The 46,772-nt window shown below is 63.7% G+C and carries 42 protein-coding genes and 3 pseudogenes (1 of these 45 only partly in view); 22 read left to right on the top strand and 23 right to left on the bottom strand.

Going from position 1 to position 46,772, the window contains the following annotated elements; genetic code table 11:
* Window positions 1-814, bottom strand: a pseudogene (gene tagH, locus GV002_RS12480) (type VI secretion system-associated FHA domain protein TagH); the annotation flags it as partial.
* 381 nt (window positions 815-1,195) lie between these two features.
* Between tagH and tssA the strand changes: the two are divergent.
* The 17 genes and pseudogenes from tssA (at window position 1,196) to GV002_RS12395 (ending at window position 22,113) form a co-directional block, all read left to right on the top strand.
* Complete coding sequence (gene tssA, locus GV002_RS12475; RefSeq protein ID WP_160018673.1) at window positions 1,196-2,221, top strand: type VI secretion system protein TssA; 1,026 nt, start codon at window positions 1,196-1,198, stop codon at window positions 2,219-2,221.
* Window positions 2,222-2,305: 84 nt separating this feature from the next.
* Entirely contained in the window at window positions 2,306-2,821 is a 516-nt protein-coding gene (gene tssB / locus GV002_RS12470; protein WP_226945585.1) for a type VI secretion system contractile sheath small subunit, read from the top strand.
* Window positions 2,822-2,835: 14 nt separating this feature from the next.
* Window positions 2,836-4,329 (top strand): type VI secretion system contractile sheath large subunit, encoded by a 1,494-nt coding sequence (gene tssC / locus GV002_RS12465; RefSeq protein WP_160018672.1) that lies wholly within the window; start codon window positions 2,836-2,838, stop codon window positions 4,327-4,329.
* Between the two features lie 128 nt (window positions 4,330-4,457).
* On the top strand, window positions 4,458-4,946 hold the full coding sequence (locus GV002_RS12460; RefSeq protein WP_160018671.1) for an Hcp family type VI secretion system effector: 489 nt from the start codon (window positions 4,458-4,460) through the stop codon (window positions 4,944-4,946).
* 80 nt (window positions 4,947-5,026) lie between these two features.
* Window positions 5,027-5,485 (top strand): T6SS effector amidase Tae4 family protein, encoded by a 459-nt coding sequence (locus tag GV002_RS12455; protein ID WP_160018670.1) that lies wholly within the window; start codon window positions 5,027-5,029, stop codon window positions 5,483-5,485.
* A complete protein-coding gene (locus GV002_RS12450) occupies window positions 5,482-5,934 on the top strand; it encodes a hypothetical protein (protein ID WP_160018669.1) in 453 nt (150 codons plus the stop codon). Before GV002_RS12455 ends, GV002_RS12450 begins: the two co-directional genes overlap by 4 nt.
* 8 nt (window positions 5,935-5,942) lie before the next feature.
* Window positions 5,943-6,458, top strand: a complete 516-nt coding sequence (gene tssE, locus GV002_RS12445; RefSeq protein WP_160018668.1) for a type VI secretion system baseplate subunit TssE — start codon at window positions 5,943-5,945, stop codon at window positions 6,456-6,458.
* Complete coding sequence (gene tssF, locus GV002_RS12440; protein WP_160018667.1) at window positions 6,455-8,314, top strand: type VI secretion system baseplate subunit TssF; 1,860 nt, start codon at window positions 6,455-6,457, stop codon at window positions 8,312-8,314. The genes tssE and tssF overlap by 4 nt, the downstream gene beginning before the upstream one ends.
* On the top strand, window positions 8,278-9,330 hold the full coding sequence (gene tssG, locus GV002_RS12435; RefSeq protein WP_160018666.1) for a type VI secretion system baseplate subunit TssG: 1,053 nt from the start codon (window positions 8,278-8,280) through the stop codon (window positions 9,328-9,330). Before tssF ends, tssG begins: the two co-directional genes overlap by 37 nt.
* Window positions 9,323-11,995 carry a type VI secretion system ATPase TssH gene (gene tssH, locus GV002_RS12430; protein ID WP_160018665.1) on the top strand — a complete coding sequence of 891 codons (2,673 nt, stop codon included), beginning with the start codon at window positions 9,323-9,325 and terminating at the stop codon, window positions 11,993-11,995. The genes tssG and tssH overlap by 8 nt, the downstream gene beginning before the upstream one ends.
* 58 nt (window positions 11,996-12,053) lie before the next feature.
* Window positions 12,054-13,994: a type VI secretion system Vgr family protein gene (locus tag GV002_RS12425; protein WP_160018664.1), complete on the top strand. Its 1,941-nt coding sequence runs from the start codon at window positions 12,054-12,056 to the stop codon at window positions 13,992-13,994.
* A complete protein-coding gene (locus tag GV002_RS12420) occupies window positions 13,994-14,422 on the top strand; it encodes a DcrB-related protein (RefSeq protein WP_160018663.1) in 429 nt (142 codons plus the stop codon). Before GV002_RS12425 ends, GV002_RS12420 begins: the two co-directional genes overlap by 1 nt.
* 6 nt (window positions 14,423-14,428) lie before the next feature.
* Window positions 14,429-18,838 carry an RHS repeat-associated core domain-containing protein gene (locus tag GV002_RS12415; RefSeq protein WP_160018662.1) on the top strand — a complete coding sequence of 1,470 codons (4,410 nt, stop codon included), beginning with the start codon at window positions 14,429-14,431 and terminating at the stop codon, window positions 18,836-18,838.
* A complete protein-coding gene (locus tag GV002_RS12410) occupies window positions 18,835-19,425 on the top strand; it encodes a hypothetical protein (protein WP_160018661.1) in 591 nt (196 codons plus the stop codon). Before GV002_RS12415 ends, GV002_RS12410 begins: the two co-directional genes overlap by 4 nt.
* Before the next feature lie 83 nt (window positions 19,426-19,508).
* Window positions 19,509-19,859 carry a hypothetical protein gene (locus GV002_RS12405; protein WP_160018660.1) on the top strand — a complete coding sequence of 117 codons (351 nt, stop codon included), beginning with the start codon at window positions 19,509-19,511 and terminating at the stop codon, window positions 19,857-19,859.
* A 1-nt stretch (window position 19,860) separates the two neighbouring features.
* A pseudogene (locus tag GV002_RS12400) lies at window positions 19,861-20,229 on the top strand (RHS repeat-associated core domain-containing protein); the annotation flags it as partial.
* A gap of 450 nt (window positions 20,230-20,679) precedes the next feature.
* Complete coding sequence (locus GV002_RS12395) at window positions 20,680-22,113, top strand: hypothetical protein (RefSeq protein WP_160018659.1); 1,434 nt, start codon at window positions 20,680-20,682, stop codon at window positions 22,111-22,113.
* 37 nt (window positions 22,114-22,150) lie between these two features.
* Here the strand turns inward: GV002_RS12395 and GV002_RS12390 are convergent, their stop codons facing one another.
* The 11 genes from GV002_RS12390 to glyQ form a co-directional block, all read right to left on the bottom strand.
* The gene (locus tag GV002_RS12390; RefSeq protein ID WP_160018658.1) at window positions 22,151-23,302 is read right to left on the bottom strand and encodes a GGDEF domain-containing protein; all 1,152 of its coding nucleotides are present in this window, start codon (window positions 23,300-23,302) and stop codon (window positions 22,151-22,153) included.
* A gap of 68 nt (window positions 23,303-23,370) precedes the next feature.
* Window positions 23,371-24,303: a phosphatidate cytidylyltransferase gene (locus tag GV002_RS12385; protein WP_160018657.1), complete on the bottom strand. Its 933-nt coding sequence runs from the start codon at window positions 24,301-24,303 to the stop codon at window positions 23,371-23,373.
* 1 nt (window position 24,304) lies between these two features.
* A complete protein-coding gene (locus GV002_RS12380) occupies window positions 24,305-24,925 on the bottom strand; it encodes a lysophospholipid acyltransferase family protein (protein ID WP_074677272.1) in 621 nt (206 codons plus the stop codon).
* Window positions 24,926-24,934: 9 nt separating this feature from the next.
* The gene (locus tag GV002_RS12375; protein ID WP_160018656.1) at window positions 24,935-25,369 is read right to left on the bottom strand and encodes a hypothetical protein; all 435 of its coding nucleotides are present in this window, start codon (window positions 25,367-25,369) and stop codon (window positions 24,935-24,937) included.
* On the bottom strand, window positions 25,359-26,696 hold the full coding sequence (locus GV002_RS12370) for a phosphatase PAP2/dual specificity phosphatase family protein (protein WP_178094649.1): 1,338 nt from the start codon (window positions 26,694-26,696) through the stop codon (window positions 25,359-25,361). Before GV002_RS12370 ends, GV002_RS12375 begins: the two co-directional genes overlap by 11 nt.
* Window positions 26,696-28,450: a bifunctional alpha/beta hydrolase/class I SAM-dependent methyltransferase gene (locus tag GV002_RS12365; RefSeq protein ID WP_160018655.1), complete on the bottom strand. Its 1,755-nt coding sequence runs from the start codon at window positions 28,448-28,450 to the stop codon at window positions 26,696-26,698. Before GV002_RS12365 ends, GV002_RS12370 begins: the two co-directional genes overlap by 1 nt.
* Before the next feature lie 26 nt (window positions 28,451-28,476).
* Entirely contained in the window at window positions 28,477-29,082 is a 606-nt protein-coding gene (locus GV002_RS12360; RefSeq protein ID WP_160018654.1) for a CDP-alcohol phosphatidyltransferase family protein, read from the bottom strand.
* A gap of 243 nt (window positions 29,083-29,325) precedes the next feature.
* Window positions 29,326-30,093, bottom strand: a complete 768-nt coding sequence (locus GV002_RS12355) for a lysophospholipid acyltransferase family protein (RefSeq protein ID WP_160018653.1) — start codon at window positions 30,091-30,093, stop codon at window positions 29,326-29,328.
* Window positions 30,094-30,106: 13 nt separating this feature from the next.
* Entirely contained in the window at window positions 30,107-30,637 is a 531-nt protein-coding gene (gene gmhB, locus GV002_RS12350; protein WP_160018652.1) for a D-glycero-beta-D-manno-heptose 1,7-bisphosphate 7-phosphatase, read from the bottom strand.
* An 81-nt stretch (window positions 30,638-30,718) separates the two neighbouring features.
* On the bottom strand, window positions 30,719-32,773 hold the full coding sequence (glyS, locus tag GV002_RS12345; protein WP_160018651.1) for a glycine--tRNA ligase subunit beta: 2,055 nt from the start codon (window positions 32,771-32,773) through the stop codon (window positions 30,719-30,721).
* Window positions 32,770-33,717, bottom strand: a complete 948-nt coding sequence (glyQ, locus tag GV002_RS12340; RefSeq protein ID WP_037001019.1) for a glycine--tRNA ligase subunit alpha — start codon at window positions 33,715-33,717, stop codon at window positions 32,770-32,772. The genes glyS and glyQ overlap by 4 nt, the downstream gene beginning before the upstream one ends.
* A 172-nt stretch (window positions 33,718-33,889) precedes the next feature.
* On the opposite strand from glyQ, the gene GV002_RS12335 reads away from it, so the two are divergent.
* The 3 genes from GV002_RS12335 to GV002_RS12325 are packed head-to-tail and all read left to right on the top strand — an operon-like array spanning window position 33,890 to window position 35,994.
* Window positions 33,890-34,444: a DNA-3-methyladenine glycosylase I gene (locus GV002_RS12335; protein ID WP_160018650.1), complete on the top strand. Its 555-nt coding sequence runs from the start codon at window positions 33,890-33,892 to the stop codon at window positions 34,442-34,444.
* On the top strand, window positions 34,441-35,049 hold the full coding sequence (locus GV002_RS12330; protein ID WP_160018649.1) for a pyridoxamine 5'-phosphate oxidase family protein: 609 nt from the start codon (window positions 34,441-34,443) through the stop codon (window positions 35,047-35,049). The genes GV002_RS12335 and GV002_RS12330 overlap by 4 nt, the downstream gene beginning before the upstream one ends.
* Window positions 35,050-35,106: 57 nt before the next feature.
* The gene (locus GV002_RS12325) at window positions 35,107-35,994 is read left to right on the top strand and encodes a lysophospholipid acyltransferase (protein WP_160018648.1); all 888 of its coding nucleotides are present in this window, start codon (window positions 35,107-35,109) and stop codon (window positions 35,992-35,994) included.
* A gap of 43 nt (window positions 35,995-36,037) precedes the next feature.
* On the opposite strand, the gene GV002_RS12320 is transcribed toward GV002_RS12325, so the two are convergent.
* Genes GV002_RS12320 through GV002_RS12290 form a run of 7 tightly spaced genes read right to left on the bottom strand, consistent with a single transcriptional unit; the run spans window position 36,038 to window position 43,533 of the window.
* Window positions 36,038-37,063: a Rieske 2Fe-2S domain-containing protein gene (locus tag GV002_RS12320; RefSeq protein ID WP_160018647.1), complete on the bottom strand. Its 1,026-nt coding sequence runs from the start codon at window positions 37,061-37,063 to the stop codon at window positions 36,038-36,040.
* Window positions 37,060-38,187 (bottom strand): GNAT family N-acetyltransferase, encoded by a 1,128-nt coding sequence (locus GV002_RS12315; RefSeq protein WP_160018646.1) that lies wholly within the window; start codon window positions 38,185-38,187, stop codon window positions 37,060-37,062. Before GV002_RS12315 ends, GV002_RS12320 begins: the two co-directional genes overlap by 4 nt.
* Window positions 38,184-39,338: an ATP-grasp domain-containing protein gene (locus GV002_RS12310; RefSeq protein WP_160018645.1), complete on the bottom strand. Its 1,155-nt coding sequence runs from the start codon at window positions 39,336-39,338 to the stop codon at window positions 38,184-38,186. Before GV002_RS12310 ends, GV002_RS12315 begins: the two co-directional genes overlap by 4 nt.
* Entirely contained in the window at window positions 39,326-40,681 is a 1,356-nt protein-coding gene (locus tag GV002_RS12305; protein ID WP_160018644.1) for a F390 synthetase-related protein, read from the bottom strand. The genes GV002_RS12310 and GV002_RS12305 overlap by 13 nt, the downstream gene beginning before the upstream one ends.
* A complete protein-coding gene (locus GV002_RS12300; RefSeq protein ID WP_160018643.1) occupies window positions 40,668-41,522 on the bottom strand; it encodes an MBL fold metallo-hydrolase in 855 nt (284 codons plus the stop codon). Before GV002_RS12300 ends, GV002_RS12305 begins: the two co-directional genes overlap by 14 nt.
* Window positions 41,519-42,517, bottom strand: coding sequence for an NAD-dependent epimerase/dehydratase family protein (locus tag GV002_RS12295; protein WP_160018642.1), 999 nt, complete (start codon window positions 42,515-42,517; stop codon window positions 41,519-41,521). Before GV002_RS12295 ends, GV002_RS12300 begins: the two co-directional genes overlap by 4 nt.
* Window positions 42,514-43,533 carry a 3-oxoacyl-[acyl-carrier-protein] synthase III C-terminal domain-containing protein gene (locus GV002_RS12290; RefSeq protein WP_160018641.1) on the bottom strand — a complete coding sequence of 340 codons (1,020 nt, stop codon included), beginning with the start codon at window positions 43,531-43,533 and terminating at the stop codon, window positions 42,514-42,516. The genes GV002_RS12295 and GV002_RS12290 overlap by 4 nt, the downstream gene beginning before the upstream one ends.
* Before the next feature lie 329 nt (window positions 43,534-43,862).
* On the opposite strand from GV002_RS12290, the gene GV002_RS12285 reads away from it, so the two are divergent.
* Together GV002_RS12285 and GV002_RS12280 are read left to right on the top strand one after the other, a co-directional pair.
* Window positions 43,863-44,129, top strand: a complete 267-nt coding sequence (locus GV002_RS12285) for a PilZ domain-containing protein (protein ID WP_160018640.1) — start codon at window positions 43,863-43,865, stop codon at window positions 44,127-44,129.
* A 23-nt stretch (window positions 44,130-44,152) separates the two neighbouring features.
* A pseudogene (locus GV002_RS12280) lies at window positions 44,153-44,269 on the top strand (AcvB/VirJ family lysyl-phosphatidylglycerol hydrolase); the annotation flags it as partial.
* Window positions 44,270-44,445: 176 nt separating this feature from the next.
* Here GV002_RS12280 and ehuA read toward each other — a convergent pair.
* The 4 genes from ehuA to ehuB form a co-directional block, all read right to left on the bottom strand.
* Window positions 44,446-45,225 carry an ectoine/hydroxyectoine ABC transporter ATP-binding protein EhuA gene (gene ehuA / locus GV002_RS12275; RefSeq protein WP_160018639.1) on the bottom strand — a complete coding sequence of 260 codons (780 nt, stop codon included), beginning with the start codon at window positions 45,223-45,225 and terminating at the stop codon, window positions 44,446-44,448.
* Between the two features lie 41 nt (window positions 45,226-45,266).
* Window positions 45,267-45,929, bottom strand: a complete 663-nt coding sequence (ehuD, locus tag GV002_RS12270; protein ID WP_160018638.1) for an ectoine/hydroxyectoine ABC transporter permease subunit EhuD — start codon at window positions 45,927-45,929, stop codon at window positions 45,267-45,269.
* Window positions 45,926-46,585: an ectoine/hydroxyectoine ABC transporter permease subunit EhuC gene (gene ehuC, locus GV002_RS12265; RefSeq protein ID WP_160018637.1), complete on the bottom strand. Its 660-nt coding sequence runs from the start codon at window positions 46,583-46,585 to the stop codon at window positions 45,926-45,928. The genes ehuD and ehuC overlap by 4 nt, the downstream gene beginning before the upstream one ends.
* A 64-nt stretch (window positions 46,586-46,649) precedes the next feature.
* On the bottom strand, window positions 46,650-46,772 hold the 3' portion of the coding sequence (gene ehuB / locus GV002_RS12260) for an ectoine/hydroxyectoine ABC transporter substrate-binding protein EhuB (RefSeq protein ID WP_160018636.1). 723 nt of this gene lie beyond the right edge of the window; only the last 123 of its 846 coding nucleotides appear in the window; its start codon lies beyond the right edge, outside the window; its stop codon occupies window positions 46,650-46,652.

The following is a 46,772-nucleotide window of genomic DNA, read 5'->3' as shown; positions in this document are numbered from 1 at the left end:
GGGCAGGGGCAGGAGCAGGGGCAGGAGCAGGAGCAGGAGCAGGCGCGGGGGCAGGTACTGCAGGCAGAGGTGGCAAAGGTGCCGGCTCTGCCTGCAGGGCAAGGTCCACGGCTGGCGCTGCTGCCGGGGTTGTCGCGGCAGGTGTGATGTTGTCGAGCAGGTCCCAGTCATCGGGGATCAGGCCTGGCTCGAGGCTTGGTTTCTGCTCGACCGGGGGGGTTCTGACCTCTGGTGGACGGAAGTCATGCTGCTGCGCCGGGACATGATCGGAGACAGGTACTGGCGCCGATGTGCTTGGGCCGAGAAAGTCGAAAAGATCCGGCAATGTCTCGTGTGGGGCGACGCTCTGCAGGTGGGCGCTGGCCGGGGAGTCGAAGGGAGTTGCCGGGGAGCTGAAAGGTGCGGGCGGAGCGTCCTGATGGCTCGCCATCAGGGCTTCGAAACTGCTCCCGGAAGGGACGGCGGAAAACGGTGCGGCGCCTTCTGCAATGGAACTTTCCAGTGCTACCTGAATTTCGTATTCACCGATGCGAATAACTTCGCCGTGATTCAGAAGTTCACTGTTGCCGCGTTGCATGCGTACACCAGCCTTGACCAGCTCCACACCATTGGTGCTGCTGTCAGTGATGTAGTAGCGGCCATCCTTGTTTTGCACAAGGCAATGCTTCGTCGAAACAAGGCGCGACGGGTCCGGTAATACCCAGTCATTATCAGGCCCGCGGCCAATTGCCAGCGAACCATATTCCAGGGTTTTCTCGGGGCATTGACCAGGGGTGATCTTGTGATAGCTGGTGATGATCAAACGCAGCGCCATTTGGCCTCCTTGCCCGGCTTTCGTGAATCCCGAAAAACTCATGAAAGCCTTTATTCATGCGGCTTTCAGGCCGCATACATCCCTCTTCAAAAGTCCATCAAGCGGGCTCTGGAACGCGAAAACACGCGATCTTACCTTTTGCTTCGTGATTCCCGTATGCGTCGAAGCGCGCAACTTCCCGAAACTTTGTCCTCAGTCACAAAGGTCTTGGGTGGGCGCCAGTCTACCTTGACTTTAAACATTTTTAAGTTGAAAAATGCGCGACGCCATCGAAATCGTGTAGTGGCCAATCAATATTAAAGGTTGATTGGCTTAGTGCAAGCCAGGATGAAGCTACTGCACTTTTGTGACACGGTTCAAATCGATAAGGAGATCGAGTACGTGGAGAATTCGTTGTTGCTCACCGCTGTTTCAGATGCATCGCCATGCGGTGAAGACCTGGAATACGACAGCGATTTTCTCCAGCTTGAGCGCGACGCGCTGGGGCGCCCGGAGCGCAGCATGGGTGATGCCATCCAGGCCGCCGAGCCGCCCGAATGGCGTCAGTTGGAACAGAGCTGTCACCTCCTGCTGCAACGCAGCAAGGACCTGCGCATCACGCGCTATCTGCTGCAAAGCCGCCTGGCGTTGCGCGGTGTCGAAGGCCTTGCCGACAGCCTCGAATTGATCTTCGAACTGCTCTCGCGCTATTGGCCCGAGATTCATCCGCAGCTCGATGTCGATGATGACAACGACCCCACCGTACGCATCAATACTCTCTCCGCGCTGACCTGCGAGACCAATATCGGCCTGTTGCGCAGTGCTGTGCTGGTGCGTTCGCGGGTGTTCGGCAACATCACCGTACGCGCGGCACTGAATGCCGCCGGCCTGCATCTGGCCAATAGCGAAAGCCTCAGCATCGAGGAACTCGGCGGCGCCCTGCAGGATGCCGACAGCGAAGCCTTGCAGCTCACACACGAAGCCCTGAAGCGTGCGCTGCACAGTTTGAACGCCATCGAGCAACTGGTCAGCGAACAGGTCGGCTCGGCACAGGGCGTGGATTTCTCTGCGCTGCAGCAACCGCTCAAGCTTGCCCTGCAGGTGCTCGGCGACAGCCCGGTTGGGGCCGCTTCGGAGGATTACCCGGCAGGTGGCGAAGCTGCGCAAGAGCAGCTGGCGCAGCACGCGTCGGCGCCTGCCGTAGCACGCGCCAGCGGCGAAATCAGCAATCGCGATGATGTGCTCAGAAGCCTGGAGCGGATCCTCACCTACTACGCCCGCCACGAGCCATCCAGCCCATTGCCGGTGCTGCTCAACCGGGCTCGCAGCCTGGTCAATGCCGACTTCGCGACCATCGTGCGCAACCTGATTCCCGATGGCATGAACCAGTTCGAAAACCTGCGCGGCCCCGACGCAGACCAGGCCTGATCGGCCTGGCATGCGGGATCACGCTTCACCGTAGATGGCCGAAGGCCGACACGCCGCGTCGCGTCAGGCGACCAGGAGAAAATCATGGCGAACAGCAGTTCTCAGAAGTTCATCGCGCGCAACCGCGCGCCACGGGTGCAGATCGAGTACGACGTCGAGTTGTACGGCGCCGAGAAGAAGGTGCAGTTGCCGTTCGTCATGGGCGTCATATCCGACCTTACTGGCAAGCCGGCCGAGCCTTTGGCGCCAGTGGCCGAGCGCAAGTTCCTGGAAATCGACGTCGACAACTTCGACTCGCGCCTCAAGGCGATGAAGCCGCGCGTGGCCTTCAACGTGCCTAACGAGCTGACTGGCGAAGGCAACCTGAGCGTCGACATGACCTTCCAGAGCATGGACGACTTCAGCCCGGCCGCCGTGGCGCGCCAGGTCGATGCCCTCAAGCAACTGCTCGAGGCCCGTACCCAGTTGGCCAACTTGCTGACCTACATGGACGGCAAGACCGGCGCCGAGGACATCATCATGAAGGCGATCAAGGACCCTGCACTGCTGCAGGCCCTGGCTAGCGCGCCGAAACCCCAGGACAACGAGCCCCAGGCCTGATTCGGAAGACCACCATGAGCGAACAGTTGCAACAAGACCGGGCCGCACTGGCCAGTACCGAGCAGACCAGCGAATTCGCTTCGCTGCTGATGCAGGAATTCAAACCCAAGACCGAACGTGCCAAGGAAGCGGTGGAGACTGCCGTGCGTACCCTGGCCGAGCAGGCGCTGGCGCAGACTGATCTGATCTCCAACGATGCGATCAAGTCGATCGAGTCGATCATCGCCGCCATCGATGCCAAGCTCACCGCACAGGTCAACCAGATCATCCACCACAGCGACTTCCAGCAGGTGGAAAGTGCCTGGCGTGGCCTGCACTATCTGGTCAACAACACCGAGAGTGACGAGCAGCTGAAGATCCGCGTGCTCAACATCTCCAAGCCGGAGCTGCACAAGACCCTGAAGAAATTCAAGGGCACCGCCTGGGACCAGAGCCCGGTGTTCAAGAAGCTCTACGAAGAGGAGTACGGCCAGTTCGGTGGCGAGCCCTACGGCTGCCTGGTCGGCGACTACTACTTCGACCAGTCGCCGCCCGATGTCGAGTTGCTTGGCGAGCTGTCCAAGGTCTGCGCGGCGATGCACGCACCGTTCATTTCGGCCGCCTCGCCGACCGTGATGGGCATGGGCTCCTGGCAGGAGCTGTCCAACCCGCGTGACCTGACCAAGATCTTCACCACTCCGGAATACGCCGGCTGGCGCTCGCTGCGCGAGTCCGAGGATTCGCGCTACATCGGCCTGACCATGCCGCGCTTTCTCGCGCGCCTGCCCTATGGCGCCAAGACCGATCCGGTGGAGGCCTTCGCCTTCGAGGAAAACACCGACGGCGCCGACAGCAGCAAGTACACCTGGGCCAACGCCGCCTACGCCATGGCGGTGAACATCAACCGTTCGTTCAAGCACTACGGCTGGTGTTCGCGCATTCGTGGCGTGGAGTCCGGCGGCGAAGTGCCGAACCTGCCGGCGCACACCTTCCCCACCGACGACGGTGGCGTGGACATGAAGTGCCCAACCGAGATTGCCATCTCCGACCGTCGTGAGGCCGAGCTGGCGAAGAACGGCTTCATGCCGTTGCTGCACAAGAAGAACACCGACTTCGCCGCCTTCATCGGTGCGCAGTCGCTGCAGAAACCGGCCGAGTACGACGACCCGGACGCCACTGCCAACGCCAACCTGGCCGCGCGCCTGCCTTACCTGTTCGCCACCTGCCGGTTCGCGCACTACCTCAAGTGCATCGTTCGCGACAAGATCGGCTCGTTCAAGGAGCGGGACGAAATGCAGCTCTGGCTGCAGGACTGGATCCTCAAGTACGTCGACGGTGATCCGGCCCACTCCACCGAGACCACCAAGGCGCAGCATCCGCTGGCCGCCGCCGAAGTGGTGGTGGAAGAGGTCGAGGGCAACCCCGGCTACTACAACTCGAAGTTCTTCCTGCGCCCGCACTATCAGCTCGAAGGGCTGACGGTGTCGCTGCGGCTGGTTTCCAAACTGCCGTCGGCCAAGGGCGCCTGAGCCCCGGCAGGCATGCGGGTCCTACCCGGCGACGTCGCCGCGTGAGGCCCGCCTGCCTGATACATGGAAAGCCCCGGGCTTTTCGCATTTCCACACCCTCGTGGCGATGACCACACCCAGGAGAAAACATGGCTGTCGATATCTTCATCAAAATCGGTGACATCAAGGGCGAGTCTCAGGACAAGACCCACAAGGACGAAATCGAAGTACTCAACTGGAGCTGGGGCATGTCCCAGTCCGGAAACATGCACACCGGTACCGGCGGTGGCGCTGGCAAGGTGAGCATCCAGGACCTGTCGCTGACCAAGTTCGTCGACAAGGCCAGCCCCAACCTGATGATGCATTGCTCCAGCGGCAAGCACGTGCCCAAGGTCACCCTGACCGTGCGCAAGGCGGGCGGCGACGCTCAGGTGGAGTACCTGATCATCAACCTCGAGGAAGTGCTGATCTCCTCGCTGAGCACCGGCGGTTCGGGCAGCGATGACCGTCTGATCGAGAACATCACCCTGAACTTCGCCAAGGTCACCGTCGATTACCAGCCGCAGAAAGCCGACGGCACCAAGGACGGCGGCCCGATCAAGTACGGCTGGAACATCCGCTCCAACGTCAAGATCTGATGTCCTGCCGCCCCCGGGGCCTGCGCCGGGGGCGGTCGGCCTTGGGAAGAATCCGATTCACCCAGTAATGAGACCGTTTCATGGCCAAGCCTTCGTTTATCAATCTGTGGAACGAATATCTCAAGATCTGGAACGAGTACCCCGACGGCAAGGTATGTGATGGTCCATGGGCGAACCAATGCGCCATTCGCATGAGCTACACGCTCAATGCCGAGCAGACCATCAAGGTCAACCAGTCCACCTACAGCGAACCCAAATGTGCGCACGCACACGCCAGGGGCGCTGAATCATTGGCCAACTGGTTGTGGAAACACCACTTGGGCCGCCCGTTGATCATCGGTGGCAGTGCACAGGAACGTCTCAAGCTGGCCGACAAGACCGGACTGATCTTCTTCAAGGACTGTTTCCAGCAAGCCGGACAGACCGTCGATGAGCGCACGGGCGATCACATCGATCTGTGGAAGCGCGGCTTTACTGCAGGCCGTTACGCTGACCCGAGGCACATGGCCCGGCAGATCTGGTTCTGGGAGCTGGCATGAGCAAGCGCCTTCGTACACCTTTACTGCTGCTCGGCATGCTGACCAGCCTCTGTGCATGCGCCGAATCGACTCCACCGCCTGCCACAGGCAATTCTGGCTACCCTGAGCACGTGGACCTGGCAGGGCAGATTTATAGACTGGAGAATGCCGGACAGGCCTGCGTATTGCGCAAGCCAGATCAGAGCGTACTGCCGCTGGACATTCCCTCGCCGTGTCATTTCAGCGTCGGCAAGGATGGCCAGGCACATGTCGAAACCTTTCAGGATGTGCCGATCGTCATGGTGCTGCATGTAGCCCCCGTGGCGGACAACAAACTGGAATGTCATTCGCAATACAAGGCCATTCGACTGATCAAGGGCCAGCTGGAACCATCGGTGCTGGCGCAGAGTGCCAGTTGCCTGCGCGGCGTCGGTGATCAGAAGAACTACACCGCGATGTTCGACTGGTAAACCTGCGCATGATCAGCCCCATGACCCCACGCGAGCGCTTGCAGCCCTCGCTGCTCGATCGCCTGACCGACGATGAGCCCGGCAACCCGCAGGAAAGCGCGGATCGCCGCGTGCTGTCGATGAACCAGCTCAAGGCTTCGGTGCTGCGCGATCTGACCTGGTTGTTCAATACCATCGCCCTGCTCGATGCCGACACCACGCGGCACACGCCGGCAGGCACCTCGGTGATCAACTATGGCCTGCCGCCGCTGGCCGGCAGCAGTGTTTCCGGGGTCGATATCGCCGCCCTGGAGAATCTGATCCAGCGCGCCATCATCACCTTCGAACCGCGCATCCTGGCTCATAGCGTGCGGGTGCGGGCGCATGTCGGTCACGAACAGATGAACCATAACGCCCTGAGTTTCGAGATTCAGGGTGACCTGTGGGCACAGCCGGTGGCCCTGCCCTTACTGCTGCGCACCGAGCTGGACCTGGAGTCCGGCCATGTGCAGGTGCTGCCCGCCGAGCAGCGGAGACGCTCATGAACCCCCGTTTGCTGGAGCTGTATAACCAGGAACTGCTGCACATCCGCGAAAGCGCCCAGGAGTTTGCCCGCGAATACCCGAAGATCGCCGGGCGCCTGACGCTGTCGGGAATGGAGTGCGCCGACCCCTACGTCGAACGCCTGCTCGAAGGTTTCGCCTACCTGACTGCCCGCGTGCAATTGAAGCTCGACGCCGAGTATCCGACCTTCACCCATAACCTGTTGGAGGTCGCCTACCCGCATTACCTGGCGCCGACGCCGTCGATGACCGTGGTGCAGTTGCACACCGATGCCAACGACGGCGCGCTCAACGGCAGCTTCAATCTGCCGCGCGACAGCGTGCTGCGTGCCACCCTCGGCAAGGACAGCCAGACTCCCTGCGAGTACCGCACGGCTCACTCGGTCACCCTGTGGCCGCTGCAGGTGGCGGAGGCCGAGTACATCAGCAACCCCGCCGCCGCGCTGGGTCGCCTCGCCGCCAGCGAGCCACGGGCCAAGGCCGCGCTGCGTATCACCCTGCGCAGCGGCGCCGAAATACCCTTCGCCAGCCTGGAGCTGGACAACCTGCCGCTGTATCTCAATGGCCTCGACGAGCTGCCGTTTCGTCTTTATGAGCAACTGCTGGGCAACCGCATCGCCGTGTTTGCCCGCCAGCCCGGGCGCGACTGGGTCGAACGGCTGCCTGCCGACGCCTTGCGCCCTTGCGGCTTCGATGACGCCGAGGCGGCGTTGCCAGTGGTGCCGCAGGCCTTCCAGGGCTATCGCCTGCTGCAGGAATACTTCGCCCTGCCGCAGCGTTTCCTGTTCGTCGATTTCTGTGGTTTGCGCCGTGCCGTGCGCCAGTGCAGCGGTCAAGAGCTGGAATTGATCGTGTTGTTCGACCGTGTGGACAGCCACCTGCAGAACCAGGTCGGCGCCAGTCAGTTCCTGCCGTTCTGTACTCCGGCGATCAACCTGTTCCCGCGGCGCCTGGATCGCATCCACCTGAGTGACAAGGTGCACGAGCACCACGCCATCGCCGACCGCACGCGGCCGATGGATTTCGAGATCCATTCGCTGCGCGGCGTCAGTGGCCATGGCAGTGGTCCGGAGCAACCCTTCCTGCCCTTCTATGCCGTGCGCGACCCTGCTCGCTATGGCCGCGATCAGGCCTATTACATCGTGCGCCGTGAACCGCGCGTGCTGTCGGCAGAGCAGCGCCGAAGCGGCACTCGCTCCAGCTATGTCGGCAGCGAAACCTTCATCAGCCTGGTCGACAGCCACCAGGCGCCCTATCGCCATGACTTGCGCCAGCTCGGTCTCAGTGCCCTGTGCACCAACCGCGACCTGCCGCTGTTCATGACCGTCGGCATCGGCAAGAGCGACTTCACCCTGGCCGACAGCGCGCCGGTGCAGAGCGTGCGCTGCGTCGCGGGGCCGAGTCGTCCGCGTGCCAGCCCGGCCCATGGCAACCAGGCCTGGCGGCTGATCAGCCAGCTGTCGCTGAACTACCTGTCACTGGCCGAGCAGGGCCAGGGCGCCGCTGCCTTGCGTGAAATGCTGCGCCTGTATGGCGACATGCAGAATCCGGCGCTGCAACTGCAGATCGAAGGCCTGCGCGAAGTCAGCGCCAAACCCTGTACACGGCGTCTGCCGATGCCCGGCCCGATCGTCTTCGGCCGTGGCCTGGAAATCACCCTGGAGTTCGACGAGAACGCTTTTCGCGGTACCGGGGTATTTCTCCTCGGTGCGGTGTTCGAGCGTTTCCTGGCGCGCTACGTATCCCTCAACAGCTTTACCGAGACGGTGCTACGCAGCACCGAGCGCGGCGAGATCATGCGATGGAAAGCCCGGCCCGGCCGTCGTCCGAACCTGTAGACACGCTTGAGCAGATGCAGGCACAGCCCTGGGAGTACGATTTCTTCCAGGCCCTGCGACGTATCGAGAACGAGCACCCGCATTTGCCACGCCTGGGGCATTCCCGGCGCCTGGCTGACGATCCGCTGCGCCTCGGGCAGCGTCAGGAAGGCACGTTCGCCCCGGCCACCCTGGCCGCCGTGACGCCCGCCAGCGATGAGCGTCCGGCGCGTCTGGAGCAGTACTTCTTCGGCCTTGGCGGGCCCAACGGGCCGCTGCCGCTGCACCTGACCGAGTACGTGCGCGAGCGCCAGCGCAACCACGCCGACAGCACCAGCAAGCACTTTCTCGACCTGTTCCATCATCGTCTGCTGACCCTGTTCTACCGCGCCTGGGCCGAAGCCCGGCCGACCGTCAGCCATGACCGCCCCGACGACGACTACTGGTCGGCGCGCCTGGCCGCCTTCAGTGGTCGCGGCATGCCCAGCCTGCGTCAGCAGGGCTTGCTGGACGATGCAGCGAAGCTGCACTTCAGTGGTCACCTGGCCGCACAGACGCGTTATCCCGATGGCCTCAAGGCGATCCTCGCCGACTACTTCGGCGTGCCGGTGCAGATCGAAGAGTACGCCGGCAGCTGGCTGAGCCTGCCCGAACGGACGCGCCTGGGCGTGGAGTCCAGCCAACTGGGCGTGGACTTCTGCCTCGGCAGCCAGGTCTGGGACCGCCAGCACAGCTTCCGCATCTGCTTCGGGCCGCTGACGCTCGAGCAGTACAACGCCATGCTGCCCGATGGCGAGTCCTTCGCGGCGCTGGTGGCCTGGGTCGCCGAGTACCAGGGCGACGAACTCGACTGGCAACTGAATCTCGTATTGCAGCGCGAGGAAGTCCCCGCGCTATGCCTCAACGGCCAGGCTCGCCTGGGCTACACCACCTGGCTTGGCCAGCCGCAGCACGACGCCAGGGATCTGGTGCTGGCCCGCCATCACGCCGCAGCGACCCCGCCGGCGGATCAATCAAGGAGAACTCCACATGGGTGAAATCAGTCGTACCGCGCTGTTCGGCAAGCTCAACAGCGTCGGTTACAAGGCCATCGAGGCCGCCACCGTGTTCTGCAAGCTGCGCGGCAACCCTTATGTCGAACTGGCGCACTGGTTTCACCAGCTCCTGCAACTGCAGGATTCCGATCTGCACCGCATCATCCGCCAGTTCAGCCTGGAGCCGGCGCGCCTGGCGCGGGATCTGACCGATGCACTCGACCGCCTGCCGCGCGGCTCGACCTCGATCACCGACCTGTCCTCGCACGTCGAGGAAGCGGTCGAGCGCGGCTGGGTCTACGGCAGCCTGATGTTCGGCGAGCATCAGGTGCGCACCGGCTACTTGGTCATCGGCATCCTCAAGACGCCGAGCCTGCGCCAGGTGCTGCTGGGCCTGTCGAGCGAGTTCGACAAGATCAAGGTGCAGACCCTGAGCGAGCGTTTCGACGAGTACATCGGCGATTCGCCGGAGAATCACCTGGCCGCCAGCGACGGTTTCGCCGCTGCTGCACCGGGCGAGGCCAGTGGCGCCATGGCGCCGGCGGCGATGGGCAAGCAGGAGGCGCTCAAGCGCTTCACCATCGACCTCACCGAGCAGGCGCGCAAGGGTGAGCTCGACCCCATCGTCGGCCGCGACGAGGAGATCCGCCAATTGGTCGATATCCTCATGCGCCGGCGGCAGAACAACCCGATCCTTACCGGTGAAGCCGGCGTCGGCAAGACCGCCGTGGTCGAGGGTTTCGCCCTGCGCATCGCCGCCGGTGACGTGCCGCCCTCGCTCAAGGATGTCGAGCTGCGCAGCCTCGACGTCGGTCTGCTGCAGGCCGGCGCCAGCATGAAGGGCGAGTTCGAGCAGCGCCTGCGCCAGGTCATCGAAGACGTGCAGGCCTCGCCCAAGCCGATCATCCTGTTCATCGACGAAGCCCACACTCTGGTCGGCGCCGGTGGCGCGGCCGGTACCGGCGACGCCGCCAACCTGCTCAAGCCGGCGCTGGCGCGCGGCAGCCTGCGCACCGTGGCGGCCACCACCTGGGCCGAGTACAAGAAGCACATCGAGAAGGACCCGGCGCTGACCCGCCGCTTTCAGGTGGTGCAGGTGCCCGAACCTTCCGAGGACAAGGCGCTGCTGATGATGCGCGGCGTGGCCTCGACCATGGAGAAGCACCATCAGGTGCAGATTCTCGACGAAGCCCTGGACGCTGCGGTCAAGCTCTCGCATCGCTACATCCCGGCGCGCCAGCTGCCGGACAAGTCGGTCAGCCTGCTCGATACCGCCTGCGCCCGCGTGGCCATCAGCCTGCACGCCGTGCCGGCCGAGGTCGATGACAGCCGCCGGCGCATCGAGGCGCTGGAAACCGAACTGCAGATCATCGCCCGCGAGCATGCCATCGGCATCGACGTCAGCCTGCGCCAGGCCAACAGCGAGAGCCTGCTGGCTGCCGAGCGCGAGCGCCTGGTCGAGCTGGAAAGCCGCTGGGCTGAAGAGAAGCAACTGGTCGACGAACTACTGGCCACCCGCGCCAGCCTGCGCGAAAGCGTGGGTGTGGTCGATCAGGACAGTGACAGCGACCACCAGAGCCTGCGCGCCCACCTGGTCGAACTGCAGCAGCGCCTGAGCCAGCTGCAGGGCGAAGCCCCGCTGATTCTGCCGACCGTCGACTACCAGGCCGTGGCCTCGGTGGTGGCGGACTGGACCGGCATTCCGGTCGGGCGCATGGCGCGCAACGAGGTCGAGACCGTACTCAAGCTCGACTGCCTGCTGGCCAAGCGCATCATCGGCCAGGACCACGCGCTGAAGATGATCGCCAAGCGTATCCAGACCTCCCGCGCCGGCCTCGACAACCCCAGCAAGCCAATCGGCGTGTTCATGCTCGCCGGCACCTCCGGCGTCGGCAAGACCGAGACCGCGCTGGCGCTGGCCGAGGCGCTGTATGGCGGTGAGCAGAACCTGATCACCATCAACATGAGCGAATTCCAGGAGGCGCACACCGTTTCCACTCTCAAGGGTGCGCCGCCCGGCTATGTCGGCTATGGCGAAGGCGGCGTGCTGACCGAGGCCGTGCGTCGCCGGCCGTACAGCGTGGTGCTGCTCGACGAGGTGGAAAAGGCCCACCCGGACGTGCACGAGATCTTCTTCCAGGTGTTCGACAAGGGCGTGATGGAAGACGGCGAAGGCCGCCTGATCGACTTCAAGAACACCCTGATCCTGCTCACCACCAACGCCGGCACCGAGCACGTGGCGCGCCTGTGTCAGGACCCGGACAACCTGCCTGACCCGGAGAGCATCGCCCGCGACCTGCGTCAGCCCTTGCTGGAGATCTTCCCGCCAGCGCTGCTCGGCCGTCTGGTGACCATCCCCTACTACCCGCTCAGCGACACCATGCTCAAGGCCATCACCCGCCTGCAACTGGGGCGCATCAAGAAGCGCATCGAAAGCACCCACAAGGTGCCGTTCGACTACGACGAGGCGGTGGTCGACCTGGTGGTTTCGCGCTGTACCGAGAGCGAGAGTGGCGGTCGGCAGATCGACGCCATCCTCACCAACGGCATGCTGCCGGACATGAGCCGTGAGTTCCTCACCCGCATGATGGAAGGCAAGCCGCTGGCCGGCGTGCGCATCAGCGTGGCCGACAACGACCTGACCTACAGTTTCGCCGACAACGCCTGAGCCCGAGCGCGGGTCGGCTTCTGCCGGCCCGCGCCATGGCAGGCCGGAACCCCGACCTATGTTCTTCGCCCAATCTACCCGCTTTGCCCGCATCACCAGCCCGCTCGGGCCGGACGTTCTGCTGCTGCGCTCGATGCACGGCAGCGACGAGCTGGGCCGTCTGTTCGAGTACGAGCTGCAACTGGTGTCCCACGACGCCAACCTCGATCTCAACCAGTTGCTCGGCAAACCGCTGTCGCTCTCCGTGCAGCAGCATGGCGGCGGTGAACGGCATTTCCATGGCATCGTCGCCGCCTGTGGGCAGGCCGTAGACCGTGGCCAGTTCGCGGCCTATCGGGTCACCCTGCGACCCTGGCTGTGGCTGCTCAGCCGCACCTCCGACTGCCGCATCTTCCAGCACATGAGCGTGCCGCAGATCATCAAGCAGGTGTTCCGCGACCTGGGTTTCTCCGATTTCGAAGACGCACTCAGTCGTCCCTATCGCGAGTGGGAGTACTGCGTGCAGTACCGCGAAACCAGCTTCGACTTCGTCAGCCGGTTGATGGAAAAGGAAGGCATCTACTACTACTTCCGCCACGAGGCCGATCGCCATGTGCTGGTGCTCGCCGATGCCTACGGCGCCCATGTGCCGGCACCCGGTTACGCCAGCGTGCCCTACTACCCGCCGGACGGGCAGCACCGCGAGCGTGACCACATCAACGACTGGCAGCTGGCCCAGCACGTGCAACCGGGCTCGATGGAGCTCAACGACTACGACTTCCAGCGGCCCAGCGCGCGTATCGACGTGCGCTCGGTCATGCCCCGTCCGCACAGCGCCGGCGACTATCCGCTGTACGACTATCCCGGTACCTACGTGCAGAGCAGCGATGGCGAGCAGTACGCGCGCAATCGCATCGAGGCCCTGCAGAGCCTGCACGAGCGCGTCGAGGTTGGCGGCAGCGTGCGTGGCATCGCTTCGGGCAACCTGTTCAGCCTCACCGGCTTCGGTCGCGCCGACCAGAACCGTGAGTACCTGGTGGTGTGCGCGCGCTACCACGTCGCTCAGGAATCGCTGGAGAGCGGCAGTGGCGGTGGTGGCCAGTTCGAGTGCCAGCTCACCTGCACCGACGCCCAGCAGACCTTTCGCCCGCTGTGCGGCACGCCCAAGCCCATGGTGCAGGGGCCGCAGACCGCCGTGGTGGTCGGCCCTGCCGGCGAGGAGATCTGGACCGACCAGTACGGCCGGGTCAAGGTGCACTTCCACTGGGATCGCCACGACCAGTCCAACGAAAACAGCTCCTGCTGGATTCGCGTCTCGCAGTCCTGGGCCGGCAAGAACTGGGGCCATATCCAGATTCCGCGCATCGGTCAGGAAGTCATCGTCAGCTTCCTCGAAGGCGACCCCGACCAGCCGATCATCACCGGGCGCGTCTACAACGCCGAGCAGACCGTGCCCTACGACCTGCCCGCCAACGCCACCCAGAGCGGCATCAAGAGCCGCTCCAGCAAGGGCGGCACGCCGGCCAACTTCAACGAAATCCGCATGGAGGACAAGAAGGGCGCCGAGCAGTTGTACATCCACGCCGAGCGCAACCAGGACATCGTCGTCGAGGTGGATGAAACCCACTCGGTGGGCCACAACCGGGTCAAGAGCATCGGCATGAACGAGACCGTCACCATCGGCAACAACCGCCTGCGCGCGGTGAAGCTCGACGACGTGCTGGTGGTGGGCTCGACCAAGACCGACAGCATCAGCCAGAGCTACCTCATCGAGGTCGGGCAGAACCTGCGCCTGGTCTGCGGCAAGAGCATTCTCGAACTCAACGCCAGCGGCCAGATCAACCTCAGCGGCGTGGCGATCAACCTCTACGCCAGTGGCGACGCCGAATTCAACACAGGCGGCGTCCTCAACCTGAACATTGGTGGCGGCCCTGGCGCCACGCCCGATGGTCAGGGTGACCAGGGCAGCATCGATGCCGCCGTCAAATCCCTGTTCGGGCAAGAGAAAGGAAACTCATGATGAGCTACACCACCCAGGAACTGAGCCTGCAACTGCCCGGCCAGGACCTGCAAGACAGCACCATCAACATCCTGCGCCTCAATGACCTCGGCACTTCGCTGGTGATCACCCGTGGCGCCCTTGGTGATGGCGAAACCCTGCGCAGCCACTTCGAGGCCCAGGTCGCCAAGCTGGCGAAACAGGTCAAGGATCTGCGCAGCAGCGCGCTGCAGGATGTTCAGCTCGGCCCGGCCCAGGCCGTCGTCGGCGTCGAGCTGCGCAGCCAGTTCAGCAAGGGGCCGGAGCAGGTCTACCAGTTTCAGCTCGGCGTACTGCTGGCCGATGGTCGGCGCCTGCTCGCCCTCAGCTACGTCAAGCCGACGCCGCTCGATGATGCCGACGCCGCGCACTGGGCGCAGATCAAGCACAGCCTCAGCCTCAACGGATGACCTGCGATGTCTGATGCGCTCTGGGCCGCCCGGCTCGGCGACGATCTGCTGCACACCACATTGCTGGCCGACATCGTCGGCGGCGTGCTGGAAGTGGCTGCCTATGCCGCCATCACCGCCGTGGCCTGCGCTGCGATAGTCGCCGCCACCGGCCTAACCGTGCTCACCGGCGGTCTCGGTGGCTTTGCCCTCGCTGCAGTGGTCGGTATCGCCGTGGGGGTCGGCATGAACAAAACCGGCTGGGACAAAGGGCTCACGACCCTTTGCGAAGGCCTGGGCAACGCCATCTCCCCGCCCAATGTCCAGGCCAAGATCGTCACCGGCGCCAACAAGACCAAAACCAATGGCCTGCCTGCCGCGCGCGCCGCTGGCAAGTTGGGCAGCGCCGCCGCGCCGTCCGGCACCGAGCTGGAGCAGGCACCGCCCGCCGAGGAACCGGAGCCCGGCTTCCTCGACATGGCCAAGAGCTTCTTCAGCGAGATGTGGCGCCCGACCGTCGCCGAGCCTGCGCCCGGCGTCATCCCCTGCCCGCTGGATGCCATCGAGTGCAAGAAGCACCCACCGATGCCCGTGCAACTGCTGGCCGAAGGCTCCAGCAAGGTCAGCATCGAAGGCCAGCCCGCGGTGCGCAGTGGTGATCGCAGCACCTGCGACGCCACGGTGGTGGAAAGCGGCAACATCTCGCCGAACGTGCGCATCGGCGGCGACGCCGTGGTGGTGCAGCCGATTCGCAGCGGCAAGACGCCCGGCATCGGCCTGGCCCTGGCCGTGCTCATGGCGCTGCGCGGCAACCCGCGCAAGCTGTGCAGCAAGCTGCCCTGCCTGGCCGCTGGTTTCGCCGGCAACATGGCCATGGGCGGTGCGACCGCCTATGCCACCAACGCCATCTCCAACGCCCTCGGCGCGGCCAGCAGCGGTGCGCCCAACCCGGTGCACGCCAGCACCGGGGCCAAGGTGCTCGGCGAGGATGACGACCTCGACTTCGTCCTGCCGGGGCTGATGCCCATCGAGTGGCAGCGCTTCTACAGCAGCCGCGACGAGCGCCGCGATGGCCTGCTGGGTGCTGGCTGGAGCCTGCCGTTCGAGATCGCCGTGCAGGTGCGCGCGCACCCGGAGGGCGGCGAAGCGCTGACCTATATCGACGAGCAGGGCCGTCCCATCGAGATCGGCAGCCTGCCACCGGGCGATGCCTGCTACAGCCCCGGCGAAGGCCTGAACTTCCGCCGCGATGAAAGCGGCGCGCTGCTGGTGGAAAGCGTCGATGGCCTTTACCGCCTGTTCGAGCCGTTGCCCGAGTCACCTGATCGTCTGCGCCTGAGCAAGCTCGGCGACCGCAACGACAACCGCCTGCTGCTCGAATACGACGCCGCTGGCCGGCTGCGCGCCGTGCGCGATGGCCACAACCAGCTGTGCATCGAACTGATTGCCGACACCCGGCACCCGCAGCGTCTCGGCCGGGTCGAGCGCCTGTTCGCCGATGCCCGGCGCGAAGTGCTGGTCGCCTACGGCTATGACGCTCAGGGCGATCTCAGCGAGGTTCGCGATGACAAGGGCCAGTTGCTGCGTCGCTTCGTCTACGACAGCGGCCGCCGTCTGATCGAACACCAACGCCCCACCGGCCTGCGCTGCTTTTATGAATGGAGCGAGCTGCACGGTGCCGATGGTCGCGAATGGCGGGTGACACGGCACTGGACCGACGACGGCGACGAGTACCACCTGCACTACGACCTCGGTGCTGGGATCACCCGGGTCACCGATGGCCTTGGCCGCGTCAGCGAACGCCACTGGAACAGCCAGTACCAGATCACCCACTACCGTGACGCCCTCGGCCAGCTCTGGCTGTTCGACTGGAACGACGAACGCCAGCTGCTGGCCGCCGTCACCCCGGACGGCGCGCGTTGGCAGTTCGCCTATGACGAATCCGGTAACCTCTGCGAAACCCTCGACCCGTTGGGGCGCCGTGACTTCACCCAGTGGCTCGGCCACTGGTCGCTGCCCGAAGCCGAGACCGACGCCGCCGGCAACGCCTGGCAGTACCGCTACGACAAGCGCGGCAACTGCATCGCCGAGACCGATCCGCTGGGCCATGTCACCCGCTACCGCTACGACAGCAGCGGCCTGCCGGTGGAGATCATCGACGCCAGCGGCAAGCGCAAGACCCTGCGCTGGAACGCCCTCGGCCAGCTCACCGAGCAGGTCGACTGCTCCGGCTACCCGACGCGCTTCGCCTACGACGAGCGCGGCAACCTGGTGCAGATCACCGATGCCCTTGGCGAGATCACCCGCTACCACTACGACAGCCAGGGGCGCCTGTTGCAGACGCAACTGGCCGATGGCCGCAGCGAGGCGTTTCAACGCGACGCCATCGGCCAGCTCAGCGCCTACCTAGATCCTGCCGGCAAGCCGGTGCGCTACCGTTACGACCGCCGTGGCCAGGTGCGCCAGCGCATCGATGCCCTGGGCCGCAGTGTCGGTTTCGAGTACGACGCCTATGGCCGTCTGCTGGCCCTGAGCAACGAGAACGACGAGCGCTACCGCTTCACCTGGGATGTGCTCGACCGCCTCACCGCTCAGCATGACCTCGACGACAGCGGCCGGCATTACCGCTATGACCCGCAGGGCAACCTCATCGCCCTGGCCTACACCCCGGCGCCTCATGGCACCGGCCTGGGCAGCGTACCCGAGGCGCCACCGGCGCCGATCATCCACCGCTTCGAGCGCGATGCCGTTGGCCGGATGATCGCCAAGCACACCGATGACGGTCGCACCGAATACGCCTACGACCCGCTCGACCGTCTGATCAGCATCGACCTCACCGCTGTCGACGGCCAGGTGCAGTCACTGGCCTTCGCCTACGATGCCCTCGGCCAGCTGCTCAGCGAGCAGAGCGCCGCTGGCACCTTGCAGCATGCCTACGACGAACTCGGCAACCTGCTGGAAACGCAACTGCCTGACCAGCGCCGTATCCGTCGCCTGTACTACGGCAGCGGTCACCTGCAGTTGCTCAGCCTGGATGATCGACTGGTCAGCCGCTTCGAGCGCGACCGCCTGCACCGCGAGGTGCTACGCACCCAGGGGCAACTGGTCACGCGCAGCCAGTACGACCGCAGCGGCCGCCTCACCGCGCGCCTGCGTCGGCGCCTGGAACAACCGGTGCAACTGCCGGCCGAAGCCGAGCGGCGCTACGCCTATGATCCCAGCGACAACCTGATCGGCCGCCTCGACCGTGACTCGGCCAGCCAGCGTGAACAGAAGCAGCAGCTGCACTACGATGCCAGCGGGCGCATCATCGCCAGCCAGGACCTGATTCGCGGCAATCTGGAAACCTACAGCTACGACGCCGCCGCCAACCTGCTGCATCCGGTCGGCGGCGAAGCCGCCAGCAGCGGCTGGGTGCGCCACAACAAACTGCTCACCTACCAGGACAAACGCTACCGCTACGACGCCTTCGGCCGCCTGGTGGAAAAACGCAGCAGCCGCCACCAGGTGCAACGGCTGAGCTACGACGCCGAACACCGCGTACGGGAAGTCACCAACAACGACGGCAGCCGCGTGGTCATGCACTACGACCCGCTGGGCCGGCGCATCGGCAAAAGCCACTACGATGCCCGTGGTGCCCTGCTCGGCCAGACCGACTTCATCTGGGACGGCCTGCGCCTGCTCAGCGAAACCCGCAACGGCCGGCACAGCCTCTACCTCTACGACGAAGGCAGCTACGACCCGCTGGCGCGCGTCGACGGCCAGGGCGAACACGCGCGCCTGCGCTATTACCACACCGACCCCAACGGCCTGCCGCAGCAACTTACCGAAGACGACGGCCGCTGCATCTGGCAAGCGCGCTACCAGGTCTGGGGCAACACCCTGGCCGAAACGCAGGAAAGCTTCTTCGTCGAAGAGCAGAACCTGCGCTTCCAGGGCCAGTACCTGGACCGCGAAACGGGGCTGCACTACAACACCTTCAGGTTCTACGATCCGGATATTGGGCGGTTTATCAGCCCGGACCCGATTGGGTTGGCGGGTGGTATCAACCTGTTCCAGTACGCGCCGGAGCCGTATGGGTGGGTGGATCCGTGGGGGTGGAGTTGTGTCAGTTTCAAGCGCTGGAGGCGGGGCGATGCAATCGACAAACCGCTCCCAAGCGGCAAGGCACCTACTTGGGATGTAGTAAGAGCTAGGTATTGGAAAAATCGTTATGAGCTAACCAAAAATACAACAGAGTTTAGTCCAGCTAATATGGCACGCATGAAGCGTGGCTCTGCTCCGTTAGACAAAAACGGAAATTCAATGGAGCTACACCACCACAATCCACAGCGTCGCGGTGGTAGAGAGGTGAATAATCCACGGAACCTTCGAGAGGTAACACGTGAGCAACATGCTGCACTTGATGAGTTTAGACATTTGGGAAATGCGCCATGATTCCATTAGAAGTCATAAAAAATTTTGTAGAGGCAAAAATAACTCCGAGAGAGTTTGAGAAGCTGCTACATGAGAATCAAGAGCTTATCGCCGTCCTAGAAGGAGATTTTTCACTTCCATCCTATATAGAAGAGTCAGATCTATATACATTTGTCATAGGGCAGAATTATTCAAATATTGAGCATGTGTTTAACGTTCAGGTATTGCTTTCGGATTTTCTGAAAGAGAATTCGGTGAAGCATGAGCGAAATAAAAGATATGAAGAATTATTTAATGTTGTTCTGAAGGTCCAGCCTAAATGGTTAAATATATCGTTTGACTATTTATCTAATCTGGTGAATTTCGCTCCATTGCTGAATGGTAAGGAGTTGCAAGCATGGATCAAGGAAGAAATAAAAAATGAATTTCGTTGCTTGAAGTCTCCGCCAAAATGGCTGCAAGCACCATGCTGGCCACTTGAAGACGGTAAGCCTCTTATATTTGTCGGTCAGTTAGATGCTGGTGATTTGATGCATGATACCTCTTGCGTATATGTATTCTTCAATCCGGCCAATAATACGTTTTCAACGTTAACGCAGTCGTGTTAAGTGAGGGAAAACATTCGGATTACCACCCTTCTGGTCGCGGCGGCAGAAATAAGTGGGGCGGCGGCTCAATTTGTAGGTGAAATATGAAAAAATTTAGATCTCTTGAAGAATTAGTAAAAACCTTCCAAGCAGAGAGCCAGGAAGAGTGGATTTATACCAATATGGAGCAGTGGAGTAACTCTTCAAAGGGTAATGATTTCTATATAATTACAGAAGAAGAGATAGACGAGCTTGCTGATGATGAAGTGTATGAATCCGCAAGTGGTGCTTTCTTACCTAAAGAATTGGAAGATCAGAATCTATATCCGTGGATACTGACAAGCACGTTAGAAGGTATATTGCTTAATCTGAATGGTGGTAAAAACGCACCTTTAGAAAAAATCAGAGGCGCAATAAATTTCTATAGAGGAAATGATGCTTTCTTAAGCGCCTGAAAGGGTAATAGGGGACGGCTTGCGCCTGCTCAGCGAAACCCGTAACGGCCGGCACAGCCTCTACCTCTACGACGAAGGCAGCTACGACCCGCTGGCGCGCGTCGATGGCCAGGGCGAACACGCGCGCCTGCGCTATTACCACACCGACCCCAACGGCCTGCCGCAGCAACTTACCGAAGACGACGGCCGCTGCATCTGGCAGGCGCGCTACCAGGTCTGGGGCAACACCCTGGCCGAAACGCAGGAAAGCTTCTTCGTCGAAGAGCAGAACCTGCGCTTCCAGGGCCAGTACCTGGACCGCGAAACGGGGCTGCACTACAACACCTTCAGGTTCTACGATCCGGATATCGGGCGGTTTATCAGCCCGGACGCCGATTGGCGTGCCCCCAATAAATGAGAGGGGAGCTGATCGTGTTGCCGCCACGCGAGCCGGGTCAGGCCTTCACGCATCGTTCTCATGTCTGCCGCTATGGCAAAAGGCTTACACGCTGAAGCGCAACGGGCCTCTCCCGTCTTATGCGTAGGCTGGCTAATCTACACACACCTGCCGGGAACTGGATGTCCCGGGTCAAGGAAGACAGACCGCGCCAGGATGGCAAACGACAGGATGTCGGAAGGTCTTTAAAAAACCCGCTTCGGCGGGTTTTTTGTTGGCCGCGTAAACGTGATCGGCCTGACCTGTGTAGTTACCGGCACGGATATTGGCTGTTGCCTTTGATCATTGTGCCGCGCTCTATTCAAACTGAGAGCAAAGCAGTCGAAGCGCTCCACCTTGGGCCTTTAGAATTCGTATTCGCTCGTTTATTCAAGGATCTGGCGCATGGACGCTCGCTACAACGGTATCCGTTTCCCTCTTGCACTGAGTATTTCGCTGACGGTTCTGGCATTGGCCGGCTGCAGTTCCACACCGAAGGCACCAGCCGTTCATCCGGGGCTGGCGGTATTCGAAAAGGCTGTCGGCCTGCCTGTAACCCCGCATTCGATTGTGCGCGAGGGCGATGACGTGACCTATGTGGTCATGCGTCCAGAGACGAAGTCGCTGTATGCCCGCTTCGAGGCCTCCTGCGTTCGAGGCGTTGCCAGCATGTATTTCCCGACCACGCAGGGAATGCTGGCTTTCGCCGAGTCATCGGCAGCTGATAATGGCCTGCCTGCCCCTCAACTCCATCAGTTCCTGAACAGTGCTCAGTTGCGGGAGGTCTGCACGCAAAGGCCATCACCCGATTGGCGTGCGTTGGAGCAAGCGCAGGACAGCGACTGGCTGGCGCTGGATCGCAATAGTCTGCAGCGTGAAGGCGACCTGCTGTATGTCTGGGCCGAGCAGAATCCTTTGCGCTACAGGGTCGAGCAAAAGGGCGTGACGCTGAAAGGGCGAAGCCAGGAGCGTCTGGCATTGAATTGTCAGCACAACACCCTGATGCAAGTGAGTCAGTTCTACGTTGACTCGCAGGGTGGTATCGCTGGCGGTCAGATCAAGCAGCAGATAGTCATGCAGCCCCTCGTCGAGGCGTTCGACTATCAGCAACGGGTGTTCAAGGCGGCCTGCCAGCCGGAAGCGGAACTGAGCAAGTTGCCGCACGCTGCATCACGTGCACCGCTGCCGCCCATGCTCACAACCCCGGAGGCTGCCGACGCAGTTCTCTCGGCTATCGCGGATCTGAAACTATCTGCTCCCGAGCGCACTCTGCGCAAGCTGAGTTATCGCTACGACGCGCAGGTGATGAATCGCGTGAATCTTAAAGGTTTGCAGCAGGACGTGTTCGTCTCCATCGACGCCGCATCTGGACAGGTCCTGCAGCAGGTTCAGGACCCCACGGTAGATCCAGCGTCTATTCATCTGACCTTCCTTGGTCTGTTCGACCTGGCCGCTCGCTCGCTCGATACCGAAACCGGCAAGGAAGAGGCAAAAGCACAGTCGCCGATCGGTCTGAGCTTTACCGGAGACTGGCAGGCCATGCCGTCCAATACCGAGGTCAGTTATACCCGGACGTTCAGCAGAACCTCTTCGAGCACTGGCGGGGCAACCAGCCACGCCAACACGGTAACCTGCCGAATTGGTGCCGAACGGCCCGCCAGCAGCCTGCATCCAGCGCTGCTTGGTACGGTAAAGCCTTTCAACTGCACAAAGCTCAAGACCAAGCAGGTGAATTGGACCGAAGATCATTGGTACTTGAGTGACTATCGACTGTTTGTGAAGGCCAGCGAGAATAGTCTGCTGAGCCGTATGCAATGGCGTATAGAGTCAGTCGAATGACGGTAGGGATCACCCGATAAATCCCATACTCTGCGTGTCAGTCCATCGTAGCCAGTACCTGCGTATTGCGCCCGGCATGCTTGGCGCGATAGAGCGCGCCGTCGGCCTTGAGCAGCATGCTGGTGATGTCATCGTCCAGGGCGGGTGTCAGCCCGTAAACACCGGCACTGAAGCTCAAGGCGATGTTCTTGTCGTCGATCTGCGCCGGGTGTTGGGTAAGCGACTGGCGCAGCTGATCGACCAGCTCCAGCGCGCCACTGGCATCGGTACCGGGCAGGATCAGCAGGAATTCCTCACCACCGTAACGACCAATGCTGTCGTTACGCCGCAGACGCTGCTGAAGATGGTCCGCGCAGTGCCTGAGTACGTCATCGCCAACCAGGTGGCCATGGCTGTCGTTGATCTGCTTGAAGTGATCCAGATCGAGCATGGCGATGGACAGTGGTGTGTGTTGACGGCGAGCACGCTCCAGTTCGTCGGTGAGTCGCTCGAGTATCGCCAGGCGATTGGGCAGCCGGGTAAGCGTGTCACGCAGGGCGGTCTGCCGTAGTTCCGATTCGATACGCTCGCGCGACAGCAGCACCAGGCCGAAGGAGAACATGATGATGGTGGCGGCGCCGAGGGCGACCGATACGGTCTGCTTCAGGTTGCTCACGTCGTAGTGCATCTCTGCCGGCGCGCCGCTGAGGATGACCGCTACGCGAATGCCCAGTCCGAACAGGCTGATGCCTGCGCCAATGATCAGGATGCGATGGGCACGGCCACCTGCCACGGCATGGATGCGGCTCAGGCGCAGGATCACCAGGCATTGCGTGAACAGCAGCAGGCAGGCCACCAACTGGCGGGGTTCCTGGGTGTCGATCAGCAGGCTGAGCAGCACGCCCAGCAGCAGCGGAAAGGCGAAGGCCAACCGCCAGGGCGGGCGCCGACCATGGATCAGCGGCAGGCTGACGGTGTAGAACGCCAGTGCCGTCGACAGCAGGGTGTTGGCCAGCACGTAGGTCAGCCAAATCGAAGCCTGCCCGAACAGGGTGAAGCCGATGTAGGCCAGCGCGTGGGAAAGCATGCCCAAACCCGTGGTGAGCATGCCGTCGCGGTGACGCAGCTGGCCGACCAGGATCAGGCAACTGCCCATGATCACGGCGACCAGCGCGACGGCTCCGAACAGGGTCTGGGTGTGGGCGATCATGTCGGCCTTCTTGTTTTCAGGAGTTGCTTAACTCTAGTGCAATCCTTTGTCCCAGTGCTTGCGTCAGGTCAGGCCCACCAGTAGCGCACCATATGGAAGAACACCGGTGCTGCGAAGCACACCGAATCGAGGCGGTCGAGCATGCCGCCGTGCCCTTCGATCATGTGGCCCCAGTCCTTCACCCCACGGTCGCGCTTGATCGCCGACATCACCAGGCCGCCGGCAAAACCCAGCAAGCACACCAGCAGGGCGAACAGCGCTGCCTGCCAGAAGGCGAACGGGGTGATCCAGCACAGCATGGCGCCGATCAGGGTAGCCAGAGCCACGCCGCCGACAAAGCCTTCCACGGTTTTCGAGGGTGAGAGGTTGGGCGCGATCTTGTGTTTGCCGGCCAGCTTGCCGCACACGTACTGCAACACGTCGGAGAGCTGCACGACGATGATCAGCCAGGCGATCAGCAGCAGGTTGCGGCCCTCGTAGCCGGGAATGTCCAGGGTCAGCAAGGCGGGCACCGAGGAGATGCAGTAAACCGCGATCATCAGGCCCCACTGCACCTTGGCCGCACGTTCGAGGTAACGCGTGGTGTCGCCGCCCAGCGAAGCGAGGATCGGCAGCAGCAGGAACAAGTAGACCGGGATGAAGATGGCGAACAGGCCGTACCAGCCGAAGGCGATCAGCACGTACTGCATTGGCAGGGCAAAGTAGAAGGCCGCCACCAGCGCCGGGTAGTCGCTGCGCCGGGTCGGCGTCAGGGTCATGAACTCGCGCAGGGCATAGAAGGATACGAAGTAGAACAGCACCACAACGCCGATGTTGCCGAACAGGAAGGCGATGCCGATCACCAGCACCATCACCCACCAGGCGTTGATCCGCGCGTTGAGGTTGTCGACCACCGGGTTGGGGCGGTCGCCGCTGCGTTTCTTGAGGATGAAGCCGACCAGACTGGCCAGCAGGAGCAGGGCACCGATACCGGCGAATAACAGCAGGGTATTACGATCCATCTCAGGCCTCCTCGGGTGCCAGTGCCAGCAGGGCGTTACGCGCGCGTTCCAGGAAGGCGTCCTTGCCTTCACCCTCGATGGGCTCCAGCGCAGCGCCAAAGCTCAGGGTGCACAGCAGCGGCAGCGGTAGCGCCCTGCCCTTGGGCATGACCCGATTGAGGTTGGCGATCCACACCGGCACCAGCTCCACATCCGGGCGCGCCTGAGCCAGGTGATAAAGGCCGCTCTTGAAGGGCAGCAGCGGCTCGTCGCCGAGGTTGCGCGTGCCCTCGGGGAAGATGATCAGCGAGTCGCCGCCGTCCAGCGCATCGAGCATCGCTTGCAGCGGGTTGGCGCCTTCCTTGCGCTCGCGGTCGACCAACACGCCGTTGAATACCTTGTTGATCAGGAAGCTGCGTACGCCCGGCTTCTGCCAGTAGTCGGCGCCGGCCACTGGTCGGGTGCGTTTGCGCAGTTCCGGCGGCAGTGATGCCCAGAGCAGGACGAAATCGCCATGGCTGCTGTGGTTGGCGTAGTACAGGCGTTGCGTTGCCTGCGCGGTGCTGCCGAGCCACAGGGCTCGTGCGCCGGTCAGCAGGCGAGCTGCCGAGGTGATGGCGAAAGCGGTCAATGCAGCGAGCATGGCGACTCCTTAAGCGAAAACGATGAAAATTCCGAGTACAACGATGACGATCTGCAGCAACAGGCACAGCGCCTGTTTGCGCAGCAGGCCGAGTGCGCCCTGAGAGCGAAGGCTCCAGGTACGGCCAGCCTGCTGTGCATTCTGCAGGCCCAGATTCTGTAGCGCCTGATCCAGCGCATGGGTCTGGCTGTCGAGCTGTTCACCGGCCAGGGCCAGGCGTTGAAAGAGTTCGGCGTCCAGCGCCACGCGCAGCGCCCAGTACTTTTCGGCCAGTCCGGTGATCAGCAGCGCGGCGCAGAGCGCCGCCAACGTCAGGCTCGCGGGCGCGCCAAGCCATGGCGCCAGGCCGAAGACCACGGCGAGCAGGCTCAGCGCGCTGGAGAAATGATCGAGGCTGCGCCCCCGTCGCAACAGTGCCGCGACCAGCAGCAGATCAGCCTGCATGAGCGACCTCCAGTCTGGGGCTGGCATCGAGCATGCCCTGCAGTGCGGTCAGGTGCTGCGGGCCAAGCACGATCTGCGGCCGCGCCTGGCGGATGAGCGCCACGGCCGCTTCCACGCTCTGGCAGCGGCCACTGTGCAGCAGCCAGGCCGCCACGGCGGTGGCACTGCGCGAATAACCGAGGGCGCAGCACACCAGCAACGGGCCCTCATGACGCAGACGTTCTATGGCCTCGGCGGCGCGTTGGCAGGTCAGCGCATCTGGCGCCACCAGATCCAGTGACGGCAGGCTGCAGTAGTTCTGAGGCGTATGCAGCAGCGGCAGTTCGGCACAGAGGTCGACCAGAGCGGCATAGCCGTCGAGGTCGCCTGCGGCGGGCAGGCGGCCGAGGTCGATGCCCTCCACGACCTGGCTTGGCGCAGGCTGGCGGTATGTCCACAGCCGCGAGTTGATCCAGGCGCCGATCAGATAGGGGGCGAGCAACGCCGTGGCGGCCGGGCTGAGACGCCCATTGGCTTGTTTCTGGAAGCCGCCAGCACCGAACAGCAGGTAGTTGAGCGCAACCAGCGCCAGGGCAACGGCCAGCCAGAACAGCCACAGCCAGGCACCGCCGAGCTTGACCGCGAGCACGGCGCTCAGCGTTGCGCCAAGCCCGTAGCGCAGTGCCAGGCGCCAACGGCGCGGATCGCTGGCCAGGCGTATCTGCTTCAGAGGCGTATCGCCCTGTAGCGGCAGCAGCCACAGGCAGAGGAAGCCGGCCATCGCCCCGGTGGGCACGTCGATGAAGTGGTGCTGCCAGGTGGTCAGCACGGAAATGCCGATCAGCGCCATCCAGCCGTGCAGCAGGCCACGCCAGAACGGGCCGCGCGTGTGATTGGCGAACATCGCCCAGATGATCACCAGCAAGGTGATATGCAGCGACGGCGCCTGGTTGAAGGGTTTGTCGAAGCCCATCAGTACGTCGAACATCAGGCCGAAGGTGCCGTCCAGCGCTGGACGCTCGAAGGTGAAGCGCAGTGGCCAGAGCAGGAAACAGGCTACGCAGATCACCTGGGCGGCAAGCAGGCGCAGGGCGTGGCGATCCATTTCGCGGCGGCAGGCCGGCAGCAGGAAGGACAGGCCATAGAGCAGGTCGATCGACCAGTACGGCACGATGCTCCAGGGCCACAGGGGTATCTGCGGCTCCCAGGCGAAGACCAGGCTGCCGACGTCATCGCGCTGCCCGCTGAACCAGTTGGCGAAGCCGTAACTGGCGAAGAACAGCGGGCCGAGCAGCAGCAGCCAGAGTACGCCGCGCTTCCACAATCCTTGTTCGCGGGCGTGCTCCATCACTTCACCCGTTGTGCCAGGGACACACTGAAGATGCCCCATTGGTCGATGCGCTGCGCCACCTTGCGAAAGCCTGCGGCCTCGACCAACTGATCCATCTCCGCTTGGCTGCGCCGACGCATGACCCAGGCCTGGCCGTCGCGGTGGCTGGTCAGGGCGCGGGCGATCAGTTCCAGCTGCGGGTGCCAGGGCTGGCCGGTGTAGACCAGATAACCGCCCTCCTCGACTGCCGCCGCCAGGCCGGCCAGCGAATCGCCGACCATCTGGTTGCTGCCGAACAGTTCGTACAGGCCGGAGACCACCGCCAGGGTCGGTTTCGGGTCGAGTGCGGCGAGGTCGTCACGGTCGAAGGCATCGCCTTTGACGAAACGGGCGATATCGCCCAGGCCCTTCTGCTCGATCAGGGCATTGCCGTCGCGCACGTTGATGTCGCTGTAGTCGCGCAGCAGGATCGAGTCGGGCCGCTGCTCCTGGCTTTCCAGCGATTCGAGGATGTAGCGGCCGTGGCCGGCGGCGATATCGACGATGCGCACCGCACTGTTCGCTTCGCGCAGTTTGCTCATGGCCAGGCGCAGCAGCTCCTCGGCGTGCAGCTTGCGCTGGCGAATGCCACGCCAGCCAATGGAATCCAGATAGTTCTGGTCGATGAGTCGGCCCAGTGTGCCTTTGCCGGTGGGCTGGTTACGGTAGACATAATCGAGCGTGCTGCCGGAATCGAAGCCGGTGTCGAAGCCCAGTTTCACCCCGGCCGACACACTGCTGCCCAGGCGCATGCCAGCGCGGGTGGCGCGCCAGTAGAGGTCACGCAGCGAGTGCTTCGGCAGCGGTGCGGCCAGCTCCTCGGCTTCGGCACAGGTAGCGCCCAGGCGATCGGCATCGAGCAGCGAGGGGCGTGCGACCGGCTCCTCGAAATTGCGCAGGATGAAGCGCCGCGCGCGGCTCAGGGCGTGGGCGCGGTCACGCTCACCGAGGGTGTCGTGGAAGAAGCCCGGTAGCAGGTGCTTTTCCTTGCGCAGACTGCCGAGGCGCGCGAAGAAGTCTTCCTGCGGCTTGCGGTGGACGACGAAGTCGGCACCGGAGATCAGCAGTTGGGTCGGCACCTGGATCGCCTGGGCATCGGCGACGATACGGTCGGCAGCTTCGTACAGACCGAGCAACATGGTCACCGAAATTGGCCGGGCGATCAGCGAGTCGTTCTCGAAGGAGGCGATACGCTCGGGATCGTGGCTGAGGAACCGCGCCTTGACGTAGCTGTTGACGAAAAAGTTGCCGCGCAGGGCGTGCAACAGCTTCAGGCCGGGACGGGCGAAGGGCACGTAGAGCTTGACCTTGAACGCTGGCGAGGCGAGTACCAGGCAGCGCACCTTCGGCGCGTAGTCGTGGGCCCAGGTGGAGATGATCACCGCGCCAACGCTTTGCGCGACTACCGCCAGGTCCTCTTCGGCGATGCCGTGCTGGCTGCCGATATGCTCGACGAATGTCTGCACGTCACGCACGTTGGTGGCGAAGCTCGGGCTGTCGCCGCGTGCGCCGGGCGAAAGACCATGGCCACGGGCATCCCAGGCGAAGAAGTCGCAGTGCGGCAGCTCCAGTTCGTCCACCAGGTGGGCCATGCGCCCACCGTGCTCATGGCCGCGATGAAACAGCACGATGGCCTGGCGCGGGCCATCGACGGGCACAGTCGCCGGCCAATGGCGATAGCTCAGCTCGACGCCATCATGTGTGGTGAAGGTGTGAAGTTGTACGGGGCGCATGGAATCTCCTTATTCCTTGAGAGGGTTCAGGCCGTTTCGGCCAACCCGTGGCGAACGCGGTTGTAGAGCGTATAGAGCAGCAAGGCGAGGATCAGGGCCAATAGCAGGTTGATCCACAAAGCCGGAAGCAGGCCGGTGGCGACGCCAGCGCCGAGCACGCCGAAGCAGAAGGCGCGGTCACTCTTGCCCATCGGCCCGTCATAGCGACGTGAAGCGCCAACCATCGGGCCCAGTACGCCGGCGTACTCGCTGATTACTGCCAGCAGTACAACCAGAATCACCAGCAGCGGCGAAACGCCAGCCAGCAGAGCGAAGGGCAGATACAAGGCGCTGTCGGCGATCACGTCGCAGAGTTCGTTGAGGTAGGCGCCGAGCTTCGATTGCTGGCCGAACTCGCGCGCGAGCATGCCGTCGACGGCATTCAACGCCATGCGCAGCAGCATCCACAGCGGAATCAGGGCGAACAGCCAGGTGATGTGGCTGAACGCAGCGAGCAGGGCGCCAAGCAGCACGGAGACGACGGCTGCCGCCAGGGTGACCTGATTGGCGGTGACGCCGCGTGCGTAAAGACGTTCGACGCCGGGGCGCAGCAGATTCTGGAAGGCCGGTTTGAGCTGGTAGATCGAGGGCATGGCAGTGAATTCCTTTTCGTGTCCCATCTTCGGCCATTGCCGCGGGCGAGACTGTGAACCCATCGTGGTAGAAGCGGATTCATCGATGGCATACGTAGCGCAGGTACGACCCGCCCTACCTGTGAATCACAACTTATACCCCGTCGTGGGATTTTCCTAGCGCTGGTGATTCGTCAGGAAAATCAGCCGGATGTGATCGATGGTGGCGCTTTGCTTGCATTTGACGCACAGCTTATCCACAGATCAGGCCGTTTCGCCCAGGCGGCTGAGCTGCGGCTCTTCGCCGCGCAGTTCGGTTTGTTGCTGGCGCACCCACTGAAAAGCACGTTCGTTGAGTTCGGCGATGGCACGCGGGCCTTCGCCCTCGGCATACATCGGCGGGCCGATGATGACCTGGATGGTGCCCGGGCGCTTGCCCCAGCCTGCCTTCGGCCAGAACTCACCAGCATTGTGGGTGATGGGCAGTACTGGCAGTCCGGCATTCACCGCCAGGGAGGTGCCGCCTCGGGAGAACTTGCCGATCTGGCCTGGTGGAATCCGCGTGCCTTCGGGGAACACCAGCACCCAGGCGCCCTGCTTGAGGCGTTCGTCGCCCTGCTTGGCCAGCTGCTTGAGCGCCGCCTTGGGGTTGCTGCGGTCGATGGCGATGGGCTTGAGCAGCGCCATGCCCCAGCCGAAGAAGGGCACGCGCAGCAATTCACGCTTGACCACCTGCGACAGTGGCTCGAAGAAGCCGGAGAGGAAGAAGGTTTCCCAGGTGCTCTGGTGGTTGGCGAGGATCACACAGGGGCGCTCCGGGATGTTCTCCAGGCCGCGCACTTCATAGCGGATACCGACGATCACCTTGGCCAGCCACACGGCGCAGTTGCACCAGGCCTGGACGACGAAGCGGTAGCGTTGGCGGAACGGCAGCAGCGGCGCGACCACCAGGCTGATCAGGCACCAGAAGAAGGAGCTGGACGACAGCAGCAGGTAGAAAAGCGTGACTCTGAGTGCCTGCAGGATCGCCATTGAACTTCGCACCTTATGAAAGCAGTTGATCGGCAACAGCCGCCAGATCATCGAATACCAGGGTTCCCGGCGGCAACGGCTTGGCCAGGGTTCGTTCGCCCTTGCCGGTTTTCACCAGCACAGGCTGACAATCGACGGCCAGCGCGGCCTGCAGGTCACCGCCGGTATCGCCGACGAACCAGATTCCTGCCAGTTCCGTGGCGTAGTGCGCAGCGATCTGCCGGAGCATGCCCGGTTTCGGCTTGCGGCACTCGCAGCCATCGTCCGGCCCATGCGGGCAATGAACGATCAGGCCGACTTCACCGCCCTGCTCCGCCACCAACTCGCGCAGGCGCGTGTGCATCGACTCCAGGGTCGCCAGGTCGTAATAACCACGGGCGATGCCGGACTGGTTGGTGGCCACCGCCACCGTCCAACCGGCTTTCGACAGGCGTGCGATGGCGGTGATCGACGAAGGGATTGGCAGCCATTCGTCGAGCGTCTTGATATAGGCGTCGGAGTCTTCGTTGATGACACCGTCGCGGTCGAGGATCAGTAGTTTCATGCAGTCGTTTCAGAGTCTGCCGTAGGAGCGAGCTCTGCTCGCGAACGCTTTCACGCGCGGAGCTCGCTCCTACAGAAGTTGTCAGCCCAGTACCGAGATGTCCGCCACGCCGAGGAACAGCCCGCGCAGGCGGGCCAGCAGGGCGTATCGGTTGGCGCGCACGCGTGCGTCTTCGGCGTTGACCAGCACGGCCTCGAAGAAGGCATCCACCGGCTCGCGCAGGCCAGCCAGCTTGGCCAAGGCCTCGTTGTACTGGCGGGCGGCGGCCAGCGGCTGTACGGCCTGGTCGGCCTGCTGGATGGCGGCGTGCAGGGCGAACTCGCTGGGGTTGTCGAAGTAGTGCGCCTCGACCTGGGCGGCGACGCCACCTTCGGCCTTGCTCAGCAGGTTCGACACACGCTTGTTGGCGGCGGCCAGGGCAGCGGCCTGCGGCAGCGTGCGGAAGGCCTGCACGGCCTGCACGCGCTGGTCGAAGTCCAGCGGTGAGGTCGGGTTGACCGCACGCACCGCCTGGTACACGGCCACTTCGATGCCTTCGTCTTCGTAGCGTGCACGCAGGCGGTCGAAGATGAACTCCAGCACCTGGGCGGCCAGGCCTTCGGTCTTGATCTTGCCGGCGTACTGGGCGACAGCGAAGTCGACTGCAGCAGCCAGGTCCAGGTCCAGGCCCTTCTCGATCAGGATGCGCAGCACGCCGAGGGCGGCGCGACGCAGGGCGTAGGGGTCTTTCGAGCCGGTCGGCAGCATGCCGATGCCGAAGATGCCGACCAGGGTGTCGAGCTTGTCGGCCACCGCCACGGCAGCACCGGTCAGGGTGCTTGGCAGTTCCGCGCCGGCACCGCGTGGCATGTATTGCTCGTTCAGGGCCAGGGCGACGTCCTGCGGCTCACCGTCGTTGAGCGCGTAGTAGTAGCCGGCGATGCCCTGCATCTCGGGGAATTCGCCGACCATCTCGGTGGCCAGGTCGCACTTGCTCAGCAGGCCGGCACGGGCAGCGCGCTGGGCGTCGCCACCGACTTCGCGGGCGATGAAGCCGGCCAGGGCGGAGACGCGCTGGGCCTTTTCGAATACCGAACCCAGCTGGGCCTGGAACACCACGTTGGCCAGGCGCTGGTTGAAGCCTTCGAACTTCTGCTTCTTGTCCTGCTTGAAGAAGAACTCGGCGTCGGTCAGGCGCGGACGCACGACCTTCTCGTTGCCCGAGACGATCTGCGCCGGGTCCTTGGACTCGACGTTGGCCACGGTGATGAAGCGCGGCAGCAGCTTGCCGTTCGCATCGAGCAGGCAGAAGTACTTCTGGTTGTCCTGCATGGTGCTGATCAGCGCCTCCTGCGGCACCTCGAGGAAGCGTTCCTCGAAGGAGCAGACCAGCGGTACCGGCCATTCCACCAGCGCGGTGACTTCGTCCAGCAACGCTGGCGGCACGATGGCCGTGCCCTGCTCAGCCGCAGCCAGCTCGTCGACGCGGTGGCTGATGAGCTCGCGGCGCTCGGCGAAGTCGGCCAGCACGAAGGCGCTGCGCAGGTCTTCGGCGTAATTGGCCGGGGCGCTGATACGCACGTCGCGGTTGGCGTGGAAGCGGTGGCCACGGGAGACGCGACCAGCCTTCTGCGCGAGGATTTCGCAGTCGACCACGGCGTCGCCGAAGAGCATCACCAGCCACTGCGTCGGGCGCACGAATTCGTCGCGACGGGCGGCCCAGCGCATGCGCTTGGGAATCGGCAGGTCGTTCAGCGAATCCTGCACGATGGTCGGCAGCAGGTTGACCGCCGGCTGGCCAGGGATGTGCTGGGCGAAGCGCAGTTTCGCACCGCTGCGGTCGATCTCGGCGATGTCCACGCCGCACTTGCGGGCGAAGCCCAGGGCGGCCTGGGTCGGGTTGCCGTCGGCGTCGAAGGCGGCCTGTATGGGCGGGCCGTCGAGGTTCATGCTGCGGTCGGCCTGCTGCTCTTCGAGCTGCTCGACCAGCACCGCGAGGCGGCGCGGCGCGGCGTACATGCGGCTGGCGGTGTAGCTCAGGCCGGCGCTCTTGAGGCCTTTCTCGATACCGGCGAGGAAGGCCTCACCGAGGCTCTTCAGGGCTTTGGGTGGCAGCTCTTCGGTGCCCAGTTCGACCAGGAAATCTTTCGCACTCATGCTTGCGCCTCCAGCTTGGCCAGTACTTCGTCACGCAGTTCGGGGGTGGCCATGGGGAAGCCGAGCTTGGCGCGCGCCTGCAGGTAGCTCTGCGCTACCGCGCGGGCCAGGGTGCGCACGCGCAGGATGTACTGCTGACGCGCGGTCACCGAGATGGCGCGGCGGGCGTCCAGCAGGTTGAAGGTGTGCGAGGCCTTGAGCACCATTTCGTAGGTCGGCAGCGGCAGCTGAAGCTCGATCAGGCGGTTGGCTTCGCTCTCGTAGAAGTCGAACAGCTCGAACAGCTTCTCGACGTTGGCGTGCTCGAAGTTGTAGGTGGACTGCTCCACCTCGTTCTGATGGAACACGTCGCCGTAGGTCACGGTGCCGAACGGGCCGTCGGTCCAGATCAGGTCGTAGACCGAGTCGACGCCCTGCAGGTACATGGCCAGACGCTCCAGGCCGTAGGTGATCTCGCCGGTCACCGGGTAGCACTCGATGCCACCGACTTGCTGGAAGTAGGTGAACTGGGTGACTTCCATGCCGTTGAGCCAGATTTCCCAGCCCAGACCCCAGGCGCCGAGAGTCGGCGATTCCCAGTTGTCCTCGACGAAGCGGATGTCATGCACTTCCGGATCGAGGCCGATGGCCTTCAGCGAACCCAGGTACAGCTCCTGGAAGTTCTCCGGGTTGGGCTTGAGGACCACCTGGAACTGGTAGTAGTGCTGCAGGCGGTTGGGGTTTTCGCCGTAGCGGCCGTCGGTCGGGCGACGCGAAGGCTGCACGTAGGCGGCATTCCAGGTCTCCGGGCCAATGGCGCGCAGGAAGGTGGCGGTGTGGAAGGTGCCGGCACCTACTTCCATGTCGTAGGGTTGCAGCACTACGCAGCCCTGCTCGGCCCAGTAGTTCTGCAGGGCCAGGATCAGGTCCTGGAAGGTGCGCACGGCAGGCTTGGTCTGGCTCACGAAAAAATCACCTGTGGAGGCTTGCGAGGGAAAGCCGGAGAGTATATCGAAACTCGGCGCAGGCCGCAGGGTACGGCATATCGGCATCATTCGACGCGCAGCATGACTGTATTTATATCCAGTTATTTTATCGTTATAGTCACCGCTTCGACCCTGACCGAGGTTCACAGCCATGCCCCGCTGCTTCTGGTGTACCGACGATCCGCTCTACCAGGCCTATCACGACGAGGAATGGGGTGTGCCGCAGCGCGATGCCGGTCATCTGTTCGAGATGCTGCTGCTCGAAGGTGCGCAGGCTGGCCTGTCGTGGATCACCGTGCTGAAGAAGCGCGAGCGTTATCGCCAGGTGCTGCACGGTTTCGATCCCGAGCGCCTGGCCCGTCTCGGCGATGAAGAGATCGAGGCGCTGATGCAGGACCCGGGCATCATCCGCAATCGTCTCAAGCTCAAGGCCGTGCGGCAGAACGCCCAGGCCTGGCTGAAGCTGGAAGACCCGGTGACACTGCTCTGGTCGTTCGTCGGCGGCGCGCCGAAGATCAACCATTTCAGCGACCGTAGCCAGATGCTGGCGGTGACGCCCGAAGCCGAGGCGATGAGCAAGGCGCTGAAGAAGGCCGGTTTCACCTTCGTCGGGCCGACCATCTGCTATGCCTTCATGCAGGCCACGGGTATGGTGATGGACCACACCACCGACTGCGACCGCTATGCGCAACTGAAGGGCTCATGACCACCATCACCACGCTGGACGAACTGCAGGCACTGTACGGCGAAAGCCATGAACGCTCGCGGCGCAAGGAACTGCCGCGGCTGATCGAGCCCTACCGTGCGCTGATCGAAGCCTCGCCCTTCGTGGTGCTGGCCAGCGTCGGCCCGGACGGTCTGGACTGTTCGCCGCGTGGCGATGCGCCGGGTTTCGTGCAGATTCTTGACGACCAGACCCTGCTGCTGCCGGATCGTCCCGGCAACAACCGTATCGACAGCTTGCGCAACATCGTGCAGAACCCGCGCGTGGCGCTGCTGTTTCTGATTCCCGGCGTTGGCGAGAGCCTGCGCATCAACGGTCGCGCCGAGATTTCCCTCGACCCCGAGCTGCTCGAACTGGGCCGTGCCCAGGGCAAGCTGCCGCGCAGCGTGCTGCGCATCCATATCGATACCTGCTACTTCCAGTGTTCCAAGGCGGCGGTGCGCTCGGGCCTGTGGGATGCCTCGCGTCAGGTCGAGCGCGCCAGCCTGCCGAGCGCCGGCGATATCTTCCGCTGCATCGATGAAACCTTCGACGTCGATGCCTACCAGCGTGATCTGCAGCAGAGGCTTCTGACGAGCCTGTACTGACTGGCTCGGCCCTGGCCAGTTACACTGGACGCTTTGCGGAAACGGTTGGAGTCTGTCGTGGAAAAACTCAAGGGCGCCCTGGTGGTCGGTTTCCTGCGCCTGTTCGCACTGCTGCCCTGGCGCGCAGTACAGGCTGCGGGTAATGCCATCGGCTGGCTGATGTGGAAGCTGCCGAACGGCTCGCGCGACGTGGCGCGCATCAACCTGAGCAAGTGCTTCCCCGAGCTGAACGAGGCCGAGCTGGACAGGCTGGTCGGGCAAAGCCTCAAGGATATCGGCAAGACACTGACCGAAAGCGCCTGCGCCTGGATCTGGCCGGCGCACAAGTCACTCAAGCTGGTCCGCGAAGTCGAAGGCCTGGAAGTGCTGCAACAGGCCCTGGCCTCGGGCAAGGGTGTGGTCGGCATCACCAGCCACCTGGGCAACTGGGAAGTGCTCAACCACTTCTACTGCAACCAGTGCAAACCGATCATTTTCTACCGCCCGCCGAAGCTCAAGGCCGTCGACGAGCTGCTGCAGCAGCAGCGCGTGCAGATGGGTAACCGCGTCGCGCCCTCGACCAAGGAAGGCATCCTCAGCGTCATCAAGGAAGTGCGCAGGGGCGGCGCCGTAGGCATTCCTGCCGACCCGGAGCCGAGCCGCTCGTCGGGGGTTTTCGTGCCCTTCCTCGGCACCACTGCGCTGACCAGCAAATTCGTACCCGGAATGCTTACCGGCGGCAAGGCGGTCGGCGTGTTCCTGCATGCGCTGCGCCTGCCGGACGGCAGCGGCTACAAGGTGATCCTCGAAGCGGCGCCGGAAGGCATGTACAGCGAAAACGTGGAAGAAGGCGTGGCGGCGATGAGCGAAGTGGTGTCGCGCTACGTACGCAACTACCCGAGCCAGTACATGTGGAGCATGAAGCGCTTCAAGAAGCGGCCCGAGGGGGAGGCCAAGTGGTACTGAAGCTGTTTCGCCCATCTCTTGCCGATGTGATCGCGGCCAGGCTCTAAAGCTCCAGTTCCAGTCGCCGGGCAGCGAAGTCGTCCAGCCGTCCCTTCAGTAGCAATTGGCGAATCCAGGGGCCCAGCAGATCCTGGCGCCCGTCGAGCATCTGCACTGGCCCCCATTGCTCAGCGCATCCGGCGAAGCGTTGCTGGTTTGCGCTGACAGCCTCCAGGATGCGCTTGTCCTGGCGCAACACTACGCCGAATAGCGGCCGTATCAGTAGCTGTTTCAGCCAGGCGGGTAGCCAGCCGTGGCGGGTGGCAATGCGGGCGATCACCTGCAATTGACCGGGCTCGGCGGGAACGAGCCAGGCCGTGATCAGCAGCGTGAGCCGACCGCGGGCGTCGCGGTATTCGATTTCCGCCTGGCCCGGCAGGCGGAAGCGGCCGAAGCTCTCTCCGCGACTGCCTTCGAACAGCCGGGAGATCAGCCCGGTCTGCAGGCGCTCCTCGCTGTAACGCGCTTCGATCCCGTCTTCCAGTGCACGGATATCGGCGATCACCCGCTGGCGTTTGCTGTCGCGGCGAATCCAGCCGGCGTGTACGAAGTGCGTGTGGAAGGCGTCAAGGAAGTTCTCCGCCGCCTCTTGCTGGCTGCAACGGACCTTGTCGTGCATCCAGAACAGATCCAGTCCTTCCTGCGAGGTGCTACAGGGTAATGTCGGTGCCGCTAGCCTGGCGTCGCGTACCCATATCAGGCCGTGGGAATCCAGTGCCTGCAGCGGTTGCAGCATGGCTGCGCTGCTGCCTTCGTCGAGACTGCCCGGGGCGCGGGTGCATTGACCGGCGCCGTTGAAACGCCAGCCGTGGTAGGGACACTCGACTGCTCCGTCGCGCACGCAGCCGGCGCTGAGCGGAGCGAAGCGATGCGGGCATCGATCCGGCAATGCCGCAGGCCGCCCGTCGCGCTCGCGGAACAGGACCAGCGGCCGGCCGTGCAGCACGCGCGCCAACGGTTGGCCCACGCCGAGCTGCTGGCTTGTCGCCAACGGCCACCAGTAAGCCAGCGGCTGGTCGGTCGGGTTCATAGTTTCAGCTTCCTCATCAGCGGCACACCCAGCCCCTGCAGGAGTGCGGCCAGGGTGCGCCAGACCAGGCGCTGGCGCAGCGGCAGGTGAGCGATATGCAGCATGCTGTATTCGATCTGTGGCTGGCCGCCGCGCAAGCGCTTGAAGTGCGCTGCCCCGGAGCTGAAGTTGAGCAGCATGCGGCGTTTGGCCGCCTCTTCGAGGCACAGCCGGGTCAATTGGCGATAGAGCCCGGCACGCTGTGGCAGCGCAGTGTCATAGCCGACGATGGGCGCGCTGAGCACGGTGTCGCTGGCGAACCAGCCGACGACCCCATCGATACGACCGCTGTCCGCCCGCAGCACGCGCAGTTCGAGCCAGCCATCACGGTGGCCCTGCTCCAGCCAGGCTGCGCTGTAGTGCGGATTCAGGGCGCTGTATTTGTCCAGATAGAGCAAGTCGTAGAGCGCTTCGACACGCTCGAACTCAAGGTGTGTCAGGGTTTCGCCCGTATCCACCCGGTAACCGCTACGGCGCAGCAGCGTGGCATCGAGCCGGCAGTTGTGGTGACGCAGATAAGCGCTATCGGCACCCTCGCAGCCATCGAACAGATAGACCTGGCGGCTCGGCACGGCGAGATAGCCGAGTGCATCAAGCCGTTTCAGCAATACGGTGTTGCTGGCCGGGTTGAGCGAGCGAAAACCGAAGGCATGGCTCGGAAAACGCTGGCGTAGCTGCACTGTCAGCTCATCCAGGCCCTGGCCTTGCCAGTCCGAGGGATACAGGTTGGTCGACAGCAGCCAGTTGTTGACCTGCACGATGCGATCGATATGGGCGCTCCTGAGCAGGTATTCGACGCCCGCGACCAGCGGTTTCAGCAGGTGTGCAAGCAGCCGACTGGGCAGGCGCTGCAATTCGTCGCGGGCGTAGCCGCTGTAGGCGGTCAGTGGCGAGACCACATAGCAGTTGTCGGCCCGTTCGCCGCCGTGGTTGATCGATACCGGCATCTGCCACTGGTCGAGCTCGAGCAGCTGCAGTTCGCAGGCCAGGTTGCCGATACCGCGCTCGGCATGTTCGCGCACGTAGCGCGCCGCTGCGCTGTCGCGTTGCGCCAGTTGGGGATCGTCGGCAGCCAGCAGCTTCATGATCCTGGTGTTCCTGCGAGCGATTGACCGTCCCACTCGATATCCGCAGTCGAGGCTGCCAGCAGGCTGCGCCGGCGCATCAGCGCGCGCATGGCGATCTCGCCAACGCCGAGCAACTGGGCTGCCAGCGGGCCGAGGTCGCCGTCACGCTGGATCACGTCGCGCGCCGCGCGATAGTCGCTCCAGAAGGTACGGCTGGCGAGATGGCGTGGCGCGCCGATCAGCAGCATCGCGAGCGCCACCATGCGTGGGGTCGGGCTGGGCAGAAGCGGCTCACCGGCTGTACTCAGGGTGTTCACCAGCGCCGTGGGCTGGTCGTCGAACAAATGGATACCGCTGGTAGCGCGTGGGTTGCATTCAAGGACGTGAAAGACTCCCTCGGCATCAGCGATGAAGTCGAAGCCGACCTGGCCGTTATAGCCGGTGGCCTGACCGAAGGCCTCGACGAAGGTCCGCACGGCAGCAGGTTGTGCAGGCTGGAAGTAGATCCCGGAGCCACGTCCGACGCGATACAGCGGACGGTAGCAGGCATGTGCGCGTAACTGCCCGTTGACCAGCAGGCTGAAGCTGCAGTGTTCGTCGCCGGCGATGAAGCGCTGGGCTACCCAGGGTTGGTCTGGAGTCGGACGCAGTGTGCGAACGGCACTCTGGTCGGGACGGATCAGGGTGCGCGAGGCGAAGCGCGAATAGGCCGGTTTGAACACCCAGTCGCGGCTCTCTGTGGCCAGGGCGAGGCAGTCTTCGTGGCGTTGCAGCAGGCGTGTCTCGGGCGCTGCAACTTGCCAGCCGCGGGTCATCTCGGCGAAGCGGCCCTTGTGATGCAGGCGGTGCAGCAGCTCGAAATCGCTGGTCAGCACCCGGCACAGCGGTGTCAGTTGTGGCAAGCCATGGGCCAGGTAGAAGACCTCCTCGCAGGTCGGCAGGAGAAGGTCGATAGCGTCCTGGCGTATGCGCTCGGCCAGTGCGTCGACCCAGGCTTGCGGGTTGCTACGTGGCTCCGGCAGGCGGACGAAGCGGTGTACTGCCCGGCTCGAGCGAGCCAGGGGCCAGGTCAGTGAGTCACCGACGCTGACTGTCCAGCCGCTGGCGGCGAATGCGTGTGCCCATTCCAGGCATGCCGGCGCACGAGCACCGAGGATCAGTACGTGCATGGCGTTCCCTCTGGTCTGCGTTGCAGCAGCAGGCGGCGGCGCTTGGCGCCGGCTTCATCCGGCATCCAGTCGGTGATGTGCAAGGTCGCGGGCTGCACCTGCTGCTGTTGAAAAAATGTCGCCAACGCCTGGCGCAAGGTTGTGTCGGCCTTGCCGGGCGCTACGGCCTTCAACTGCAGATGCCAGTCCATGCCATCCTGGCACAGGCGCCATTCCTCCAGGTTGGTCTGCGCGGTAGCGATAGCGCGCCGCAGCAGATCCGGGTAGAGCGGACGCAGGCCGCTGCCATCCAGCGCCGGCAGCCAGAATATTTCATCGGCGCGGCCCTCGATGGCGGCCAGGGTGCGCTCGGCGCGGCCACAAGGGCATGGCGCCGACGCCAGTTGCAGAATGTCGTTGAGGCGATAGCGAACGATGATCTGGGTGGTACGCGAGAAGTCGGTGATCAGCGGCTGGAAGCGCCGTTGCTCCTGGTCCAGCCACTCGGGTTCGATCAGCAGATGGGTTTCGTTCAGGTGCAGGTTGCCACGCTCGCAGCTGTAGCCGAGAAAGCCTTCGCTGGCCTGGTAGATCTGTGCCGGGCGGTGGCCGAAGGCGTGCTCGATGCGCTGTGCGTCCTCTTCTTCGAGGACTTCGGCGACCGATACCAGATGCGCCGGGGCGATGCGCAGGTGCCCGGCCAGATGCGCGTCGGCCAGAGCGCGCAGTACCGTGGCCGGTGCTACCAGTACATGCGGCTGCTGTTGTTCGAGCGCTTCCAGCGCGGCGTCCAGGCCCAGCAGCAGATCATGGAAGACGAAGTCGATCCGGCGGCTGGACAGCGTGGTGTACAGACGGCTGTTGGCGCGCAGGAAGAAGGCAATGCGTAGCGGCGGTCGCCACGGCAGCAGATGGCCGAGCAGGCGTGTCGGCAAGGTGCGCGCCAGCAGTGTTCCGGCCCAGCGTTCGCGCTCTTCCCGGCCGACCAGAAAGACGCCGCGATGACCGGACGTGCCGCTGGAAAGGCCGACGGTCAGCTCGCCCAGCTGTGGGCTGAAATCCCGCGAGTGCTCAGCTTGCAGCGCTACGTCCAGAGCGGATTGCAGGTCGATGCCCTGGCTGTTGCAGGCGCTGAACTCGCTCATCAGCAGCGCCTTGTCCATGCCAGGCCATCGCTCCAGCGGTTGTCCCCGAAAAGCACTCAGGCGCGGCGCCTGTGGTGCGGTTTCGCGCAGAAAGCGCGTCAGCTGACGCGCTTGCCAGGCTTCCAGGCGGCGCCGGTCGGAGAAGCGCAGCCACCAACGACTGTGGATGAAGCTGATGGCAACGCGCAGCAGGCTGCGCAGTCGTTCAAGGTCGCGCATGGAATGCCTCTGCGGCCACTTCGCAGTGCGACGGCAGGATCAGCAGCGAGGGTTCGCGCCGGGCCAGTTCGCCTACGCCGGCGAAGGTCTGGCGATAGCTGCGTACAGCGCTGTTGCTGAACCACTGCGTTGCTGTGGGTGGCAGGCGACCCTCGCGGCAGGCCGGCAGCGAATAACAGGCGTCCGCCACCAGCAGCAGCGGCCGGCCACTGGCATCGGGGATGCACAGGCCGAGCTGGCCGTGGCTGTGTCCAGGGAGTACGACGCCGAGCAGGCTGCCATCGCCGAACAGGTCGAAACCGTCCCTGAACGGTGCCATCCACGCTGGCAGCGGCCGCTGTGGGTAATCGTCGGCGTGCTCCAGGCGTGTCGGGAAATCATCCGGTAGCAGATCCGGCAGGCGCCCCTGCAGCGTTGCCCGCCAGCGCTTGCCACGCAGCGCCAGCACATGCTCGCTCTCGGCGCGCAGGGCAATGAAGCGCGCCTGCGGAAAGTCGCGCAAGCCGGCAACGTGGTCGCCGTGATAGTGCGAGACGATCACTGTGGTGATCTCCTCATAACGAATACCGCGCCTGGCGAGCTGCGCCGACAGGCACTCTTCGGCAGGGAGATTCACTGGCAGCAGGCTACCGTAGAGGCGCTCGGGAAAAGTGGCGGTGGCCTTGAGAAAATGCGGCGCATAACCGGTGTCGTAAAGCATCCAGCCGCGCGTTGGGTGGCGCAGCAAGGCGCAGTACGACGGGAAGTCGACCTGCCGCAGCCCTGCACCGCGGGCAGCCATGCACGCCAGGTGGCGGCAACTGCCGACCCGTAGCCAGGCGACTTCGACCGATGCGCTCATCTACCCTGCTCCAGCCACCAGGCAGCGTGGCGACGAATGCCTTCTTCGAGGTTGATCTTTGGCTGCCAGCCAAGCTCGTGGCGAATCGCCGAGGTATCCAGGGTCTGGCTGAAGGCGAGTACGCCGGCGCTGTAGCGGGTCAGCAGTGGCTCCTCGCCGCTGCGCCAATGCGCGTCGGTTTCGAGCAGCCGGGCGACGGCGGAAACCAGCGGCCAGGGCAGTCGGCGCGTGCGTAGCGGCAGTGCGAAGGCCGTGGCGACGCGTTCCAGCAGATGGTCGAGACGGATAGGTTCGGCATTGCTGACGTTGTACAGGTTGTAGCGGCCTGGTAGCGGACGGGTCAGGCTGAGCCAGGCGGCATCGACCAGGTTGTCGATGTAAGTCAGATCGAGTTCGGCACGCCCACCGCGCATCAGTGGAATCGCCCCACGGCGCATCACGCGCAGCATGCGCGGCATCAGTGTGGCGTCCCACGGGCCGAACACGGCGCGCGGGCGCAACACCACGGTTGGCGCGACATCGGCTTCACGCAACAGCGCTTCGGCCATGCCCTTGGTTTGCGCATAGTGGTTCACGGGGGGCGGTAATGGATCGCTCTCGCGCACACCGAGTCGATCCTGGAAGTCGAAGTACAGACTCGGTGTCGACAGATGCACCAGGCGCGCGACGCCTTGCGTGCGACAGGCATTGATGACCTCTTCGGTAGAGGCGACGTTGGCGCGCTGAAATGCCTCGGCGCTGCCCCAGGGCGCCGATAGTGCCGCGCAATGCACCAGAGCATCGGCGCCCCGGGCCGCCTCTGCCAGCGCTGCACGTGCCTGTGGAGTGCCGTGTTCTATGGGTAGAAAGCGCATCGCTGCGCGAGCGTGGCGCAGTACTTCGTCAGCGGCGTCACGGTTGCGACCGCTGAATACCACCTCGCAACCCTCTGCGGCCAGGCGCCAGGCGATATGCCGACCGACGAAGCCGGTGCCTCCGGTGAGCAGAATCTTCATTCCAGCTCCAGCAGCATGCCACCGAGCGAAAGCCCGGCCCCTGTGCCGAGCAGCAGCACGCGCTGACCGGCGCGGATACGCCCGTCGCGCACGCCTATATCGAGGGCGGTCGGCAGCGATGCGGCGACCTGATTGCCGTAGTCGGCAAAGATGTCGATCACCTGCTCGGCAGAGAATCCCAGCCGCCTGCGCAGGTGTTGCATCGCCAGATGGCTGGCCTGGTGCGGAATCACTCGGTCGATCTGGGTCCGCTGCAATCGCGCTTCGTCGAGCAGAGACTGCACAAACCCCGGCAGATGGGTCGAGGCCAGGCGGAAAACCGCTTTGCCCTGCATGGTGAAACGACTCAGGGCGGCGAAATGCTCGTCGCCGCGCGAGGGGTGGTGACGTGAGCCGCCTGCCGCAATCTGGCAGAGCTCGGCGCCTTCGGAATAGGTGCGTAGCTGCGCAGCGAGGATGTTCAGGCGCAGCCCTTCGCCGTCGCGCCCGAGAACCACCGCCGCCGCGCCGTCGCCAAAGATCGCAGCACTGTGCAACTGCTGCCAGTCGAGCCCGCAGGAGGCAATGTCGGCACAGACCAGCAGCACTCGGCGGTAGCGACCAGCAACCAGTGACCAGGACAGCTGATCGAGGGCGACGATGAAACCGAGGCAACTGGCGTTGATATCGAAGGCCGGGATGCCGCTCGCGCCAAGGCCTAGCTCGCGGTGAACCAGCGCGGCATTACACGGCATACCCTGGTCCATGGTGCCGCTGGCGGCGATCACGCAGTCGAGCTGGTCTGCCGTCAGACCGGCAGCGTGAAGAGCCTTGTGCGCGGCCTGTGTGGCAAGGCTGGCGGCAGTGTCGTCGGCAGCGGCAACCGCGCGGCTGCGTACGCCACTGAGGCGCTCGACGCTGCCATCGGGCAGACCGAGCGAATGGTCGATTTCGGCGCTCGTCAGGCGCCGCTTTGGCAGGGCATGGCCGCTACCGAGAAGTGACAGGGTACGCAGAGGTAAAGAGTTGATCGGCATGCACAATCCATTGTTCAGGCATCGGGAACAGCCCGCATGATGAACCAGCAAGGCGTTTACGCCTACTGCGTAGGCTGTTCAGTCGTATATTTTCGTGCGCCAGGACGCCCTTTTGCGGAGGTCTCGACGGCGCTTATCCCTATCGGTCAAGGAGGTGTCGATGGTCGATTACTTCCGTATGTGCGCCCAGGAGACGAAACTGTCATCACCGCCGCGTGCCCCAGAAGGATTTTGGTAACCTGCCGCCGCCTTTTTTCTGTCGAGCGTTGGGAATTGCTTCGGTTTTGCGTTATTAAAGGCTGCATCGTCCGCCTACCCCCGGAGCCTCCATGCCGAACCAGCGCCAGCAGGTGCGTACCCCGATGAAGTGCCGGATCAAGATCAGCCACCCCAGTTTTGGTGAGCTGGTGGCGCAGACTCGTGACCTGTCCGATAGCGGCGTCTACGTGAAGCACCCGGACATGGCCAGCCTGTCGGTCGGCACCGAAGTGATCGGCCAGGTGCAGGATCTGCCTTTCCCCGCCCCGATATTGAAGATGGAAGTGATGCGCGTGGATCCCGAAGGGGCTGGCCTGCGCTTTCTCGGCGAGGCCTGAACGGCGTCAGCCAGCCTGGACGTTCGGCCAAGCATATGGCCGCTGCCAGTCATCCGCTGGTGGGCATCGACACCCTGCGTTACTACTGGCAGCACAAGGGCCCGGAACAGAGCGCTGCCGACCTGTCGCGGCTGATGCAGCGGGACCCCAGGGGCCACACTCCTGTGGGAGCGGCTTTAACCGCGATTTTTCGCGGATGAATCCGCTCCTACGGAAACGGCAGGGAGCATTGTCGTGGGAGGGGCTTCAGCCGCGATGCCCTGCAGCTCTGCCCCTGTCGCCGCTGAAGCGCCTCCCACAGGCCCGGGCTCGGGTCTCAGTTCGCCTCGTTGACTGCACTCAGAAACGCCTTGGTGCGCTCCTGCTGCGGGTTGCCGAACAGCTGATCCGGCGTGCCCTGTTCATGGATGCAGCCCTGATGGAAGAAGCACACACGGTCGGCGAACTCGCGGGCGAAGCCCATCTGGTGGGTGACCATCAGCATGGTCAGGTTGTGCTCGCTGCCGAGGCGGCGGATGACGTTGAGCACCTCGCCGCACAGCTCCGGGTCGAGCGCCGAGGTCACCTCGTCGAACAGCATCACTTTGGGCCGCATCGCCAGCGCACGGGCGATGGCCACGCGCTGTTGCTGACCACCCGACAGCTGCGACGGAAAATGGCGCAGCTTCTCGCCCAGGCCGACCATCGCCAGCAGATCCTCGGCGCGTTCGGTGGCTTCCTTCCTGCCCATGCCGAGCACCTGCATTGGCGCCTCGATCACGTTCTGCAGCGCGCACATGTGCGGGAACAGGTTGAAACTCTGGAACACCATGCCGATCTTGCCGCGCACCTTGCGCTGGTGACTGGCGCTGGCCGGCACCAGGCGGCCATCGCGCGCCGGCATGTGGGTCAGCGGCTCGTCGTCGACGCAAATCACGCCTTCGTCGATGCTCTCCAGTGTCATCAGCGCGCGCAGCAAGGTCGACTTGCCCGAGCCGCTGGGGCCGATGATCGCCACCTTCTCGCCGGGGGCGACGTCCAGGTTGAGCTTGTTGAGCACGGTGAGGTTGCCGTAACGCTTGGTCACGTCGGTGAAGCGGACGATGGGCTGGGGCATGGAAAAACTCCCTGCGGCGTCTGTAGAGTTGAGAAAAGCAGTCATCGGGCAGTGACCTCCAGCCGATCTTCCACGCGCCGCACGCACCAGGCCAAGGCCAGACTGAGCAGCAGGAAGAAGATGCCGACCATGGTGATGGGCTCGAGGTAGCGGAAGCTCTCCGAGCCAATGTTCTTGGCTTGCTGCATGATTTCCACCACGGTGATCGCCGACAGCACCGGGGTGTCCTTGAGCATGGCCACCAGGTAGTTGCCCAGCGCCGGCAGGATCGGCCGCAGTGCCTGCGGCAGGATGATCTGCCGATACGCCGACAGCGGCGACATGTTCAATGCCGTCACCGCCTCCCACTGGCCACGCGGCACCGCGTCGAGACCGGCGCGGTACACCTCGGCGGTGTAGCAGGCGTAGTGCAGGGCGATGCCGAGGATGCCCGCCTGCAGTGCGGTCAGGTTCAGCCCGTAGTTCGGGAACACGTAGAACAGGAAATACACCTGGATCAGCAGCGGTGTGCTGCGGATGAATTCGATCAGCCCGGCCACCGGCCAGGACAGCCACAGGTGCCGGCTGCGTCGGGCGATGGCCAGCAGCAGGCCGAGGACGATGGCGATGGCGAAGCCGGCGAAGGTGATCAGCAGGGTATTGAGCGATGCCTTGAGCAGATCTGGAAGGATACTCAGGGCGAAGTCCCAGTCGAAGAAATTCATTGCAGGCCTCCGCGCATCCGGCCACGGCTCAGGCGTTTTTCCAGCAGGCGCATGCCGAGGTTGATCACCTGGGCCATGAAGAAATACAGCACCAGGGCCAGGGCGAAGATCTCCAGGGTCATGAAGGTCGCCTGGTCCAACTGACGGGCGCGGAAGGCCAGGTCAGACAGGGTGATCAGCGACACCAGCGAGGTGTTCTTCAGCAGTTCGATCAGCAGATTGGTACCTGGCGGAATCGCTGCCAGCAGCGCCTGCGGTAGGATGATGCGCAGGAAGCGTTTGGACGGGTGCATGTTCAGCGCGGTGCAGGCCTCGTACTGACCCTTGGCCACCGAGCGGATGGCACCGCGCATCACTTCCGCGCCATAGGCGCCGATGTGCAGGCCAAGGCCGACGATGGCCACGGTGAAGGCGCTCATCTCGACGTTGAATGGCGGCATCGGCAGCACGAAGTACAGCCAGAACAGCTGCACCAGCAGCGAGGTGCCGCGAAAGATTTCGATATAGGTGATGGCCAGCCAGCGCAGCGGGCCAATCGGCGACAGCCGGCCGAGGGCGGCGATGACTGCCGAGACGATGGCCAGCAGCGAGCCCCAGAAGGTGACTTGCACGGTGACCCAGGCGCCTTGCAGCAGCAGGGGGAAAAGATCGGTCATGAATGTCTACCGCTCTATGCAGGGAAACACGCCGCGCATCTTCGTGCGCGGCGTTACCCGTGCATTACTGGCCGCAGAGTTCGGCGGCGGTCTTGTCGGTGATGTTGGACTGATCGAAGCCGAAGGGTTTGACCGTGGCCAGATGCTCTTCGCTGCCCAGCCACTTCTTCAGCTCGGCATTCACCGC

Source organism: Pseudomonas sp. 8O (assembly GCF_902506495.1).
GTDB classification, from domain to species: Bacteria; Pseudomonadota; Gammaproteobacteria; order Pseudomonadales; family Pseudomonadaceae; genus Aquipseudomonas; species Aquipseudomonas chaetocerotis.
Note: the sequence above shows the minus strand (reverse complement) of the source record. Positions and strands in the feature narration are given on the sequence as shown.

Excerpts from the sequence above, each read along its gene's own strand:
- ehuD (WP_160018638.1), bottom strand. The coding sequence starts at position 45,929 with ATGAATTTCTTCGACTGGGACTTCGCCCTGAGTATCCTTCCAGATCTG.
- ehuA (WP_160018639.1), bottom strand. The coding sequence starts at position 45,225 with ATGCCCCAGCCCATCGTCCGCTTCACCGACGTGACCAAGCGTTACGGC.
- gmhB (WP_160018652.1), bottom strand. The coding sequence starts at position 30,637 with ATGAAACTACTGATCCTCGACCGCGACGGTGTCATCAACGAAGACTCC.
- GV002_RS12380 (WP_074677272.1), bottom strand. The coding sequence starts at position 24,925 with ATGCTCGCTGCATTGACCGCTTTCGCCATCACCTCGGCAGCTCGCCTG.
- GV002_RS12370 (WP_178094649.1), bottom strand. The coding sequence starts at position 26,696 with ATGGAGCACGCCCGCGAACAAGGATTGTGGAAGCGCGGCGTACTCTGG.
- GV002_RS12290 (WP_160018641.1), bottom strand. The coding sequence starts at position 43,533 with ATGCCGATCAACTCTTTACCTCTGCGTACCCTGTCACTTCTCGGTAGC.
- ehuC (WP_160018637.1), bottom strand. The coding sequence starts at position 46,585 with ATGACCGATCTTTTCCCCCTGCTGCTGCAAGGCGCCTGGGTCACCGTG.
- GV002_RS12410 (WP_160018661.1), top strand. The coding sequence starts at position 18,835 with ATGATTCCATTAGAAGTCATAAAAAATTTTGTAGAGGCAAAAATAACT.
- GV002_RS12330 (WP_160018649.1), top strand. The coding sequence starts at position 34,441 with ATGACCACCATCACCACGCTGGACGAACTGCAGGCACTGTACGGCGAA.
- GV002_RS12335 (WP_160018650.1), top strand. The coding sequence starts at position 33,890 with ATGCCCCGCTGCTTCTGGTGTACCGACGATCCGCTCTACCAGGCCTAT.
- GV002_RS12385 (WP_160018657.1), bottom strand. The coding sequence starts at position 24,303 with ATGGATCGTAATACCCTGCTGTTATTCGCCGGTATCGGTGCCCTGCTC.
- GV002_RS12425 (WP_160018664.1), top strand. The coding sequence starts at position 12,054 with ATGTTCTTCGCCCAATCTACCCGCTTTGCCCGCATCACCAGCCCGCTC.
- tssG (WP_160018666.1), top strand. The coding sequence starts at position 8,278 with ATGGAAAGCCCGGCCCGGCCGTCGTCCGAACCTGTAGACACGCTTGAG.
- GV002_RS12450 (WP_160018669.1), top strand. The coding sequence starts at position 5,482 with ATGAGCAAGCGCCTTCGTACACCTTTACTGCTGCTCGGCATGCTGACC.
- GV002_RS12375 (WP_160018656.1), bottom strand. The coding sequence starts at position 25,369 with ATGCAGGCTGATCTGCTGCTGGTCGCGGCACTGTTGCGACGGGGGCGC.
- GV002_RS12365 (WP_160018655.1), bottom strand. The coding sequence starts at position 28,450 with ATGCGCCCCGTACAACTTCACACCTTCACCACACATGATGGCGTCGAG.
- GV002_RS12420 (WP_160018663.1), top strand. The coding sequence starts at position 13,994 with ATGAGCTACACCACCCAGGAACTGAGCCTGCAACTGCCCGGCCAGGAC.
- GV002_RS12390 (WP_160018658.1), bottom strand. The coding sequence starts at position 23,302 with ATGATCGCCCACACCCAGACCCTGTTCGGAGCCGTCGCGCTGGTCGCC.
- GV002_RS12320 (WP_160018647.1), bottom strand. The coding sequence starts at position 37,063 with ATGAACCCGACCGACCAGCCGCTGGCTTACTGGTGGCCGTTGGCGACA.
- GV002_RS12415 (WP_160018662.1), top strand. The coding sequence starts at position 14,429 with ATGTCTGATGCGCTCTGGGCCGCCCGGCTCGGCGACGATCTGCTGCAC.
- GV002_RS12315 (WP_160018646.1), bottom strand. The coding sequence starts at position 38,187 with ATGAAGCTGCTGGCTGCCGACGATCCCCAACTGGCGCAACGCGACAGC.
- tssH (WP_160018665.1), top strand. The coding sequence starts at position 9,323 with ATGGGTGAAATCAGTCGTACCGCGCTGTTCGGCAAGCTCAACAGCGTC.
- GV002_RS12285 (WP_160018640.1), top strand. The coding sequence starts at position 43,863 with ATGCCGAACCAGCGCCAGCAGGTGCGTACCCCGATGAAGTGCCGGATC.
- tssF (WP_160018667.1), top strand. The coding sequence starts at position 6,455 with ATGAACCCCCGTTTGCTGGAGCTGTATAACCAGGAACTGCTGCACATC.
- glyS (WP_160018651.1), bottom strand. The coding sequence starts at position 32,773 with ATGAGTGCGAAAGATTTCCTGGTCGAACTGGGCACCGAAGAGCTGCCA.
- tssB (WP_226945585.1), top strand. The coding sequence starts at position 2,306 with ATGGCGAACAGCAGTTCTCAGAAGTTCATCGCGCGCAACCGCGCGCCA.
- GV002_RS12295 (WP_160018642.1), bottom strand. The coding sequence starts at position 42,517 with ATGAAGATTCTGCTCACCGGAGGCACCGGCTTCGTCGGTCGGCATATC.
- GV002_RS12460 (WP_160018671.1), top strand. The coding sequence starts at position 4,458 with ATGGCTGTCGATATCTTCATCAAAATCGGTGACATCAAGGGCGAGTCT.
- GV002_RS12395 (WP_160018659.1), top strand. The coding sequence starts at position 20,680 with ATGGACGCTCGCTACAACGGTATCCGTTTCCCTCTTGCACTGAGTATT.
- GV002_RS12360 (WP_160018654.1), bottom strand. The coding sequence starts at position 29,082 with ATGCCCTCGATCTACCAGCTCAAACCGGCCTTCCAGAATCTGCTGCGC.
- GV002_RS12355 (WP_160018653.1), bottom strand. The coding sequence starts at position 30,093 with ATGGCGATCCTGCAGGCACTCAGAGTCACGCTTTTCTACCTGCTGCTG.
- tssE (WP_160018668.1), top strand. The coding sequence starts at position 5,943 with ATGATCAGCCCCATGACCCCACGCGAGCGCTTGCAGCCCTCGCTGCTC.
- tssC (WP_160018672.1), top strand. The coding sequence starts at position 2,836 with ATGAGCGAACAGTTGCAACAAGACCGGGCCGCACTGGCCAGTACCGAG.
- GV002_RS12405 (WP_160018660.1), top strand. The coding sequence starts at position 19,509 with ATGAAAAAATTTAGATCTCTTGAAGAATTAGTAAAAACCTTCCAAGCA.
- GV002_RS12300 (WP_160018643.1), bottom strand. The coding sequence starts at position 41,522 with ATGAGCGCATCGGTCGAAGTCGCCTGGCTACGGGTCGGCAGTTGCCGC.
- GV002_RS12305 (WP_160018644.1), bottom strand. The coding sequence starts at position 40,681 with ATGCGCGACCTTGAACGACTGCGCAGCCTGCTGCGCGTTGCCATCAGC.
- GV002_RS12310 (WP_160018645.1), bottom strand. The coding sequence starts at position 39,338 with ATGCACGTACTGATCCTCGGTGCTCGTGCGCCGGCATGCCTGGAATGG.
- GV002_RS12455 (WP_160018670.1), top strand. The coding sequence starts at position 5,027 with ATGGCCAAGCCTTCGTTTATCAATCTGTGGAACGAATATCTCAAGATC.